The sequence below is a fragment of the Nocardioides sp. TRM66260-LWL genome, from assembly GCF_020075545.1.
Lineage (GTDB): Bacteria > Actinomycetota > Actinomycetes > Propionibacteriales > Nocardioidaceae > Nocardioides.
Map to the genome: position 1 here is coordinate 503760 of NZ_JAIQZK010000002.1, position 54485 is coordinate 558244.

58 protein-coding genes (2 of these 58 cut by a window edge) are annotated in these 54485 nt (G+C 75.1%); 30 read left to right on the top strand and 28 right to left on the bottom strand.

Annotated features, from left to right (window positions below; translation table 11 throughout):
- Window positions 1-483, top strand: the 3' portion of a protein-coding gene (locus K8Z61_RS08930; protein WP_224128609.1) for an alpha/beta fold hydrolase. 462 nt of this gene lie to the left of the window's left edge; the window shows 483 of its 945 coding nt (coding positions 463-945); its start codon lies off the left edge, out of view; its stop codon occupies window positions 481-483.
- On the opposite strand, the gene hflX is transcribed toward K8Z61_RS08930, so the two are convergent.
- The 6 genes from hflX to miaA all read right to left on the bottom strand — a co-directional run bounded on the left by hflX (window position 471) and on the right by miaA (window position 6261).
- Window positions 471-2021 carry a GTPase HflX gene (gene hflX, locus K8Z61_RS08935; RefSeq protein WP_374227926.1) on the bottom strand — a complete coding sequence of 517 codons (1551 nt, stop codon included), beginning with the start codon at window positions 2019-2021 and terminating at the stop codon, window positions 471-473. The two genes, K8Z61_RS08930 and hflX, sit on opposite strands and share 13 nt — an antisense overlap.
- A 229-nt stretch (window positions 2022-2250) precedes the next feature.
- Window positions 2251-3027 (bottom strand): SDR family NAD(P)-dependent oxidoreductase, encoded by a 777-nt coding sequence (locus K8Z61_RS08940; RefSeq protein ID WP_224128611.1) that lies wholly within the window; start codon window positions 3025-3027, stop codon window positions 2251-2253.
- A gap of 175 nt (window positions 3028-3202) precedes the next feature.
- On the bottom strand, window positions 3203-4042 hold the full coding sequence (gene dapF, locus K8Z61_RS08945; protein WP_224128613.1) for a diaminopimelate epimerase: 840 nt from the start codon (window positions 4040-4042) through the stop codon (window positions 3203-3205).
- The gene (locus tag K8Z61_RS08950) at window positions 4039-4707 is read right to left on the bottom strand and encodes an MSMEG_1061 family FMN-dependent PPOX-type flavoprotein (RefSeq protein WP_308116764.1); all 669 of its coding nucleotides are present in this window, start codon (window positions 4705-4707) and stop codon (window positions 4039-4041) included. Before K8Z61_RS08950 ends, dapF begins: the two co-directional genes overlap by 4 nt.
- Window positions 4708-4711: 4 nt before the next feature.
- The gene (locus K8Z61_RS08955; RefSeq protein WP_224128615.1) at window positions 4712-5263 is read right to left on the bottom strand and encodes a dihydrofolate reductase family protein; all 552 of its coding nucleotides are present in this window, start codon (window positions 5261-5263) and stop codon (window positions 4712-4714) included.
- Between the two features lie 5 nt (window positions 5264-5268).
- Window positions 5269-6261: a tRNA (adenosine(37)-N6)-dimethylallyltransferase MiaA gene (gene miaA, locus K8Z61_RS08960; RefSeq protein ID WP_224128617.1), complete on the bottom strand. Its 993-nt coding sequence runs from the start codon at window positions 6259-6261 to the stop codon at window positions 5269-5271.
- 84 nt (window positions 6262-6345) lie between these two features.
- Here miaA and K8Z61_RS08965 point away from each other — a divergent pair, with 84 nt between their 5' ends.
- Genes K8Z61_RS08965 through K8Z61_RS08980 form a run of 4 tightly spaced genes read left to right on the top strand, consistent with a single transcriptional unit; the run spans window position 6346 to window position 7611 of the window.
- Complete coding sequence (locus tag K8Z61_RS08965) at window positions 6346-6627, top strand: antitoxin (protein WP_224128619.1); 282 nt, start codon at window positions 6346-6348, stop codon at window positions 6625-6627.
- Entirely contained in the window at window positions 6624-6794 is a 171-nt protein-coding gene (locus K8Z61_RS08970; RefSeq protein WP_224128620.1) for a hypothetical protein, read from the top strand. The genes K8Z61_RS08965 and K8Z61_RS08970 overlap by 4 nt, the downstream gene beginning before the upstream one ends.
- A complete protein-coding gene (locus K8Z61_RS08975; protein ID WP_224128622.1) occupies window positions 6791-7297 on the top strand; it encodes an NUDIX domain-containing protein in 507 nt (168 codons plus the stop codon). Before K8Z61_RS08970 ends, K8Z61_RS08975 begins: the two co-directional genes overlap by 4 nt.
- Window positions 7294-7611, top strand: a complete 318-nt coding sequence (locus K8Z61_RS08980) for a hypothetical protein (RefSeq protein ID WP_224128624.1) — start codon at window positions 7294-7296, stop codon at window positions 7609-7611. Before K8Z61_RS08975 ends, K8Z61_RS08980 begins: the two co-directional genes overlap by 4 nt.
- Before the next feature lie 10 nt (window positions 7612-7621).
- Here the strand turns inward: K8Z61_RS08980 and K8Z61_RS08985 are convergent, their stop codons facing one another.
- The 5 genes from K8Z61_RS08985 to K8Z61_RS09005 all read right to left on the bottom strand — a co-directional run bounded on the left by K8Z61_RS08985 (window position 7622) and on the right by K8Z61_RS09005 (window position 12482).
- Window positions 7622-8347, bottom strand: a complete 726-nt coding sequence (locus tag K8Z61_RS08985; protein WP_224128626.1) for a peptidase E — start codon at window positions 8345-8347, stop codon at window positions 7622-7624.
- Window positions 8348-8791: 444 nt separating this feature from the next.
- A complete protein-coding gene (miaB, locus tag K8Z61_RS08990; protein WP_224128629.1) occupies window positions 8792-10273 on the bottom strand; it encodes a tRNA (N6-isopentenyl adenosine(37)-C2)-methylthiotransferase MiaB in 1482 nt (493 codons plus the stop codon).
- Window positions 10274-10378: 105 nt separating this feature from the next.
- Window positions 10379-11110: a hypothetical protein gene (locus K8Z61_RS08995; RefSeq protein WP_224128631.1), complete on the bottom strand. Its 732-nt coding sequence runs from the start codon at window positions 11108-11110 to the stop codon at window positions 10379-10381.
- 8 nt (window positions 11111-11118) lie between these two features.
- On the bottom strand, window positions 11119-11760 hold the full coding sequence (locus K8Z61_RS09000) for a hypothetical protein (protein ID WP_224128633.1): 642 nt from the start codon (window positions 11758-11760) through the stop codon (window positions 11119-11121).
- Window positions 11761-11864: 104 nt separating this feature from the next.
- Complete coding sequence (locus K8Z61_RS09005; protein WP_224128635.1) at window positions 11865-12482, bottom strand: hypothetical protein; 618 nt, start codon at window positions 12480-12482, stop codon at window positions 11865-11867.
- Window positions 12483-12594: 112 nt separating this feature from the next.
- Here K8Z61_RS09005 and K8Z61_RS09010 point away from each other — a divergent pair, with 112 nt between their 5' ends.
- Window positions 12595-12753 (top strand): hypothetical protein, encoded by a 159-nt coding sequence (locus K8Z61_RS09010; RefSeq protein WP_224128636.1) that lies wholly within the window; start codon window positions 12595-12597, stop codon window positions 12751-12753.
- A gap of 90 nt (window positions 12754-12843) precedes the next feature.
- Here K8Z61_RS09010 and K8Z61_RS09015 read toward each other — a convergent pair whose 3' ends face one another.
- The 4 genes from K8Z61_RS09015 to K8Z61_RS09030 form a co-directional block, all read right to left on the bottom strand.
- On the bottom strand, window positions 12844-13497 hold the full coding sequence (locus K8Z61_RS09015) for a lipocalin family protein (RefSeq protein ID WP_224128637.1): 654 nt from the start codon (window positions 13495-13497) through the stop codon (window positions 12844-12846).
- A gap of 84 nt (window positions 13498-13581) precedes the next feature.
- Window positions 13582-14067, bottom strand: coding sequence for a hotdog fold domain-containing protein (locus K8Z61_RS09020; RefSeq protein ID WP_224128639.1), 486 nt, complete (start codon window positions 14065-14067; stop codon window positions 13582-13584).
- A 55-nt stretch (window positions 14068-14122) separates the two neighbouring features.
- Complete coding sequence (locus tag K8Z61_RS09025) at window positions 14123-14344, bottom strand: metal-sensitive transcriptional regulator (RefSeq protein ID WP_224128782.1); 222 nt, start codon at window positions 14342-14344, stop codon at window positions 14123-14125.
- A 311-nt stretch (window positions 14345-14655) separates the two neighbouring features.
- Window positions 14656-15075 carry a hypothetical protein gene (locus tag K8Z61_RS09030; RefSeq protein ID WP_224128641.1) on the bottom strand — a complete coding sequence of 140 codons (420 nt, stop codon included), beginning with the start codon at window positions 15073-15075 and terminating at the stop codon, window positions 14656-14658.
- A gap of 59 nt (window positions 15076-15134) precedes the next feature.
- Between K8Z61_RS09030 and K8Z61_RS09035 the strand changes: the two genes are divergently transcribed.
- Entirely contained in the window at window positions 15135-15635 is a 501-nt protein-coding gene (locus K8Z61_RS09035; protein WP_224128643.1) for a MarR family winged helix-turn-helix transcriptional regulator, read from the top strand.
- Between the two features lie 10 nt (window positions 15636-15645).
- On the opposite strand, the gene K8Z61_RS09040 is transcribed toward K8Z61_RS09035, so the two are convergent.
- The 8 genes from K8Z61_RS09040 to rsmI form a co-directional block, all read right to left on the bottom strand.
- Window positions 15646-16470, bottom strand: a complete 825-nt coding sequence (locus tag K8Z61_RS09040; RefSeq protein ID WP_224128645.1) for a patatin-like phospholipase family protein — start codon at window positions 16468-16470, stop codon at window positions 15646-15648.
- 74 nt (window positions 16471-16544) lie between these two features.
- Window positions 16545-18395: an ABC-F family ATP-binding cassette domain-containing protein gene (locus K8Z61_RS09045; RefSeq protein WP_224128647.1), complete on the bottom strand. Its 1851-nt coding sequence runs from the start codon at window positions 18393-18395 to the stop codon at window positions 16545-16547.
- 51 nt (window positions 18396-18446) lie between these two features.
- The gene (locus tag K8Z61_RS09050; RefSeq protein WP_224128650.1) at window positions 18447-19397 is read right to left on the bottom strand and encodes a 4-(cytidine 5'-diphospho)-2-C-methyl-D-erythritol kinase; all 951 of its coding nucleotides are present in this window, start codon (window positions 19395-19397) and stop codon (window positions 18447-18449) included.
- A complete protein-coding gene (gene rsmA, locus K8Z61_RS09055; protein ID WP_224128652.1) occupies window positions 19394-20296 on the bottom strand; it encodes a 16S rRNA (adenine(1518)-N(6)/adenine(1519)-N(6))-dimethyltransferase RsmA in 903 nt (300 codons plus the stop codon). The genes K8Z61_RS09050 and rsmA overlap by 4 nt, the downstream gene beginning before the upstream one ends.
- Before the next feature lie 94 nt (window positions 20297-20390).
- Window positions 20391-21494, bottom strand: a complete 1104-nt coding sequence (locus K8Z61_RS09065; protein ID WP_308116765.1) for a ubiquitin-like domain-containing protein — start codon at window positions 21492-21494, stop codon at window positions 20391-20393.
- A 533-nt stretch (window positions 21495-22027) separates the two neighbouring features.
- On the bottom strand, window positions 22028-22900 hold the full coding sequence (locus tag K8Z61_RS09070) for a TatD family hydrolase (protein ID WP_224128654.1): 873 nt from the start codon (window positions 22898-22900) through the stop codon (window positions 22028-22030).
- Window positions 22897-23847: an alpha/beta fold hydrolase gene (locus tag K8Z61_RS09075; protein WP_224128656.1), complete on the bottom strand. Its 951-nt coding sequence runs from the start codon at window positions 23845-23847 to the stop codon at window positions 22897-22899. Before K8Z61_RS09075 ends, K8Z61_RS09070 begins: the two co-directional genes overlap by 4 nt.
- Window positions 23844-24713: a 16S rRNA (cytidine(1402)-2'-O)-methyltransferase gene (rsmI, locus tag K8Z61_RS09080; RefSeq protein ID WP_224128658.1), complete on the bottom strand. Its 870-nt coding sequence runs from the start codon at window positions 24711-24713 to the stop codon at window positions 23844-23846. The genes K8Z61_RS09075 and rsmI overlap by 4 nt, the downstream gene beginning before the upstream one ends.
- Window positions 24714-24775: 62 nt before the next feature.
- Here rsmI and K8Z61_RS09085 point away from each other — a divergent pair, with 62 nt between their 5' ends.
- The 19 genes from K8Z61_RS09085 to K8Z61_RS09175 all read left to right on the top strand — a co-directional run bounded on the left by K8Z61_RS09085 (window position 24776) and on the right by K8Z61_RS09175 (window position 44936).
- Window positions 24776-26521 (top strand): dolichyl-phosphate-mannose--protein mannosyltransferase, encoded by a 1746-nt coding sequence (locus K8Z61_RS09085; protein WP_224128660.1) that lies wholly within the window; start codon window positions 24776-24778, stop codon window positions 26519-26521.
- Window positions 26518-26943, top strand: a complete 426-nt coding sequence (locus K8Z61_RS09090) for a pyridoxamine 5'-phosphate oxidase family protein (protein ID WP_224128662.1) — start codon at window positions 26518-26520, stop codon at window positions 26941-26943. The genes K8Z61_RS09085 and K8Z61_RS09090 overlap by 4 nt, the downstream gene beginning before the upstream one ends.
- Window positions 26944-26989: 46 nt before the next feature.
- Complete coding sequence (locus K8Z61_RS09095) at window positions 26990-28084, top strand: acetamidase/formamidase family protein (protein WP_224128664.1); 1095 nt, start codon at window positions 26990-26992, stop codon at window positions 28082-28084.
- Window positions 28081-29625, top strand: a complete 1545-nt coding sequence (locus K8Z61_RS09100; protein WP_224128666.1) for an AtzH-like domain-containing protein — start codon at window positions 28081-28083, stop codon at window positions 29623-29625. The genes K8Z61_RS09095 and K8Z61_RS09100 overlap by 4 nt, the downstream gene beginning before the upstream one ends.
- Window positions 29626-29694: 69 nt before the next feature.
- Entirely contained in the window at window positions 29695-30231 is a 537-nt protein-coding gene (gene uraD, locus K8Z61_RS09105) for a 2-oxo-4-hydroxy-4-carboxy-5-ureidoimidazoline decarboxylase (protein WP_308116766.1), read from the top strand.
- Complete coding sequence (uraH, locus tag K8Z61_RS09110; protein ID WP_224128668.1) at window positions 30228-30560, top strand: hydroxyisourate hydrolase; 333 nt, start codon at window positions 30228-30230, stop codon at window positions 30558-30560. The genes uraD and uraH overlap by 4 nt, the downstream gene beginning before the upstream one ends.
- Window positions 30561-30562: 2 nt before the next feature.
- Window positions 30563-31432 (top strand): factor-independent urate hydroxylase, encoded by an 870-nt coding sequence (gene pucL, locus K8Z61_RS09115; RefSeq protein ID WP_224128670.1) that lies wholly within the window; start codon window positions 30563-30565, stop codon window positions 31430-31432.
- The gene (allB, locus tag K8Z61_RS09120) at window positions 31429-32865 is read left to right on the top strand and encodes an allantoinase AllB (protein ID WP_224128672.1); all 1437 of its coding nucleotides are present in this window, start codon (window positions 31429-31431) and stop codon (window positions 32863-32865) included. Before pucL ends, allB begins: the two co-directional genes overlap by 4 nt.
- Entirely contained in the window at window positions 32862-34073 is a 1212-nt protein-coding gene (locus tag K8Z61_RS09125) for an alanine--glyoxylate aminotransferase family protein (RefSeq protein WP_224128674.1), read from the top strand. Before allB ends, K8Z61_RS09125 begins: the two co-directional genes overlap by 4 nt.
- A complete protein-coding gene (locus K8Z61_RS09130; protein WP_224128677.1) occupies window positions 34070-35347 on the top strand; it encodes an allantoate amidohydrolase in 1278 nt (425 codons plus the stop codon). Before K8Z61_RS09125 ends, K8Z61_RS09130 begins: the two co-directional genes overlap by 4 nt.
- The gene (locus K8Z61_RS09135; RefSeq protein WP_224128679.1) at window positions 35344-36216 is read left to right on the top strand and encodes a MurR/RpiR family transcriptional regulator; all 873 of its coding nucleotides are present in this window, start codon (window positions 35344-35346) and stop codon (window positions 36214-36216) included. Before K8Z61_RS09130 ends, K8Z61_RS09135 begins: the two co-directional genes overlap by 4 nt.
- Window positions 36216-36998 carry an FAD binding domain-containing protein gene (locus tag K8Z61_RS09140; RefSeq protein ID WP_224128682.1) on the top strand — a complete coding sequence of 261 codons (783 nt, stop codon included), beginning with the start codon at window positions 36216-36218 and terminating at the stop codon, window positions 36996-36998. The genes K8Z61_RS09135 and K8Z61_RS09140 overlap by 1 nt, the downstream gene beginning before the upstream one ends.
- Window positions 36995-39730: a molybdopterin cofactor-binding domain-containing protein gene (locus tag K8Z61_RS09145; protein ID WP_224128684.1), complete on the top strand. Its 2736-nt coding sequence runs from the start codon at window positions 36995-36997 to the stop codon at window positions 39728-39730. The genes K8Z61_RS09140 and K8Z61_RS09145 overlap by 4 nt, the downstream gene beginning before the upstream one ends.
- Entirely contained in the window at window positions 39727-40200 is a 474-nt protein-coding gene (locus tag K8Z61_RS09150; protein WP_308116767.1) for a nucleoside deaminase, read from the top strand. Before K8Z61_RS09145 ends, K8Z61_RS09150 begins: the two co-directional genes overlap by 4 nt.
- 174 nt (window positions 40201-40374) lie before the next feature.
- Window positions 40375-41481, top strand: coding sequence for an ABC transporter substrate-binding protein (locus K8Z61_RS09155; RefSeq protein ID WP_224128686.1), 1107 nt, complete (start codon window positions 40375-40377; stop codon window positions 41479-41481).
- 8 nt (window positions 41482-41489) lie between these two features.
- Complete coding sequence (locus K8Z61_RS09160; RefSeq protein ID WP_224128688.1) at window positions 41490-42380, top strand: ABC transporter ATP-binding protein; 891 nt, start codon at window positions 41490-41492, stop codon at window positions 42378-42380.
- Window positions 42380-43216, top strand: coding sequence for an ABC transporter permease (locus K8Z61_RS09165; protein ID WP_224128691.1), 837 nt, complete (start codon window positions 42380-42382; stop codon window positions 43214-43216). The genes K8Z61_RS09160 and K8Z61_RS09165 overlap by 1 nt, the downstream gene beginning before the upstream one ends.
- A complete protein-coding gene (locus K8Z61_RS09170; RefSeq protein WP_224128693.1) occupies window positions 43213-44031 on the top strand; it encodes an ABC transporter permease in 819 nt (272 codons plus the stop codon). Before K8Z61_RS09165 ends, K8Z61_RS09170 begins: the two co-directional genes overlap by 4 nt.
- 113 nt (window positions 44032-44144) lie before the next feature.
- Window positions 44145-44936, top strand: a complete 792-nt coding sequence (locus tag K8Z61_RS09175; protein WP_224128696.1) for an SDR family oxidoreductase — start codon at window positions 44145-44147, stop codon at window positions 44934-44936.
- A 92-nt stretch (window positions 44937-45028) separates the two neighbouring features.
- Here the strand turns inward: K8Z61_RS09175 and K8Z61_RS09180 are convergent, their stop codons facing one another.
- A complete protein-coding gene (locus K8Z61_RS09180; RefSeq protein WP_224128698.1) occupies window positions 45029-45733 on the bottom strand; it encodes a YoaK family protein in 705 nt (234 codons plus the stop codon).
- A gap of 120 nt (window positions 45734-45853) precedes the next feature.
- On the opposite strand from K8Z61_RS09180, the gene K8Z61_RS09185 reads away from it, so the two are divergent.
- A complete protein-coding gene (locus K8Z61_RS09185) occupies window positions 45854-46120 on the top strand; it encodes a GlsB/YeaQ/YmgE family stress response membrane protein (protein ID WP_224128700.1) in 267 nt (88 codons plus the stop codon).
- Window positions 46121-46231: 111 nt separating this feature from the next.
- Here the strand turns inward: K8Z61_RS09185 and K8Z61_RS09190 are convergent, their stop codons facing one another.
- Entirely contained in the window at window positions 46232-46858 is a 627-nt protein-coding gene (locus K8Z61_RS09190; RefSeq protein ID WP_224128702.1) for a TetR/AcrR family transcriptional regulator, read from the bottom strand.
- A gap of 77 nt (window positions 46859-46935) precedes the next feature.
- Here K8Z61_RS09190 and K8Z61_RS09195 point away from each other — a divergent pair, with 77 nt between their 5' ends.
- A complete protein-coding gene (locus tag K8Z61_RS09195) occupies window positions 46936-47898 on the top strand; it encodes a sterol desaturase family protein (protein WP_224128704.1) in 963 nt (320 codons plus the stop codon).
- On the opposite strand, the gene K8Z61_RS09200 is transcribed toward K8Z61_RS09195, so the two are convergent.
- The gene (locus tag K8Z61_RS09200) at window positions 47847-49715 is read right to left on the bottom strand and encodes an amidohydrolase family protein (RefSeq protein WP_224128706.1); all 1869 of its coding nucleotides are present in this window, start codon (window positions 49713-49715) and stop codon (window positions 47847-47849) included. The two genes, K8Z61_RS09195 and K8Z61_RS09200, sit on opposite strands and share 52 nt — an antisense overlap.
- A 59-nt stretch (window positions 49716-49774) precedes the next feature.
- Complete coding sequence (locus tag K8Z61_RS09205) at window positions 49775-51238, bottom strand: NAD(P)/FAD-dependent oxidoreductase (RefSeq protein WP_224128708.1); 1464 nt, start codon at window positions 51236-51238, stop codon at window positions 49775-49777.
- 140 nt (window positions 51239-51378) lie between these two features.
- Here K8Z61_RS09205 and K8Z61_RS09210 point away from each other — a divergent pair, with 140 nt between their 5' ends.
- Window positions 51379-53190 (top strand): redoxin domain-containing protein, encoded by a 1812-nt coding sequence (locus tag K8Z61_RS09210; RefSeq protein WP_224128710.1) that lies wholly within the window; start codon window positions 51379-51381, stop codon window positions 53188-53190.
- 3 nt (window positions 53191-53193) lie between these two features.
- Here the strand turns inward: K8Z61_RS09210 and K8Z61_RS09215 are convergent, their stop codons facing one another.
- Window positions 53194-53472 (bottom strand): putative quinol monooxygenase, encoded by a 279-nt coding sequence (locus tag K8Z61_RS09215; protein WP_224128712.1) that lies wholly within the window; start codon window positions 53470-53472, stop codon window positions 53194-53196.
- Between the two features lie 311 nt (window positions 53473-53783).
- Between K8Z61_RS09215 and K8Z61_RS09220 the strand changes: the two genes are divergently transcribed.
- Window positions 53784-54485: the 5' portion of an HNH endonuclease signature motif containing protein gene (locus K8Z61_RS09220; RefSeq protein ID WP_224128714.1), read on the top strand. Its footprint extends 603 nt past the window's final position; the window shows 702 of its 1305 coding nt (coding positions 1-702); the start codon lies at window positions 53784-53786; its stop codon lies off the right edge, out of view.

Here is a 54485-nt window from a genome sequence, read left to right on the forward strand (position 1 = left end):
CGCGGCCGGATCCCGGCGCTGCTGGCGACCCGGGCCCGGCTGTACTCGCGCGCCAACCGGCGTCGGACGCCGTCGATCGAGCGGCAGGTCGTCAACCGGTTCCTCTTCGGCGCCCCGCTGCGGCTGCGCGACGCCGGGCTCGTCGTCGACCAGATCATCAACTGCCCGCCGGCGACCATGTCGGGCTTCTACCGCGACTGCATGCGCCACGAGCGCTCCTCGCAGCTGAAGGCCTACGACGGAATCCCGACCCGGGTGCTCGTCGGGTCGCGTGACCTGCTCACCCCGCCCGACCACGGCCGGCGCCTGGCCGCGGGCATCCACGGCGCGCGATTCATCGTCGCCCCCGGAGCCGGGCACATGCTGCCGATGGAGCGCGACGAGCTCGTGTCGGCCCAGCTGCTGGAGCTGGTGGCCGCAGCCCTGCGCGACGGGACGGGCTCGACGACCGCTGCAGCAGCGGGCTCGACTCAGACGGCGTAGGCGGCGAGCTCGCCGGCCAGCGCCTCGCTGGCCAGGCCGCGCACGAGCGAGCCGTCCGCGGTGTGCTCGATGCTCTCGATCTCGCCGTGCTGGTGCAGCCGGTTCACCAGGTCGCCGCGCTCGTAGGGCAGCAGCACGCTGAACGGCACCGACGGCCGGGGCAGCTCGGACTCGATGAGCGCCAGCGCTTCGGCGATGCCCTCGCCGGTGCGCGCCGAGACGACGATCGAGTGGGGCTCGCGGGCCTTGAGCCGCGCGATCACCATCGGGTCGGCGAGGTCGGCCTTGTTGATCACGATCAGCTCGGGGATGTCGGTGACGCCGATGTCGGCGAAGACCTCGCGCACGGCCGAGATCTGGCCCTCGGGGTCGGGGTGCGAGCCGTCGACGACGTGCAGCACGAGGTCGGCGTCGGCCACCTCCTCCAGCGTCGAGCGGAACGCCTCGACGAGCTGGTGGGGCAGGTGACGCACGAACCCGACGGTGTCGCTGACGGTGTAGACGCGGCCGTCGGACGCCGTCGTGCGGCGGGTCGTGGGGTCGAGGGTGGCGAAGAGCGCGTCCTCGACCAGCACGCCGGCGGAGGTGATGCGGTTGAGCAGCGACGACTTGCCGGCATTGGTGTAGCCGGCGATCGCGACCGAGGGGATCTGGTTGCGGCGCCGCTCGGAGCGCTTGGCGTCGCGGGTGACCTTCATCTGCTTGAGGTCGCGGTTGAGCTTGGCGATCTTGGTGTTGATGCGACGCCGGTCGGTCTCGATCTTCGTCTCGCCCGGGCCGCGACCGCCGATGCCGGCACCGCCGGCGACCCGGCCGCCGGCCTGACGCGACAGGTTGCCGCCCCAGCCGCGCAGGCGCTGCTTCATGTAGGTGAGCTGGGCCAGCTCGACCTGCGCCTGGCCCTCGCGGCTCTTCGCGTGCTGGGCGAAGATGTCGAGGATCAGCGCGGTGCGGTCGACGACCTTGACCTTGAGGCGGTCCTCGAGGTTGCGCAGCTGGGAGGGCGCGAGCTCGCCGTCGCAGATGACGGTGTCGGCGCCGGTGGCGCGGACGATCTCGTGCAGGCCCTCGACCTTGCCGCGGCCGATGTAGGTGGCGGGATCGGGGCTCTGCCGGCGCTGGTACAGCGCCTCGAGCACCTCGGACCCGGCCGTCTCGGCCAGCAGCGCGAGCTCGGCCAGGGAGTTCTCGGCGTCGGCGATCGTGCCGTCGGTCCAGACCCCCACCAGGACGACGCGCTCCAGGCGCAGCTGGCGGTACTCGACCTCGGTGATGTCCTCGAGCTCGGTGCGCAGCTGGGCGACGCGACGCAGCTGGTGGCGCTCCGCCAGCTCCATGGCGCCGACCGTGGGGTCGTCCTCGGGGTCGTCCTCGTCGGCATAGCCGGAGACGAAGTCGTCGGCCTCGGCCTCGTCCGGATCGGCTGCGTCCACGTCGAGGGAGTCGTCGAGCTCGATGGCGGCGGCGGGGTCGTCGGCGTCCCAGGCGGCGGTGGCGGCCAGCTCGGCATCGAGGGAGAAGTCGCGTGCGTTCGTCATACGCAGATCAGCCTAGGTCGCGCCCCGGCGCGACGCGAGACATTAAGCCGTGGGCTGAACCCGGGTGGCTGCCGGGCTGCGCGGCTGGCGCCTTGTCGAGAAGCGGTGGGCGAGGTCGGGGAGAACTGGTCAGGGAGAACTGGACGTTGTCAGGGGAAACTTCCCCTGACAACGTCCAGATTCCCCGGATATCCGGGGAAACTCGCCGGCATCCCTCAGCGGGCAGCCGTCACTTCGGAGGCATCCGGATGCCGCCGTCGACCCGGATGACCTCGGCGTTCATGTAGGAGTTGGTGATGGTCTCGACGACCATCGAGGCGAGCTCCTCGCCGGTGCCGAGGCGCTTGGGGAAGAGCACGTTCTGGCCGAGGTTGGCCTTGAACGCCTCGGCGGCCTCGCCCTCGCCGTAGATCGGGGTGTCGATCAGGCCCGGCGCGACGGTGTTGAGGCGGATGCCGGCGGCCGAGAGGTCGCGGGCGACTGGGAGCGTCATGCCGACCACGCCGCCCTTGGAGGCCGAGTACGACGCCTGGCCGATCTGGCCGTCGAAGGCAGCGACGGAGGCGAGGTTGCAGATGGCGCCGCGGCAGCCGTCGGCGTCGGGCTCGTTGCGGCTCATCGCGGTGGCCGCGATGCGGGTCATGTCGAAGGTGCCGATCAGGTTGATCGCGATGACCTTGCTGAAGGCCTCGAGGGAGTGCGCGGAGTCGTACTGGCCGTCGCGGCCGATGGTGCGCTGGGCCCAGCCGATGCCGGCGGAGTTCACGACCGCGCGCAGCGGGGCGATCTCGGCGGCGGCGTCGACGGCCGCGGTGATCTGCTCGGTGTTCGTGACGTCGACCAGGGCGAAGACGCCGCCGATCTCGGCGGCGAGGGCCTCGCCCTTCTCCTTCTGCAGGTCGGCGACGACGACGGTCGCGCCGCGGGCGGCGAGCAGGCGGGCGGCGGCGGCGCCGATGCCCGACGCCCCGCCCGTGACGATGGCGGTGGATCCGGTGATGTCCATGGCGCGGAGCATAGCGATCGCGACAGCGACGCTGTCACGGTCCTGAGCGGCGGCGCCGCGCCGATCAGAGCAGGCAGGACCTGTCGGCGGCGGGCGAAGCCTCGCCTGCCGGCGACCGGTCTCCCCGGGCGCCCGGGGAAACCGACGCCCGGAACCGACCCTCGGGACCGCCGCCCTACAGGTCGGTGACGCCCTCGGCGACGACGACGGCGGGCCCCGTCATCAGCACGCGGTCGGCGGCCGTCCAGGCGATGTGGAGCGTGCCGCCGGGCAGATCGACCCGGTAGCCGACCTCCTCGCCGGCCGCGCGGCCGTCGGCGACCGCCGTGGCCACGGCGACCGCGCAGGCGCCGGTGCCGCACGAGCGGGTCTCCCCCGAGCCGCGCTCGTGCACCCGCATCGCGACGTGCCGCTCGCCGCGGCGCACGACGAACTCGACGTTGACGCCCCGGGGGTAGACGCGGGGGTCGTGGCCCGGCGCCTCGAGCAACGGGCCAACCGGGCCGGCGGGGTCGAGGGAGTCGACGAAGGCCACGGCGTGCGGGTTGCCCATGTCGACGTGGCGGGCGGCCCACGTCAGGTGCCCGACCGAGACCGCCGTCTCCTCCAGCACCCGCGGCACGCCCATGTCGACGCGCAGCAGGTCGCCGACGACGTCGACGACCTTCACGCCGTCGCGGGTCGCGATCGGGATCGGACGACCCGCGTCGACCAGGCCGGCGTCGATCAGGTGCCGAGCGAAGACCCGGATGCCGTTGCCGCACATCTCCGAGATCGAGCCGTCGGCGTTGCGGTAGTCCATGCACCACGCGGCCTCGTCGGCGAGGTGGGCGAGCTCCGGCAGGGCCGCCGTGCGGATCACCCGCAGGACGCCGTCGCCGCCGAGACCGGCCCGGCGGTCGCACAGCGCGCGCACGCGGGCGGCGTCGAGGGCGCCGTGCACCGAGCCGTCGTGGTCGGGCAGCAGCACGAAGTCGTTCTGCGTGCCGTGGCCCTTGAGGAAGGGGTAGGTCATGCGGGCGACTCCCGGTAGAGGCCGGCGCGGTAGCCCTCGCCGTAGTAGGCGTCGAGCTCCTCGAGCGACGCCTCGGCGGCCTCGACCTCCCGGGCGATGACGGCCCGGCGCGGCACGCGGGCGTCGGGCTCCCAGGTGTCGGGCTCCCACAGCTCGCTGCGCAGGAACGCCTTGCTGCAGTGGAAGAAGACCTCCTCGACGTCGACCACGACGGCGAGGATCGGGCGGTGGCCCTGCACGACCATCGCGTCGAAGAACGGCGCGTCGGAGACGAGCCGGGCCCGGCCGTTGACCCGCAGGGTGTCGCCGCGGCCGGGGATGAGGAACAGCAGGCCGACGTGGGGGTTGACCAGGATGTTGCGGTAGCCGTCGACGCGCCGGTTGCCCGGCCGCTCGGCGATCGCGATCGTGCGCTCGTCGATCACGTGGGTGAGCCACCCGGCGGGGTCGCCCTTGGGCGAGGCGTCGCAGCGGCCTGCGGCGTCCGCGGTGGCGAGGACGCAGAACGGCGAGGCCCCCAGCCAGGCGACGTCGACGGGGAGCAGCCGGTCGCGGCCCGTGTCGCGGGCCCGGGCGGTGGGCTCTCCGATCAAGGCGCGCAGCGTCGCGGCGTCGGGGATCACGGTCTCGGCGCGCGCTTCCGTGTCGACCTCGGGGGGGATCACCGACTCACGGTACCGAGGCGGCCAGAGGTCCGGCCACGCGATACCGCGCGCACACGAGCGACCGGTTGCGGGCGACATCGAGCAGCTCTAGGTCGAGCGGACGCGGCAGCAGCGGACGCCCCGCACCGAGGGTGACCGGTGCGAACGACACCTCGATCTCGTCGAGCGCCCCGACGTCGGCGAACTGACCGGCGAGGTCGCCACCGCCGACCACCCACAGGTCGCGTTCGCCGGCAGCCGCCCGGAGCGCGGGCAGGAGGTCGACGACGGGTCCAGCGGCGAACCGCACGTCGCCGGACGGCGCCGGGAAGGTGCGGCGGGTCATGACCCAGCACGGCTGCTCATACGGCCAGCCGTCGGCGGGATCGAGGTGATCGAGCAGCCATCGGTAGGTGGTGGCGCCCATGACCATCGCCCCCACGCCGGCGATGAACCCGTCGTATCCGAAGGGTCCCGCTGGATCGACGTCCTGGCGTAGCAGCCAGGAGAGGGAGTCGTGCTCGTCGGCGAGGAATCCATCGAGGGTGGAGGCGGTGTAGTAGACAGTGCGGCCCATAACGCTCAGCCTGCCGGAGGCCGCCGACAGTCCCCGCCGGGCCCGTGTCCTCCGCCCGGGGCGTACGAATCGACCGCCTCGACGGAGGCGACGGCCGCGAGCGCGCGCTCGAGCCGGTCCGGGGCGTCGAACGGCACCCAGACGACGCGCGGGTCCTTGCGGAACCAGGCGTCCTGGCGTCGGGCGAAGCGACGGGTGGCGATCACGATGCGCTCGCGGGCCTCGTCCTCGCCCAGCTCGCCGGCCAGGAGTGCTGCGACCTCGCGGTAGCCGATGGCGCGCGAGGCGGTGCGGCTGTCGGCCAGACCGGCGTCCAGGAGCCGCTCGACCTCGGCGACCAGCCCGTCGTCGAACATCGCCGCGACCCGCGCCTCGATGCGGGCGTCGAGGGTGGGGCGGTCGATGTCGACGCCGATCTGCACCGTGCGCGGATCCGCGTACTCCAGCGTCGGCAGCGAGGCGCTGAACGGCCGACCGGTGAGCTCGACGACCTCCAGCGCCCGGACGGTGCGTCGGCCGTTCTCCGGGATGATCCGCGAGGCCGCCTCGGGGTCGACCCGCGCGAGCCGGGCGTGCAGCGCCATCGGGCCCACGGCGTCGAGCTCGGCCTCCAAGCGCGCTCGCAGGGCCGCGTCGGTGCCCGGGAACTCGAAGCGATCGAGGATCGCCCGCGTGTAGAGCGCCGAGCCGCCGACCAGCACCGGCGTGACGCCGCGGGCCCGCAGGTCGGCGACGGTGGTGCGCGCGAGCTCCTGGAACTCCGCGACGCTGGCCGGCTCGGAGACCTCGAGCAGGTCGAGCAGGTGGTGCGGCACGCCACGCCGCTCGGCGACCGGAGCCTTCGCGGTGCCGACGTCCATGCCGCGGTAGACCTGCATCGCGTCGGTGTTGACGATCTCGCCGCCGAGCCGCTCCGCCAGGTCGAGGGAGAGCGCGGTCTTGCCCGCCGCGGTGGCGCCGACGACCGCCACGATCGGGCGAGGATCGGCCTGGGTCACGCTGGCTAGTGTGGCGACTCCGGCGCGCCGGCCCGTCCTCGGGGTGAGCGCGGCCCACCCCGACGTCCAGCCCAGGGAGCACCGATGGGATTCCTCGACAAGCTCGGCAAGGTCGACCGCAAGACCCTCGAGAGCGCCGCCCGCCAGGCGCGCACCAAGGTCGGCCAGGTCGTCGACCAGCACGGCGACAAGATCGCCGACGGCATCGACAAGGCCGCGAAGGCCGCCGACCAGCGCACCGGCGGCAAGCACCACGACCGCATCGCGCAGGGCGCAGCGAAGGCGAAGGACGGCGTGCGCCGGCTGGAGTCCGACGGCGGCCAGGCCGGCCGCGAGGCCGGCCCGACCGACCGGACCGGCCGATGACCGCCCCCGTCCCGGAGGAGCAGGACGCGCGGCCGCTGCCCAGCGACCTGGAGCCGCCGGGCGAGCACGACGACACGCTCCCCGGGCCGGACGACGCCGAGCAAAATCCCGTCCAGGCCGCCGAGCAGGAGCGCGACGCCACCACCGACGGCGAGCCGAGCCAGTGATCGAGGGTCGCTACGCGATCGTCCCAGCGGCCTACGTCCTCCTGCTGCGCCCGGGCTCCGGCGATGCGCCGGAGGTGCTGCTCCAGCTGCGGCAGAACACCGGCTTCATGGACGGGCACTGGGCCAGCGCGGCCGCCGGGCATCTCGAGGCCGGGGAGACCGGCTGGGACGCCGCCCGACGCGAGGCCCGTGAGGAGCTCGGCATCGACGATCTCGACCTGGCCTTCGCCACGGCGATGCAGCGCCGACGCGGCGAGGAGGCCATCGAGCAGCGACTCGACCTCTTCTTCACCGCCCGGGCGTGGACGGGCGAGCCGCGGGTCGTGGAGACCCGCAAGGCCGCCGAGATCCGCTGGGTCGCCCTCGACGACCTCGACGCCCTGCCCGGACCCGTGGTGCCGCACGAGCGACACGTGCTCGAGCGGCTGCACGCCGGCGACCTCGCCCCTTATGAGACGTTCGGTTTCGACGCGGCCCCGGAGGTGGAACGGACCGGGGCATGAGCGACTCCGCCACGCCCGACCCGCAGCCCGACCCGCAGCCCGACCCGTCCGACGTCCCCGCGACCCCGGACTCCCCCGACCTCGGTCCCCTGCCGACGCCCACCGTCGAGGAGCCGGAGCTGCACCCCGGCGGTCCGGACGCCGTGCAGCAGCCCGACCCCGAGCCCGTCGTCCCCGAGCTGCCGCCGGAGCACAACCCGGCCGTCGAGGACGCCCCCGCCGAGACCCGCGAGTCCGACGACACCGGCACCGAGGCCACCCGCTCGCCCGACGGCGAGGCGTCCTCGGACGGGGCCGACGAGTCGCCCGCGTAGGCGCGGATCGCTAGAGGCGCACGACGTCCAGCGCGGTCTCGACGGCCCGGTCGCCCTCCCGGGTGACGGCGTACGCGCCCGCGCCGGGACGCTCGGCGTAGGCGCCGACGAGCTCGGTGCCGCGGTAGAGCAGGCCGGCGCCGTCGTCGGTGGCGAACGAGTCGGGCAGGGTCCCGTCGGCGACGCAGCGCTGCAGCAGCGGCCGGCGCTGCGGCTCGGCGTCGTAGTGCACGCCGTTGCCGTACGGCAGCAGCGCGAGGGCGTCGTCGATCGGCCGCAGCGTGGGGCCGAAGGAGTCGGTGGGGCCGCCGACGTGCCAGCAGATCGAGCCGGCCGAGACGCCGGTGAGCACCACGCCGGCCTCCCACGCCCGGCGCATGGCGACGTCGACGCCGTGCAGGCGCCACATCGCGAGCAGGCCGGCGACGCTGCCGCCCCACACCCAGACGAGATCCTGCTCGAGCAGGTGAGCGGCGATGTCGTCGACGTTCGGCATGGTGAACAGCTGCAGGTGGCTGGCCTGCAGGCCGCGCACGCGCGCCATGTTGTAGAGGTCGCGGGTCAGGCGGGCGTCGTCGCCGCAGGCAGTCGGCACGAGGCAGACGCGCGGCGCGCGGCCGGTCACGCCGGCGTGCTCCAGCGCGAGCTCGGTGAGCGGGCCGACCTCGTAGGTCGTCCGCGAGCCCCAGCGGAACCCGCCGGAGGTGGCCACGATGGTCGGTGCGTCGGCTGGCATGCCCCGACCCTAGGCGGGTGCGCGGACGGCCCGTGGGGCCAGGCGGCGTCCTCCTTGGTCTGGTCGCAGCCGACGCAGAGGCCCTGGGCGTTGTCGTAGGACCTGGGGCCGCCGTCCGCATGGCGCCGGGCGTGGTCGATCTGCCGGACGGGGGCGTTGCAGCAAGGGGTGCGGCACCAGCCGTCGCGCGGGGTGACCGGCTCGCGGAGAGCGGGTGGGAAGTCCCGCGATCGGGACTCCATCGCGATCAGCGCCCCGGTCTCGGGGTGCGCGAAGAGCCGCTTGACCGCGACACGTCCGAGGTTCCCGAGATCGAACACGTGCTCGATTCCATGCGGAATGCTGCCGGAATGGAATCGGAAATCCCCAGGAGACGCGGACGACCGCAGTTCCACAGTCGGTGGAGATCGACGTGGAAATGACCCCTGTGGACGACGAGCGGCGTCAGCCGCAGGCCGGCGCCGGTGGCAGCGGCGCGGGGACGCCCACGCTCGGCATGCCCAGCCCGACCCCCGGCGACGCGGCGACGGCGCGGCCCTGGCGGGCCTCCCAGGCGTCGCCCGACCGGGTGCGTCGCACGCCGTGCACGGTGTCGGCGACGAGGTGGTGCGGCGCGGCGTAGGTGATCTCGGCGGTGACGACGTCGCCCGGCCGGACCGGCGCGTCCAGCCCGGACGGCACCGCGAGGTGGACGAGCCGGTTGTCGGGCGCGCGTCCGGACAGCCGCGCGGTCTCGGCGTCCTTCTTTCCCTCGCCCTCGGCGACCATCACCTCGACGGTGCGGCCGAGCAGCGCCCTGTTCTCCTCCCAGGCGATCGCGTTGACCAGCTCGACGAGGCGGCCGTAGCGCTCCTTGACCACCGCGGGATCGACCTGGTCGGGCAGGTCGGCCGCCGGCGTGCCGGGACGCTTGGAGTACTGGAAGGTGAAGGCGCTGGAGAACCGCGAGGCCTCGACGACCCGCAGCGTCTCGGCGAAGTCGTCCTCGGTCTCGCCGGGGAAGCCGACGATGATGTCGGTGGTGATCGCCGCGTGCGGGATCGCGGCCCGCACCCGCTCGATGATCCCGAGGTAGCGCTCGGCGCGGTAGCTGCGGCGCATCGCCTTGAGGACGCGGTCGGAGCCCGACTGCAGCGGCATGTGCAGGCTGGGCATGACGTTGGGCGTCGCGGCCATCGCCTCGATCACGTCGTCGGTGAACTCGGCGGGGTGCGGGCTCGTGAAGCGCACGCGCTCCAGCCCGTCGATCTCGCCGCACGCGCGCAGCAGCTTCGAGAACGCCTGCCGGTCGCCGAACTCCACGCCGTAGGCGTTGACGTTCTGACCCAGCAGCGTCACCTCGCTGACGCCCTCGGCCACCAGCGCCTCGATCTCGGCGAGGATCTCGCCGGGACGACGGTCCTTCTCCTTGCCGCGCAGGCTCGGGACGATGCAGAACGTGCAGGTGTTGTTGCACCCGACGCTGACGCTCACCCAGGCCGCGTAGGCCGACTCGCGCTTGGTCGGCAGGGTGCTCGGGAAGACCTCGAGCGACTCCAGGATCTCGACCTGGGCCTCCTCGGCCACCCGCGCCCGCTCCAGCAGCACCGGCAGGGAGCCGATGTTGTGGGTGCCGAACACGACGTCGACCCACGGCGCCCGCTCGGTGATCGTCGCGCGGTCCTTCTGCGCCAGGCAGCCGCCGACGGCGATCTGCATGCCCGGGTGCGCGGCCTTCACCGGCGCGAGGTGGCCGAGGTTGCCGTAGAGCTTGTTGTCGGCGTTCTCGCGCACCGCGCAGGTGTTGAAGACGACGACGTCCGCCTGCTCCCCCGACGCCGCCCGCGCGTACCCCGCGTCCTCGAGCAGCCCGCCGAGCCGCTCGGAGTCGTGGACGTTCATCTGGCACCCGTAGGTGCGGACCTCGTAGGTGCGGGGCTCAGTCATGGCTCGTCCAGGGTAAGAGCGTGGCGCTCCATCCGAGAACTCGGAGCCACCACCGGCGACCGAGCGACCGCCTCGGCCCTGCAGCACTGGGCGACCGGACGGCCGCTACCGGTTCGCGTTCCTGATCTGCTCCTCGACCAGCGCCGTCGACCTCTCCTCCAGGGGCAGGTCGAGGTGCCTGACCAGCCGCGGCGCACGGTCGCTCTCGCGCTGCGCGAGCACGTCGGCCACGCCGTCGACGTCGAGGCCCTCGATCTCGGGGGGCAGCCGGCTGGCAGCCTCGTCCGCGGCGACCGTGCCCGAGCTGCTCAGGGGGACGACGGAGTAGGCGGTGTCGGACGACGTCCCTCGGCCACCGTCGGCGGCGAAGACGAGGACCCGGTCGCCGGCGCAGATCTGCGGCCTGTCGGTCACGGACGGCGCGCCGGTGTGGCCCCGGTAGCCGACCGACGTCGGGCCGGGCCGGAAGGCCTCGCGGTACCCCGGATCCGCCCAGAGCACCCGATCGACGTCGACCTGCAGATCGCCGCGGGTGGCCTCGATGGCTCGGGTCCGCTCGATCAGGCTCTCGGTGGCCTTCGTGACCGTTCCGACCAGGACGGCGCGCGAGAACCCCTGCCACTCATCGAGGTGACCCGTGAGCTCGGGGATCCCGTCGAGGCCGGCGGGATCTGCGGTGGCCACGAAGGAGGCAGGTCCGCAGGACCCGACGTCAGGTGCCTGAGCCACCTCGTCCGGCGACCCCTGCTCCGAGCCGCAGCCTCCGCCCAGCCCGATGATCGCGGCCGAGGCGAGGGTCAACCCGTAGCGAATGCTCGACTCGCCGAGACCCGACATGCGGCCCGTCACCCCTGCTCGAGCCAGCGCCCCAGGGTCGCGCTGCGCACCGGAGCCGGGGCGGACGCGCGGCCATCGGCGAGGGCGTCGTCGGTGAGCTCGGCGGCAGCCGGAGCGGGGTCTCCCGACGACGGCCGGGTCGCCTCGGTGCGCACCCCGACCCGCACCCGCCAGGCGCCGCCGACGCACGGCGTCGGGATGCGGGCGGTGATGCCCCGCTCCGTGCGCGCGACCACGAGCCCGTCGCAGGTCCGGTCGACGAGGCCGCTCCCGCCCGGGAGGCTGCGCCGCAGCCGCGGCGGCGTCGACCCGTCGAGGCTGACCCGCAGGCGGTAGACGAACCCCTGGCTCGTGCGCACCGTCGCCTCCCAGACGCCGTCGAGCCTCCGGTACGCCCGCAGCGACGTGGCGACGCGCAAGGTCGTCGCGTCGTACGCGACCCCGAAGCCGACGAGGTCGGCGGCCTCCACGTCACGGACCGCGGAGACGCCGGGCGGACCGGTGACCACCACGTCCCCCGACGGGTCGCGGTGGAAGGCGGTCGCGGCGTCCGCGCCGCCCACCCACAGCGCGAGACTGGACGCGAGGACGCCGGCGAGGAGGACGGGCCGGACGATCCGGCGCGCGTGTCGAGTCGAGCCCACGGCCATCGGGTGCTCCTGTCGCTCGCCGGCCGTCGGGACGCGGCCGGGTCAGCCGACCGTAGCGCCGGGGACCGGCGCCGTCGCCGAGGCGAGCAGGACGTCTGGACCGGTCAGCCGCGACCGACCCAGGGACCGAGCTTCGAGCGGGTGCCCGACACCCGGCCGGTGCGGAACGCGTCGTCGGCGCTCCTGGGCCCGTCGACGGTGGCGTCGGGCGTCGCGTGCAGCAGCAGGCCGACCCGCACCCGGTACGAGGGGCCGAGGCAGCGTTGCGGGATGCGGACGAGCAGGCCCGCCCGGGTGCGGCCGACGTAGGTGCCGCGGCAGGTGTACCGGTTGCCGTTGCGGTAGACCGTGATGGTCGGTCCGACCTCCTGGTAGTAGCGGAGCACCAGCGTGTCGCCCGACGACGTGAGCACCCGGACGATCCAGTAGTCGTCGAGGACGCTCCGGTACGCCCGGGTCGACGCGGCGATCTGCAGCAGGTCGTCGTCGTAGCGGACGGTGAGGCTCGTGAGGTCGCCGTTGCGCACGTCCGGCTCGACGGCCGGCGGCGTGCCGTCGTACCGCTGGACGACCACGTCGCCGGCGGCGTCGGAGTGACGCGACGTCGCGGCCGGCGCGGCGGCGGCCAGGCCGAGCACCAGGGCAGCGGAGAGCAGCGACGCGTGCAGGAGTCGGGCCCGCGGGGCGGGGCCGGGACGACGGGACGGCAGGGGGCGGGGCATGGGGGTCCTCCTCCGAGGGCGGCAGGTGCCGGGCACGCTACGCCACCTGCGCGGCCCGCGCCGCCGAACGGCGTGCCGCGACCGAGGACCGGCGAGGGCCTACGCTGCGCCGATGACCTCGGGAGCATCCGACGCCGGCCGCGCCCCGCTGCGCCACGCCGCGACGATCTGGTGGACGATCGCGGGTCAGCTCGCCGTCCTGCTCGCGCTGCTCGGCCTGCTGTTCCTCGTCACCTGGTTCGTCGCACCGGGCGGTCACGAGCTGTCGTGAGCGCTTCGCACGCAGCACGACGCCCGCCCGCCACCGCGTGGGACGGCGACGGGCGGGCGTCAGGGCAGCCTCGGAGCAGCCAGGGCAGCGTCAGAGCGTGCAGAGTCGCACGCGGTCCTGACGACCGCCGGCGACGGGCGTCACCGTGAACCGGCAGGAGTCGTAGCCGCGCGCCTCGACGATCTGGCGCACCTGGCTCCAGGTGATGCCCTGCAGCGCCGGGGTGCGGGAGAGCACGAAGCCGGACTGACGGGCGGGGTCGCCGACGATCGCGAAGGAGTAGTCCGGCGCGAGGTAGGTGATGACGTAGTTCGGGGTGCTGGTGTCGCCGAAGCTCGGGATGCCGTCGAAGCTCACCCGCAGCTGGGCGTTCGTGGTCGGGTCGAGCACGTCGGCCTTGCCGGTGACGGTGCCCAGCAGCAGGTCGGTGAGCGGGCCGAGCCAGGTGCTGCAGGTGTTGCGCACGCCGATGGTGTCGGCGTCGACCGCGGTGTAGACGGCGGTCGAGTTGCGCGCGCACTGCAGCTGGTAGGGCTGCGGGATCGCGGCGACCTGGTACCAGCGGCCGAGGTAGCGCGCGAGGTCGACGGAGGCGACCGGCGGCAGCGGCGTCGAGGCGGGGGCCGCCTGGGACGCCGGAGCGGCCTGGGCGGCCGTGCCGCCGAGGGTCGCGACGGCGAGGACGGCGGCCGCGAGGAGGGCCAGCGCGGCGGCCAGGCCCGAGCGGGCGCGGGAGCGGATCATGGCGAAGGTCCTTTCCGTGGTGGAAACGTCCTTCTCAGGGTCCCCGCTCGCGCGCGCCCGGGTCAGTCCGAAGGGGTGGGCTGGTCAGGCGCGGGGCGGCTTGGGCGTGACCCAGAGCCGGATGACGCCCTCGACGACCACCGTGCCGTCGTCGCGCACGCCGCGGACCCGCACGGGGACGTCGGGGTCCTCGCCGGTCCACTGCTCGGGGTCGGTCTCGGCGATGCAGGTGATGTCGCTGGTGGCCTTGGCCGTGTAGCTGACGTCCATGCCCTTGGGGATCCAGCGCCGGTCGGACGGGATGCTCGCCTCCGCCAGCGCGCCCATCGCGGCCTCCAGCCCGTTGCACAGCGCGATCGCGTGCACGGTGCCGAGGTGGTTGTGGACGCCGCGGCGCTTGGGGATGACCAGCTCGGCACGGTTCGGCTCGAGCACGGTGAACCGCGGCCGGATCGTGGCGAAGTACGGCGCCTTCTGCGCGAAGGCGAGGGAGAAGACGCGCTTGCCGACCGAGGCGCCGACGACCGGCAGGCTGGTCGTGGTGCGCCACAGCGAGAGGACCTGACTCATGGGCGCGACCCTACTGCTGGGTAACTTCGGCGGGCAACGCGATCCCGGCGGGCGGTCAGGCCACGGAGAGCAGCAGCTTCTCCAGCCGCGCGATCTCGTCCTCGCCGAGGCCGGCGGGATCGGCCAGCCGGGCCCGCAGCTCGACGGCCACGAGCGCCAGGGCGGCGCGGTCGAGCGCGCGGACGACGGCGCGCAGCTGGTTGACGACGTCCTCGACGTCGCGTCCCTCCTCGACCATCCGCAGCACGCCGCCGAGCTGGCCCTGCGCGCGCTTGATGCGGTTCGCGACCGGGACGACGTCGACCGCCGGCGCGTCGGCGACGGCCGCGACCTCGACGAGCTCGGCGGCCTGCGCGGGCACCGGGGCGATCGGGTCGACGGTCACGACGGGGTCCTTCCGGACGGCGGGCCCACGGCGGGAGCCGTGCGACCCGGACGGGAGCGTGGGGGACGCCGAGCCGTCCGCCGGTGTCCAGGCTACGCCCGACCCCCCGGCGTCCTCGCCCGACGCCGCTTCAACGCCGCTGCAGGCCCGGCGTTACGCGCGCGATCCGCGAGGAGACGGGCGTCACCGCCCGGGGAGGCGGATCAGGACGGATCGCGGGACTGGCCGAGGAAGCTCCGGGCCATCTGCAGCGCCTCGACGTGGCTGGTCATCTCGGTGACGACCGCCTTGCCGCCCCAGGCGAAGCGGATGGTCGGGCCGTTGACCCGCACCGACTCCAGCATCGTCCAGGGCACGAAGTCGACGGAGTAGTCGGCGACGCGCGAGCCGCCGCTGGGCGGCACGAACTCGACGTGGACGAGCGCCTCGGGCATCGCGGCGAGCAGCAGCAGCGGGTGGGCCCCGCGGTTGCGCACCAGGTGCGGGTGCGGCCGGGCCGCCGTCCCGCGGGCGCGGACCATGCGCTGCACCTCCTCGGGGATGCCGGGGTCGTCGAGCATGCCGGGGCGCTCGGGCTCCTCCACCTGCTGCGCGGCGTCGTCGCGGCGTCCGAACGGGCTCATGGTCGACCTCCAGCAAACCTCTTGACGTCAAGATTCTCGACCGCGCGTAGCATGGCGGCATGAGGGACGAGGTCGATCGGCTGATCGAGGCCTGGGCGCGGGAGCGTCCCGATCTCGACCTCGACCCCGTCGCGGTGTTCAGCCGCATCTCGCGACTGGCCCGGCACCTCGACCTCGCGCGACGCGAGGCGTTCACCGCGCACGAGATCGAGTCGTGGGAGTTCGACGTGCTCGCCGCGCTGCGGCGCGCGGGCGACCCGTACGAGCTCTCGCCGGGCCGGCTGCTGCGCGAGACGCTGGTGACCAGCGGGACGATGACCAACCGCGTCGACCGGCTCGTCCAGCGGGGCCTCGTCGAGCGGCACCCCGACCCGGACGACCGGCGCGGCGTCATCGTGCGGCTCACGCCGGAGGGCAAGGACGCCGTCGACGCCGCCTTCACCGCGCTGCTCGACGCCGAGCAGGCGCTGCTCGCGGCGCTGCCCGAGGGCGACCGGCAGCGGCTCGCCGCGCTGCTGCGCGGCCTGCTGGAGCCGTTCGGCTCCGGCGACGACGACTAGCGCCCGCACGTCAGGCGACCCGCGAGCGGCCGAGGGCGGCCTCGGCGCAGCGCCGACCCAGCTCGAGGTGCTCGGCGGTGCGGGAGAAGTCGTTCATCCGCACCCCCAGGTCGGGCGCGGTCAGGTGCACGACCTCCACGCCCGGGCCGAAGGTGACGGCGGGGCGCACCCGCATCGAGACCGCGAGGCTGGTGAGCAGCACGTCCAGCGGGGTGCGGGCGCGGCGCCGGATCGCGGCGACGCTGGCGTCGAGGACGAAGACGCGGTCGGGGGCGAGGTCGAGCGCGCCGGCGATCGGCACCAGGTCGGCGATGCCGCCGTCGACGTGCGTGGTGCGGGAGCCGTCGGGCTCGGGCAGGCTCACCGGCTCGAAGATGCCGGGGAGCGCGGTGGAGGCCAGCAGCGTGCGGAGCAGGTCGCCGCGGTCGTGGTACGCCGCGTGGTAGCCGGCGCTGTCGCCCTCGAGCCGGGTGGTGGTGACGCGCACCGGCACCGGCAGGTCCTCCAGCCGCGTGACGCCGGCCCAGGCGCCGACCAGGCGCTCGAGGCCGGTGGTCGGGAACAGCGACGTGGGATGGCGCACCACGTGGCCCACGCGGTTCCACACCCGGCCCGGGAAGACGTCGGTGGCCCGGATCGCCCGCCACCGCTCGGCCAGCTGCGCCACGCCCGCGTAGCCGGGGTGGCCGGCGAGGAACACGGCGTTGAGCGCGCCGACCGAGGTGCCCACGTAGGCCGCCGGGCGCACGCCGTAGGCCAGCAGGACGTCCAGCATGCCCACCTGGACGGCGCCGCGCGCGGCACCGCCGGAGAGCACGAGCACGTCACGGGGCATGCCCCTCCGATCGGCAGGATCGGGCTCGACCTTCGGTGTCGGACGGGCGCGGGGCCTGGGCGGCCCGCCCGGGGCTACTCCAGGATCTCGGCGGCCTCCAGCCACTCCAGCTCGACGGCCTCCCGCTCGGCGGCGACCTCGTCGAGCCGCGCCGCCAGCCGGGCCATCTCCTCGTAGTCCGAGGAGCCGGACGCGGCCGCGGCCATCGCGGCGTCGAGCTCGGCCTGCCGCTCCGCGAGCCGCTCCAGCTGCCGGTCGAGCCGGGCGAGGGTCTTGCGGGCCGCCCGCTCCTCCGCGCTGCCGGCCTTGGCCGACGCCGGGGCGGCCGGGGTCGCCTGCGTCGCCGCCGCAGTGGCGGCAGGGGCGGCAGGGGCGGCAGGCGCCGGCGGCGCCGTCCGGACGAGCGCCTGACCGAGCGCGTCGCCGGACGCGGCCCGCCGCTCGAGGTACTCGTCGACGCCGCGCGGCAGCATCGCGATCGAGCCGTCGCCCATCAGCGCCCACACGGTGTCGGTGACGCGCTCGAGGAAGTACCGGTCGTGGGAGACGACGACCAGCGTGCCGGGCCAGGAGTCGAGGAAGTCCTCGAGGACGTTCAGGGTCTCGATGTCGAGGTCGTTGGTGGGCTCGTCGAGCAGCAGGACGTTCGGCTCGTCGAGCAGGATCCGCAGCAGCTGCAGCCGGCGGCGCTCGCCGCCCGACAGGTCGCCGATGCGGGCGGTGAGCCGGTCGCCGGTGAAGCCGAACCGCTCGAGCATGGAGGTGGCCGTCAGCTCGCCGCCGTCGGCGGTGCGGGTGACCCGGCGGATCGCCTCGACGCTCGGCAGCACCCGCGCGTCGGGGTCCATGTCGTCGAGCTGCTGGGTCAGGTGGCGCAGGTCGACGGTGCGACCGCGCCGCACCCGCCCGGCGGCGGGCTCCAGGGTGCCGGCGAGGAGCGAGAGCACGGAGGTCTTGCCTGCGCCGTTGACCCCCACCACGCCGAGCCGGTCGCCCGGGCCGATCCGCCAGGTCGCGTGCCGCAGCAGCCGGCGCTCGCCGCGCACGAGGTCGACGTCCTCGACGTCGAGCACGTCCTTGCCGAGCCGCTGGGTGGCGAACCGCTGCAGCTCGAGGCGGTCGCGCGGCGGCGGCACGTCCTCGATCAGCACGGTCGCGGCGTCGATGCGGAACTTCGGCTTCGACGTGCGGGCCGGGGCGCCGCGCCGCAGCCACGCGAGCTCCTTGCGGACGAGGTTCTGCCGGCGGGCCTCCGAGGCCGCGGCCTGCCGCTGCCGCTCGGCCTTGGCCAGCACGTAGGCGGCGTACCCGCCCTCGTAGACGTCGACCTGCCCGTCGTGCACCTCCCAGGTCCACTCGCACACGGCGTCGAGGAACCACCGGTCGTGGGTGACGACGACCAGCGCGAAGGCGCGCCCCCGCAGGTGCGCGGCCAGCCACGCCACGGCCTCGACGTCGAGGTGGTTGGTGGGCTCGTCGAGGATCACCAGGTCGTGCTCGCCGAGCAGCAGCGCGGCCAGGGCGCAGCGGCGGCGCTCGCCGCCGGAGAGGCCGACGACCGAGCGGTCGAGGGCGATGCCGGCCAGCAGCACCTCCACGACCTCGCGGGTCGCGGCGTCGGCGGCCCACTCGTGGTCGGAGCGACCGCCGAGCACGGCCTCGCGGACGCTGTGGGCGTCGTCGAGCTCGTCGCCCTGGTGCAGGTAGCCGACGAGCAGTCCGCGCTGGCGCGAGACGCGTCCGGCGTCGGGCTCCTCCAGGCCGCTCATCACCTCCAGGAGCGTGGTCTTGCCCTCGCCGTTGCGGCCGACGATGCCGATCCGCTCCCCCGCGCCGATGCCGAGCGAGACCTCCGCGAGCAGCGGACGCACGCCGTAGGACTTCGAGACGCGCTCGAGGTTGACGAGGTTGACGGGGCCGGCCATGGGGTTCGGACTCCTGGTTCGGGGCGGGTGCCCGGCTGCCCGGGCACGGGGTCAGTACGTGACGACGTGCGCGCCGGCCACGGGCGCGGGCACCGCGGTGAGCCGCCGGTGGCCGCGCTCGACCATCGTCGCGTGCACCTCGTGCGCGTGCCGCATCGAGGAGCACAACAGCAGCAGCGTCGGACCCGAGCCCGAGAGCAGCACCGCGAGCGCGCCGGCGGCGCGGCCGTCCTCGACCGTGGCCGCGAGGTCGGGGCGCAGGTCGAGCGCCGGGGCGGCGAGGTCGTTGTGGAGGGCGGCGGCCAGCGCCGCGACGTCGCCCTCGGCGAGGGCGGCGAGGAGCGCGTCGGGACGCTGCGGCGCGGGCGCGGCGGGCACGAGGTCGTCGAAGCGGCGGTAGACCGACGGCGTGGAGAGCCCCTCGTCGCTCTCGACCACCAGCCACCACCAGCCGCCGGCGTCGACGACCGGCTCGACCAGCTCGCCGCGTCCGGTGCCCAGCGCGGTGCCGCCGAGCAGCGCGAACGGGACGTCGCTGCCGAGCCGGGCGGCGAGCGCGAGGAGGTCGTCGTCGGGGGTCTGCAGGTCCCACAGCCGGTCGAGCGCCACGAGGGTCGCCGCGGCGTCGGCCGAGCCCCCCGCCAGGCCGCCGGCCACCGGGATGCCCTTGTGGATCGTGATCCGCGCTGCCCGGTCGTCCGGCAGCGCGTGGTGCTCGGCCAGCAGCCGCGCGGCGCGCAGCGCCAGGTTGGAGTCGTCGAGCGGCACCGCGGCGAGGTCGACGGCCACGCGCTCCTCGGCGGTGGCCTCCAGGCTCCAGCCCTCCCCCGGCCCGGCGTCGACGGCGGTGACGTCGTCGTAGAGGCCCACCGCCTGGTAGACGGTGACGAGCGGGTGGAAGCCGTCGGGACGCGGGGCGCCGACGCCGAGGTGCAGGTTGATCTTGGCGGGAGCGCGGACGGTGACGGACCGGCCGCCGCGCTCGGTGCGGGCCGCGCTCATGCGGGGCTCCCGGCGTCGAGGCCGACCGCCGTGGGCGGCAGCGCCTCGGCGATCCGGACGAACGCGTCGAGGTCCAGCGCCTCGCCGCGGGTCAGCGGCTCGACGCCGGCGGCCGCGAGGGCGGCGTCGACCTGCTCCCCGGGCGCGAGCACCCGCAGGGCGCCGCGCAGGCCCTTGCGCCGCTGGGCGAAGGCGGCGTCGACGATCGCGAAGACGTGGGCCCGCGGCACGGCGGCGGTGGGCGGCTCGCGCCGGGTCCAGGCGACGAGCCCGGAGTCGACGTTCGGGGCCGGCCAGAAGACGGTGCGGCCGATCGCGCCGGCCCGGCGCACGTCGGCGTACCAGGCGGCCTTCACCGACGGCACGCCATACGCCTTGGAGCCCGGACGGGCGGCCAGCCGGTCGGCGACCTCGGCCTGCACCATCACCAGGCCGCGCTCGAGGCTGGGCAGCAGCTCGAGCAGGTGGAGCAGCACCGGCACCGAGACGTTGTAGGGCAGGTTCGCCACGAGCGCCGTCGGCGGCGGGCCCGGCAGCCGCTCGACCCGCAGCGCGTCGGCGAGGACGACCTCGAACCGGTCGGCCTGGGCCGGGGCGAGCTCGGCGATGGTGCGTGGGAGCCGCGCGGCGAGGACGTCGTCGATCTCGACGGCCGTGACCCGGCCGACCACCTCGAGCAGGGCCAGGGTCAGCGAGCCGAGGCCGGGCCCCACCTCGACGACGACGTCGTCGGGCCCCACGCCCGACTCCCGGACGATGCGGCGCACCGTGTTGGGGTCGATGACGAAGTTCTGCCCGCGCTGCTTGGTGGGCCGCAGGTCGAGCTCGGCGGCCAGCGTGCGCACCTCGACGGGCCCGAGGAGACGCGGGCCGGCGGGGTCCTGCTCGGCCGACGTCATGGCCGGGAGCCTAGCGGGGCCGCCGCCCACCCCGTGCGGGTGGACGACGGCCCCGTGAGGTCGTGCGGGTGCTGGGTCGAGCGGGTCGACCGGGTCAGCGCGGAAGCCCGAGCTTCGCGGCGCACGCCGGCCAGGCGCCGTAGCCGCCGGAGGCGTCGCGCACCTTGGTGGCGATGGCGATCTGCGTCTCGCGCGAGTTCTCGCTCGGCAGGCCGGTGCCGCCGTAGGCGCGCCAGGTGCCGACGTTGAACTGCAGGCCGCCGTAGTAGCCGTTGCCGGTGTTGATCGCCCAGTTGCCACCGGACTCGCACTGCGCGAGGCGGTCCCAGACGGTGTCGCCGCCGGCGAAGTTCGCGGCCGCCTTGGGCTGCGGCTTGGGGGCCGGCCGCTTGGTGCCGACCTCGACCACCCGGGCCACGGGCGCGCGGCGCACGGTCTGGCTGACGACGGTCTTCACGGTGACGCGGCCGTTCCTGTACGTGACCCGATAGGTGACGTCGCGCAGGCCGGCGCGGCCCTCGCGGACGACGCGCGTCGTGCCCTGCAGCAGCGAGGAGTCGGGACGCTCGGTGGTGCCGAACGGCACGGCCTCCCCGGTGACGCGGCGGGTGAGGACGCGGATGTCGGTGAAGACGATGCGGTCGCCGTCGGCGACGCGGCGGCTCAGGCCCGGCGAGACGCGGTCGCGCCGGTCGACCTTCACGCCGAGCTCGGCGAGCACGTCGCCCACGGTGGCGGCGGCCAGCGTCCGCTTCACGGGGCGCTTGCCGGCCAGGACGACGGTGAGGCGCTTGGGCGTCACGACGCTCAGGCGGGCGCCGGAGCGGTCGATCGCGCCGCCGCGGGACAGCGAGAGGTCGGCGCCGCGGTAGCTGCGGCCGATCTGGCTGAGCGCGCCGGCGACGGTGCTCGAGGTGACCCAGTAGGTCTTCGGCCGGCCGTCGACCTCGACGGTGAACGGGCGGCCGAAGCGCACCGAGACGGCGCTGCCGTCCTCGAGCGGGGTGTCGGTGGAGGGGGCGACGACGTCGTGCGGGCCGAGGGCGATGCCCTCGTCCTGCAGGAGGTCGCCCACGGTGCCGCCCTGGGCGGCGACGGTGCGCTGCTGGCCGTCCAGGCTCAGGGTCACCGAGGTGGTGCCGAGCGACTGGTAGCCGAGGGTCGCACCGGCGACGGCGAGGACGACGAGGGTCGTCAACGCGGCCAGGAGGCCCCGGTGTGTGCTGGCGCGGTCGAGTCGAGGGGCCGCCCAGCGGGCCACCCTGGTCAGATGAGGCACAGTGCTCCGAACGTCGTGCTGCCCGGGCCTCGGGGGCCAGCGCGGTGGGACGTCGTGCGGTGCCCGGCGTGGTGCGGCCCCCTCGAGATCGGCCGCCTGCGGGCGTGTCCCACGCTCCGCAGCGTGGCCGCGGTGCGCTGGCCGGAGTCAGTCCCGATCCCGGCCGTCGAGCAGCCACCCGAACACGTGACCGGGGGCCGGGGCAAACCGCCGTGCACCGATGTGAGCAGGCTCTCCCGCGTGAGGAGACCTGCTTATCCGGGCCGTCGTCGCAGGTCAGCGGAGGGTTTCGGCGGCTCGTCGCGGGGCTGCCGCCGTGCGCGGACGAGAACGTGTTTCCGCCCCTCCGGGTCAGGGCCGGATGACCGATCGGAGGAGGCGCGGCCCGCGGTCGGGCCGGATCACTCGCGCCTCGCCGGCCCCGGGCGTCACAGGAGCCCCACCGGGGACGGCTACCAGGCGCCGCCGAAGGCCACCTCGGTGGCGGCGTCGATCGCCGCGCACAGCTCGCCCAGGTCGTCGCCGCGGATCTCGGCCAGCGCCCGCACGGTGTGGGGCACCAGGTAGGAGGCGTTGACCCGCCCGCGGTAGGGGGCCGGGGTCAGGAACGGCGCGTCGGTCTCGACCAGGATCCGGTCGCGCGGGGTCAGGGCGGCGGCCTCGCGCAGCGCGCCGGCGTTGCCGAAGGTGACGGTGCCGGCGAACGACAGGAACGCGCCCCGGTCGAGGCAGGCGCGGGCGAAGGCGGCGTCGCCGGAGAAGCAGTGCATGACCCAGCGATCGGGGGCGCCCTCGGCGTCGATGACCTCGAGGACGGCGTCGTGGGCGTCGCGGTCGTGGATGACCAGCGTGCGGTCGGTGCGCTTGGCGAGGTCGACGTGCCGCCGGAACGACTCGACCTGCGCGGCCACGCCCTCCTCGCCGGTGCGGAAGAAGTCGAGCCCGGTCTCGCCGACGGCACGCACCCGGTCGTGCGCGGTGACCAGCGCCTCGAGCCGCTCCAGTGCGACGTCCAGCCCGATCGAGGCGGCCACGAGCGGCGCCTCGTTGGGGTGCAGGGCGACGCCGGCGACGATCTGGGGGTGCGCCGCGGCCGTCTCGACGGCCCACGCCGCCCGCTCGAGGTCGCAGCCGATCTGGACGATCCGGGGCACGCCGACGGCGGCCGCCCGGGCGAGCGCGTCCTCGACCGTCAACGCGTCGACCTCGAGGTCGCCGCGGGCGATGTCGAGGTGGCAGTGGTCGTCGACGACCGGGTGCGGCAGCGGCTCGGGCGCGGGCGGCCGCTCGCGCCGGGTCGCGCGGCTCTCGTTGGTCGGGCTCACCGGGCGCCGGCCCCGCCGTTCCGGGAGTCGTGGGAGTCCGGGGAGGCCTGGGACACCCGGGAGACCCGGTCGAGGACCGCCTCGGCGAGCGCCTCGGGCGCCTGCGTCGGGATCCAGTGGCTCACCCCGGGCAGGACCACGAGCCGGTAGTCGGCCGCGACCCAGCGGGCGGTGCCGTCGACGCCGGCCCGGCCGATGGCGACGTCGCCGTCCGACCACACCAGCGTCGTGGGCACGGTGATGCGGGTGCGGGTGGTGGCGCGCTCGGAGAGCACGCCGAACGGCATCGCGCGATACCAGTTGAGCGCGGTCGGCAGGGCGGCGTCCTCGACCATCTCGGCGTGGAAGCGGTCGACCTCGGCCGGCGTCATGCCGCTGGCGGCGAGGGCGCGGTGCACCAGGCCGCCGCGGCGGCGGGCCAGGGCGGGCACCAGGCGCGGGGTCCAGAAGGGCAGGAAGTAGGCGGACTTGAGGATCTGGGTGGAGGTGACCTCCGCCCGCAGGAACGCCGCCAGGTGCGGCACCGAGACCGCCGTCCAGGAGCGCAGCAGGTCGGGGTGGACGCTCGCGACCGCCCAGCCGACCGCCGAGCCCCAGTCGTGGCCGACGAGGTGCACCGGGCCGGGACGTCCGGTGTGCTCGCCGATCGCCCCGATCAGGGCCGCGACGTCGTCGGCCAGCGCCAGGACGCCGTAGTCGCGCACCCGGGGCGGCCGGGCGCGCGGGCTGTAGCCGCGCTGGTCGGGCGCGAAGGTGCGCAGGCCCGCGGCGTGCAGCAGCGGGGCCACCGCCGCCCACGACGACGCCCGCTCGGGGAAGCCGTGCAGCAGGACGACGGGGTCGCCGTCGAGCGGGCCCGCGTCGACGACGTCGAAGACCAGGCCGTCGCGGGTGAAGGAGGTGAGGCGGGCGTCGGGGGCGGGGCTGCCGTCGGGGGCGGGGGTCATGGCGTGCTCCTCTCCCCCGGGGCGGGGGCGCGGTGGACGAGGTCGTAGACCTCGCGCTTGGGGACGCCGGCCAGGCGGGCGACGTCGGCGATGGCCTGCTTGCGGGGGGTGCCACCGGCCTCGAGCTCGGCGACGGCGGCGCGCAGCGCGTCGGGGTCGTCGTCGAGGACGCGGGGCGCGGCGCCGGCGACGACCAGCGTCACCTCGCCGCGGACGCCGTCGGCGGCCCAGGCGACGAGGTCGCCCAGCGGGCCGCGGACGACCTCCTCGTGGGTCTTGGTGAGCTCGCGGCACACCGCGGCCGGACGGTCGGCGTCGAACGCCTCGGCCAGCGCGGCCAGGGCCGCCGCGGTGCGGTGCGGCGCCTCGAAGAAGACCATCGTCCGCTCCTCGGCGGCCAGCGCCGCGAGGCGTCGCGCCCGCTCGCCGGGCTTGCGCGGCAGGAAGCCCTCGAAGCAGAACCGGTCGACCGGCAGGCCGCTGACCGCCAGCGCGGTCAGCACCGCCGACGGGCCGGGCACGGCGGTGACCCGGACGTCGTGCTCGACCGCGGCCGCCACCAGCCGGTAGCCGGGGTCGGAGACGCTCGGCATGCCGGCGTCGGTGACCAGCAGCACCCGTTCGCCGGCCAGCAGCGCCTCGAGCAGCACCGGCGTGCGCGACGCCTCGTTGCCCTCGAAGTAGGAGACGATCCGCCCGCCGACCTCGACCTCCAGGTCGGCGGCGAGGCGGCGCAGGCGCCGGGTGTCCTCGGCGGCGACGACGTCGGCGCCCGCGAGCTCCTCGCGCAGGCGCGGGGCGGCGTCGGCGGCGCGGCCGATGGGCGTGGCGGCCAGCACGAGCAGGCCGGTCTCGCGTGAGGTCATGGTGCACCGATCATCGCAGCAGTCGACCGGACCGTCGGCGTCCGCCCGTACAGTGCTTCCCCGTGAGCACCCTGCGCGACCCCGCCGAGACGGCCACGTCGCCGACGGCACCGACGGCGGGCCGGGTGCCGCTGGAGCGCGACGCGCACGGCCGCCCGCGTCCGACCGCCTGGGCCCGGGCGCGCGGCCGCCTGGCGCTGGAGGACCCGCTCGTCGGCTGGCTCTCGGCGCTCGCGCTGACGCTGCTGGCCTTCGCCCTGCGGCTGTGGCACCTCGGCACGCCGCGGGAGTTCGAGTTCGACGAGACCTACTACGCCAAGGACGCCTGGTCGCTGATCAACCAGGGCTACGTGCACTCCTACGTGCCCGACGCCAACGAGCGCATCCTCTCCGGCCAGACCACCGGCCTGTGGGAGTCGGGTCCGTCGATGATCGTGCACCCCGAGGTCGGCAAGTGGCTGATCGGCCTGGGCGAGAAGGCGCTGGGCATGGACCCCTTCGGCTGGCGGATCGCCTCGGCGATCGCCGGCTCGCTGCTCGTCCTGGTGATGATCCGCCTGGCCCGCCGGGTCACCGGCTCGACGCTGCTGGGCCTGGTGGCCGGCGTCCTGATCATGTTTGACGGCCTGGCGTTCGTGCTCTCGCGGCTCGCGCTGCTCGACGTCTTCCTCGCGCTCTTCCTGCTCTGCGCCACCAGCTGCCTGGTCAACGACCGGTTCTGGCTGCGCGCCCGCCTGGCCGACCTCGTCCCCGAGCGCGTCGGCCCGGGCGGCTGGGGGCCGGTGCGCGCGGTGCTGTGGCGGCCGTGGCTGCTCGCGGCGGGCGTCTGCTTCGGACTGGCGCTGGGCACCAAGTGGACCGCGATCTACCCCCTGGCCGCCTTCGGCGTGCTGGTGGTCGCGTGGAGCGCCGGGGCCCGCCGCTCCTTCGGGGTGCGGCTGGCCTGGCTGCGCTCGCTGGTCGTCGACGGGCTCCCGGCCTTCGGCTACCTCGTCGTCGTCGGCCTGGTGGTGTACGTGGCCACCTGGACGGGGTGGCTGGTCCACGCCTCGGCCTACGAGCGCGACCTGTCGTCCACGCAGTACACCCAGTACGTGGCCAGCCAGGGCTGCGACGGCGAGTCGGTGCGCACCGAGAGCGACCCCACGAAGCGGTGGCCCACCGCCACCGAGCCGGACGCGCGCGGCCTCGGCGAGGTCGTCCAGTCGCTGCGGTCGCTCTGGTACTACCACCAGGACGTCTACACCTTCCACACGCACTTCCTCGACTGCGCCACCCACAGCTACGCCTCGAACCCGGCCGGGTGGCTGCTGCTCAACCGGCCGGTGGGCGTCTCCGCCGACACCGGCATCCAGCCCGGCGAGCGCGGCTGCACCGCCGCGCCCGGCAGCGACTGCCTGCGCCAGGTGCTGCTCATCGGCACCCCGGCGGTGTGGTGGGGCGGCATCGTCGCGCTGGTGTACGCGCTGCTGGTGTGGGTCGGACGGCGCGACTGGCGCTTCGGGCTGGCGGTCGTCGGCGTCGCCTCCACCTGGCTGCCGTGGCTGCAGTACGGCGACCGGCCGATCTTCCTCTACTACCTGGTGGCGACCCTGCCCTTCGTCGTGCTCGCGCTGACCCTCGGCATCGGCCACCTCATCGGCCCCGACCGCAGGACCACGCCGCGGCGCACGATCGGCACGATCCTGGCCGGCACCTACGTGGTGCTGGTGGTGGCGAACTTCGCCTGGTTCTGGCCGATCTTCACCGACGGGCTGCTGACGCACGCGCAGTGGTTCGACCGCATCTGGTTCAGCAGGTGGATATGACGACCTTCGCCCCCGGCTGGGACGACCTCCCCGCCCCGCTGCTCGACTTCTGGACCGAGCGGCACCTGTGCACCCTCACGACGCTGCGCGCCGACGGCCGGCCGCACGTCGTGCCGGTGGGGGTGGCGCTCGACCCCGAGCAGGAGTGCGCCTGGGTGATCACCAACCCGGGCTCGGTGAAGGCCCGGCACGTGCTGCGCGACGCCGGCACCGCCGAGGTCGCCGCCTGCCAGGTCGACGGCGCCCGGTGGTCGACGCTCGAGGGCACCGCCGAGCTGCGCTCGGACGCCGCGTCGGTGGCGCGGGCCGTCGAGCGGTACGCCTCGCGCTACCGCCAGCCGCGGGAGAACCCCGAGCGCGTGGCGCTGCGGCTGACGGTGCGTCGCTTCGTCTTCGGGCCGGGGCTGCTGCGCGTCGGGTGACCCGCGTCGCGGGACCGCCGTGCACGCGACCCCTACGCTTCGGCCCATGCCTCCCGCTGCCCCCGTCCGCGTGCTCGAGCTCGGCGAGGACGTGCCCGCCGGCCCGTACGTCGCGTCGTCGCCCGACGCGGTGCTGTGGGGCCGGCTGCCCTGCGCGGCCGACGCGCCGCAGCTGAGCGTCGAGCCCGGCACCGAGCTGACCGTCGACACGCTCAGCCACGAGGGGATCCTGGAGGACCAGGGCCGTGACCCGGAGCGGTTCTTCGCCCCCCACGACGTGCCGGTGCTGGCCGACGCGGTCGCGCTGGCGGCCTCCGACCACCCGCGCACGTTCGGCGTCGACGGGCCGCACGTCGTCAGCCGTCCGATCGAGGTCGCCGGCGCGCGGGTCGGCGACCTGCTCGCCGTCACGCTGCTCGACGCCGTCCCGCGGGTGCCCTACGGCGTCGTCTCGAACCGCCACGGTCGCGGCGCGCTGCCCGGCGAGTACCCGCTCGACGGCGACGCGGTGTGGTCGGCGTTCGCGCGGGTCTGCGACGACGGGACGCACGCGACCCTGCCGCTCGTGCCCGGCGGCGCCGACGGTCCCCGGTTCCCGATGGCGCCGTTCCTCGGCATCATCGGCGTCGCGGTGCCCGGCGACGTGCGTCCGCACTCGGTGCCGCCCGGCGCGCACGGCGGCAACCTGGACATCTCGCTGCTCACCGCGGGCTCGACGCTCTACCTGCCGGTGCAGGTCGACGGCGCGCTGGCGTACGTGGGCGACCCGCACTTCGCGCAGGGCGACGGCGAGGTCGCGCTGACCGCGCTCGAGGCGTCGCTGCGCGTCCGGGTGCGGCTCGACGTCGTGCCGCACGAGGACGCCGTGGCCCGGTTCGGCGAGCTCGCCGGGCCGCTCGCCGAGACCACCGACCACCTCGTGCCGACCGGGCTCGACGAGGACCTCGACGTCGCGGTGGCGAACTGCGTGCGCGCGGCGATCGCGCTGCTCCAGGCACGCTACGGCATGGACCCGCGTCAGGCGCTCGCCTACCTCTCGGCGGCCACCGACTTCGAGATCTCCCAGGTGGTCGACGTGGTGAAGGGCGTGCACGCGCGCATCCGCAAGGCCGACTTCGCGCACCTGACGGGGGCCCGGTGAGCGCGGGCGTCGGCCCCGGCCCCGCGCTGCCGGTGCCCGACGGCCTGGTCGAGGCGTTCTGGGCCTACGAGCGGGCGCTGATGGCCGACGACGTCGCGACGCTCGACGCGCTGTTCGCGCCGGCCTCGACGACGCTGCGCGGGGACGCCGAGGGGCTGCTGGTCGGCCACGACCGGATCAGCGCGTTCCGCAGCGGACGCGGAGGCGCCCCGCGACGGCGGATCCTGCAGACCCACGTGCAGGTGACCGACCCCGACCACGCGCTCGTCGTGGCCGTCACCGAGCTCGAGCGCGGCGGTCGCGGGCAGCAGACGCAGCTGTGGGCGCGGTTCGCCGACGGGTGGAAGGTGACGGCCGCGCACGTCTCGGTGCCCGCGCCCGCGCTCGACCGGCGGATCTGGCGAGTCGTGGGCGACCCGCTGGTGGCCGGGGTCGCCGCGGGGCCGCTGACCGGGGAGTCGGTGGCGGTCAAGGACCTCTTCGCGGTGGCCGGCCAGGTGATCGGCGCCGGCAACCCGGTCTGGGAGCGCGAGGCGCCCGTCGAGCGCGGCGACGCGGCCGTCGTCGCGGCGCTGGTGGAGGCCGGGGCCGACGTGCGCGGCATCGCCCGAACAGACGAGTTCGCCTACTCGCTGGCCGGCGTCAACGCCCACACCGGCACCCCGCCGAACCCCGCCGCTCCCCATCGGCTCGGCGGCGGCTCGTCGTCCGGCTCGGCCGCCGCGGTGGCCCTGGGCCACGCGACGATCGGGCTCGGCACCGACACCGGCGGCTCGATCCGGGTGCCGGCCGCCTACCAGGGGCTGTACGGCATCCGCACCACCCACGACGTGCTCGACCGGCACGGCATGCTCGCGCTGGCGCCGACCTTCGACGCCGTCGGCTGGCTGACCCGCTCGGCCGACCTGCTGGCGCTCGTCGGCGAGGTGCTGCTGCCCGCCGCCGAGGTGCGCAGCCGCGACCTGGTCGTCGTCCCGGAGCTGCTGCGGCTCGCCGACACCGACGTCGCCTCCGCGCTGGACCGGTGGGTGGCCGACCGCGGGCTGGTGGTGCGGGAGACCTGGCCGCTGCACGACCTCGACCGCTGGCGCGAGGCGTTCACGACCTGGCAGGCGTGGGAGGCCTGGCAGGTGCGCGGGGCCTGGATCTCCGCGGCGCTGGAGGCGCACGGGCCCGACGTGCTCAGCGCCGACGTGCGCGGCCGGTTCGAGACCGCCCGCGCGGTGACGATGGCGCAGGCGCACGCGGCGTACGACGTGGTGGTCGAGGCGCGGGCGCGGATCCGCGAGCTGATCGGCGGACGCGTGCTCGTCCTCCCCTCGGCGCCGACCGTCGCCCCGCCCCTCGGCCCCGGTCTGGACGCGCGGCTGCAGGACACCCGGCTGGCGACCACGCGGCTGACCTGCCTGGCCGGCCTGGGCGGTCTGCCCGCAGTGAGCATCCCCGTGCGCACCGCCGCCGGCCTGCCCGCCGGTGTGTGCCTGGTGGCCGAGCCCGGCGCCGACCTCGACCTGCTGCGACTGGCCCAGACCCTGGCCTGAGGCCGACCCGCAACACTCCTGAAACACCGGTTTCGCCGGCTGTCACACGAGACCCGTAGGTTTCACGGCGTGCACGTGAGCGAGCTCAACGCCCTGCCCCGGCCCGAGGCCGTGGCCCTGCTGGCGCCCCTGGTGGCGGTGCCGTCGTGGGCGGAGGCGCTGGTCGACGCCCGACCCTTCGCCGACGCCGACGACGCGATCGCCGCGGGCCGCCGGCTGGCCGAGGACTGGGGCGAGGCCGACGTCCGCGCCGCGCTGGCCGGGCACCCCCGCCTCGGGGAGCGGCCGACCGGCGACGACGCGGGCGCGGCGATGAGCCGGGCCGAGCAGGCCCGGCTGGCCGAGGACGCCGACGACGCCGACCTGGCCGCGCGGCTGGCCGCCGGCAACGCCGCCTACGAGGCACGGTTCGGGCACGTCTACCTGGTGCGCGCGAAGGGCCGCGACGCCGAGGAGCTGCTGGCCATCCTCGAGCGACGGCTCGGCCACGACCCCGCCCTCGAGCGGCGGGTCGTCCACGAGCAGCTGGTCGAGATCACCCTGCTGCGCCTCGCCGACCTGCTGGGGGCCGACCTGCTCCGGGCCGACGCCGAGGTGCCGGCGTGAGCGGCTCGACGCTCTCGACCCACGTGCTCGACGCGGCGCTCGGCCGGCCGGCGGTCGGGGTGGAGGTCGTGCTCAGCACCCTCGACGGCGCCGAGCTCGAGCGCGGCGTCACCGACGACGACGGTCGCCTGCGGCTCGACGCCGCCGCCCCGCTCGCTCCCGGCGCGTACCGGCTGCGGTTCGCCACCGGCCCGTGGTTCGCCGCCCAGCAGCGCACCACCCTCTTCCCGCTCGTCGAGCTCGCCTTCGAGGTGGCGCCCGACCAGCCGCACCACCACCTGGCGCTGCTGCTGAGCCCCTTCGCCTACACCACCTACCGCGGGAGCTGACCATGGCCGACGGCGACATCGTCCTCGGGGCGAACCAGTACGGGAAGGCCGAGTGCCGGCTGGTGCGCGTCGAGCGCGACACGGCGCGACACGCGATCACCGACCTGACCGTCACCACCCAGCTGCGCGGGGACTTCGAGGCCTGCCACCTCGAGGGCGACAACAGCCTGGTCGTGGCCACCGACACCCAGAAGAACACCGTGTACGCGTTCGCCCGCGAGCACGGCGTCGCGGGCGTCGAGCCGTTCCTGCTCACCCTCGCCGACCACTTCGTCGAGACGTTCCCGCAGGTCAGCGCGGCCGAGATCAGCGCGGAGCAGCATGCGTGGGAGCGCATCGAGGTCGACGGACGCCCGCACGACCACTCCTTCGTCCGCTCCGGACGCGAGGTGCGCACGGCCCGCGTCGTCCGCGAGGGCGAGGCCGTGACAGTGCACGCCGGGCTCACCGACTGCGTGCTGCTGAAGTCCACGGGCTCGGAGTTCCACGGGTTCCCGCGCGACCGCTACACGACGCTGGCCGAGACCGACGACCGCATCCTGGCCACCAGCCTCACCGCCACCTGGCGCTACGCGGCCGGCGCGCACGTCGACGCCGACCTCGAGGCCGCCTACGCCTCGGTGCGCGCGATCCTGCTCGCCACCTTCGCCGACCTGCACTCCCTGGCCCTGCAGCAGACCATCCACGCGATGGGTCGCGCCGTGCTCGAGGCCCACCCCGAGATCGCGGAGATCTCGCTGCGCTGCCCCAACAAGCACCACTTCCTGGTCGACCTCGCGCCGTTCGGCCTCGACAACCCCGGCGAGGTCTTCGTCGCCGCCGACCGGCCCTACGGCCTGATCCAGGCGACGGTCCTGCGGGAGGGCGCGTGACGCCGGGCGACGCCCTCCCCGGCGGGCCGCTCGACGTCGTCGCCGGCCCCCGCGTGCTCGTGGCCGACGACGCCGCGCCCGACCGCGTCCGCAGCGTGCCCGCGCTGCTGCGGCTGGCCGAGGGCCGGATCGCCGCGATCGAGGAGCACCCCGACGTCCGCTCGCTCGACGCCGCGCTCGAGGCCGAGCGCGCCCGCGGCGCGACGGTGCTCCGGGCGCCCGACGCCGCCGCCGTGCTCCCCGGCGGCGTCGACACCCACGTGCACGTCAACGAGCCGGGCCGCACCCACTGGGAGGGGTTCTCCTCGGCGACGGCGGCGGCGGCGCTCGGCGGCGTCACGACGCTCGTCGACATGCCGCTGAACTCCCTGCCGCCCACCACGACGGCCGCGCACCTGGCGGTCAAGCGCGACGCCGCGGCCGGGCAGCTGGCCGTCGACGTCGGCTTCTGGGGCGGCGCGATCCCCGGCAACCTCGCCGACCTCGAGCCGCTCTGGGAGGCCGGCGTGCTCGGCTTCAAGTGCTTCCTCTCGCCCTCGGGCGTCGAGGAGTTCCCGCCGCTGGACGCCGCCGGCCTGCGGGCCGCGCTGGTCGAGGTGGCCCGGCTCGGCGCGCTGCTGATCGTCCACGCCGAGGACGCCGCCGTGCTGGCCCGGACCCCGGCCCCGCCGTCCCGCGCGTACGCCGACTTCCTCGCCTCGCGGCCCGAGGACGCCGAGCTGGCCGCGATCGCGGCGGTGGTCGAGGGCGTGCGCGAGACCGGCGCCCGGGCCCACGTGCTGCACCTCTCCTCGGCCCGCGCCCTGCCGCTGCTCGCCGAGGCCCGCGCCGAGGGCCTGCCGCTCACCGTCGAGACCTGCCCGCACTACCTCTGCCTGAGCGCCGAGGGCATCCCGGACGCCGCACCGCAGTTCAAGTGCTGCCCGCCGATCCGCGACGACGCCAACCGCGACGCGCTGTGGGACGGCCTCGTCGACGGCGTGATCGACCTGGTCGTCAGCGACCACTCCCCCGCCGACGCGGCCGAGAAGGAGCGCGGCGACGGCGACCTGCAGCAGGCCTGGGGCGGCGTCTCGGGCCTGCAGGTCGGGCTGACCGCGGTGGCCGCCGAGGCGCGCGCCCGCGGGCTCGGCCTGGAGCAGGTGAGCCGGTGGACCTCCCGCAACCCCGCCGACCTCGTCGGCCTCACCTCCAAGGGACGGCTCGCGGTGGGCGCGGACGCCGACCTCGCGGTGTTCGACGAGGCGGTGCCGTGGTCGGTCGACGTCGCGCGGCTGGCCCACCGCCACCCGATCTCCGCCTACGACGGCCTCGTCTACCCCGGCAGCGTCACCGCGACGGTGCGCGCCGGCGTCCTGCTGCCCCGCGAGCCCGACGCCCTCCCGCGCGACGGCTCGCGGCTCGCCCGACCCCGCCAGGAGGCCCGCGCATGAGCCTGCCCATCGACCCGCCCCCACGCCTGCTCATGGGCCCGGGGCCGATCACCGCCGACCCCCGCGTGCTGCGCGCGATGTCGGCGCAGCTCGTCGGCCAGTACGACCCCGCGATGACGGCCTACATGACCGAGACGATGGCGCTCTACCGGCAGGTGTTCGTCACGGAGAACGAGCACACGTTCCTGGTCGACGGCACCTCGCGGGCCGGCATCGAGGCCGCGCTGGTCTCGCTGCTCGAGCCGGGCGACCGCGTGCTGGTGCCGGTCTTCGGCCGCTTCGGCCACCTGCTCACCGAGATCGCCGAGCGCTGCCGCGCCGAGGTGCACACCGTCGAGGTGCCGTGGGGCGAGGTGGTGCCGGCCGAGCTCGTCGAGGAGGCGGTCGTGCGGGTGCGCCCGAAGCTGCTCGCCACCGTGCAGGGCGACACCTCCACCACCATGTGCCAGCCGCTCGCCGACCTCGGCGAGATCTGCCGGCGTCACGACGTGCTGTTCTACTGCGACGCCACCGCCTCGCTCGGCGGCAACGAGCTGCCGGCCGACGCCTGGGGGCTCGACGTCGTCACCGCCGGGCTGCAGAAGTGCCTGGCCGGGCCGTCGGGCAGCGCCCCGATCACGCTCTCGCCGCGCGCCGCCGCGCTGATCGCGGCCCGCCGCCACGTCGAGGCCGGCATCGCCACCGACGACGACGTGCCGCGCGGGGCCCGGATCGCCTCGAACTACCTCGACCTCGCCCAGATCATGGAGTACTGGGGCCCGCGTCGGCTCAACCACCACACCGAGGCCACGACCATGCTCTACGGGGCGCGCGAGTGCGCCCGGATCCTGCTCGAGGAGGGCCTCGACCGGGCGATCGACCGGCACCGCCGGCACGGGGAGGCGATGCTCGCCGGCGTCCGGGGCCTCGGGCTGCAGGTGTTCGGCGACGTCGCGCACAAGATGACCAACGTCGTGGCCGTCCACATCCCCGACGGGGTCGACGGCGACGCCGTGCGCGCCGGGCTGCTGGAGGACTACGGCCTCGAGATCGGCACCAGCTTCGGGCCGCTGCACGGGCGGGTCTGGCGGATCGGGACGATGGGCTACAACGCCCGCACCGACGCCGTGCTGACCACGCTGGCGGTGCTCGAGCAGGCCCTGCGCGCCGCGGGCGTCCCCGTGACGCCGGGCGCCGGCGTGGGCGCCGCGCGCGAGGTGTACGCGTGAGCGCCGCCGAGGTGCTCGCCCGCTGCGCCGAGCTCGACACGCTCTCGGCCCGCGCCGACGGCCTGGAGCGCACGCACCTGACGCCGGAGCACGCCGCGGCCAACCGGCTGGTCGGCGGCTGGTGCCGCGACGCCGGGCTGCGCACCTGGGTCGACGCCGCCGGCAACCTGTGCGCGCGGCGCGACGCCGACCTGCCGCCGGACGCCCGCGCGCTGCTGCTCGGCAGCCACCTCGACACCGTGCCCGACGCCGGCTCCTACGACGGCATGCTCGGCGTCGTCATGGCGCTGGAGGTGATCGCCCGGATCGACGGGCGGGTCGCCGCCGGCGAGCTCGCCGAGCTGCCGTTCGCGCTCGAGCTGATCGGCTTCTCCGACGAGGAGGGCGCCCGGTTCGGCACCGCCCTGCTCGGCTCGAAGGCCGCCTCCGGCCAGTGGGACGAGGACTGGTGGGACCTGCGCGACCGCCACGGCGTCTCGCTGCACGAGGCGTTCCACGCCTTCGGCCTCGACCCGCGCCGCGTCGGCGAGGCGGCCCGGCGTCCCGAGGACCTCGTCGGCTACCTCGAGGCGCACATCGAGCAGGGCCCGTACCTGGAGGAGGCCGACGCCTCGCTCGGCTACGTGACGACGATCGCCGGCGCCCGCCGCTTCCGCCTCACCGTGCTCGGCGAGGCCCGGCACGCCGGCGGCACGCCCTACCCGCGCCGCCGGGACGCCCTGGTGGGCGCCGCCGAGGCGATCACGGCGATCGAGCGGCTGGCCCGCGCGAGCGGCGGCATCGCGACGGTCGGACGCATCGAGGCGCGTCCGGGGGCGGTCAACGTGATCGCCGGCCGGGCCGACCTCAGCCTCGATCTGCGGGCGGCCACCGACGAGGAGCGCGACGCGTTGTGGGAGGCGATGGAGGCGGAGATCTCCGCGCTCTGCACCGCCCGCGGCCTGCGGTTCGAGGCCCGCGAGACCCACCGCGCCCCCGCCGCCCCGTGCGCGCCGTGGCTGCAGGAGGCCGTGGTCGCCGGCATCGCCGCCACGGGCGACCTCGACCCGATGGGCCTGTGGAGCCGCGCGGGCCACGACGCGATGGCGATGGCCGCGGTGACCGACATCGGCATGCTGTTCCTGCGCTGCTTCGACGGCATCAGCCACCACCCGGCCGAGGACGTCCGCGAGGTCGACGTCGCCGCCGGCCTGGACGCCCTCGAGGCCGCCGTCGTGGCCGTGGCCGACGCGGTGCGCGCCGGGGCCGCGCCGCAGCGGGCCGGGGCGCGATGACGGCCTCGCCGGCCGGCGTCCGGGCCGAGGGCGCAGGCGTCCCGTGGTCGCGCCTGCCGATCGACGAGCGGATCGCCGCCCGGCGGCACGCCCTCTCGCCGCAGGAGCGCCGGGCCGCGGCCACCCTCGTCGCCCACCTCGACGACCTCGCCACCTACCGCGCCGCCGAGCTGGCCGACCTCGCCGGGGTGTCGAAGGCGACCATGAGCCGGCTCTTCCGCAGCCTCGGCTTCGCCGACTTCGACGAGGTGCGCGAGCACCTGCGGGGTCTGCGCGGCGGCGAGCCCGGACGCCTGCGCGCCGGCGCCGGGGCGGTGGGCCCCGACCTCTCCGCGCACCTGGCCGCCGAGGCCGGCAACCTGCGCCGGGCGCTCGAGCAGCCCGGCGTGGCGGCGGCGGTGCGGCTGCTGGCCGAGGCCCGCACGGTCACCGTGGCCGGCTGGCGCAACAGCCACCCGGTCGCGCTGCACCTGCGCCAGCAGCTGGCGCACGTGCGTCCCGACGTGCGCCTCGCGCCGCTGCCGGGGCAGGTCAGCGGCGAGGAGCTCGTGGGTCTCGGCGAGGACGACGTGGTCGTCGCGGTCGGCTTCCGGCGTCGTCCCGCCGGGTTCGGTGCGTTCGTCGCGGAGGCCGCGGGCACGGGCGCCGCGGTCGTGCTGCTCGCCGATCCCTCGGCGCAGGCCCACGCCGCGCATGCCGACGTCCAGCTCGTCTGCGAGCTCGAGGGGCTGCTCGGCTTCGACTCCTACGCCGCCGCGATGGGCCTGGTGGCCGTGCTCGCCGACGGCGTCCTCGCGGCCCGCGACGACGGCGCGGCCCGGGTCGCGGCGATCACCGCCGCCTACCGCCGGCTCGACGAGGTGGAGTGATGGACCTCGGCACCGTCACGTCCTTCCGCAGCGCCCGCACGCGCGCCGACCTCGACCTCGCCCTGGGCGAGGCGCCGCTGGCCGGCGGCACCTGGCTGATGTCGACCCCGCACCCGCAGGTCAGCGGGCTGGTCGACCTCACCACCCTCGGCTGGCCCGATCTCGAGCCGCTGCCCGACGGGGGCCTGCGGATCGGCGCGACCTGCCCGATCGCCACCCTGGCCACCAGCGGCCGGTCGGCGCTGTTCGCCCGCGGCGCCGCGGCGCTGCTGATGTCGTTCAAGGTGCAGCAGGTCGCCACCGTCGGCGGCAACGTCTGCCTCGGCCTGCCCGCCGCCGCCATGACCTCGGTGCTCGCCGGGCTGGCCGCCACCGCGGTGGTCTGGACGCCCGACGGCGCCGAGCGCCGGGTGCCGGTGGCCGAGCTGGTCGTGGGCGACCACCGCACCGACCTGGCCCCCGGCGAGGTGCTGCGCGCGCTCGAGGTGTCCCCGGCGATGCTGGCCGCCCCGAGCACGCTGCGGCGCATCGCCCTCACCGAGCACGGCCGCTCGGCCGCGGTGGTGGTCGGGGTCGCGACGCCGGCCGGACCGCGGGTCGTCGTCACGGCCTCCACGCCGCACCCGGTCGTCCTGCACGGCGAGCGCGACCCCCGCGACCCGCGCGCCCTCGACGACGTCGCGTGGTTCGACGATCCCCACGGCGCCCCCGACTGGCGGGCCGCGATGACCGCCCGCCTGGTCGCGGAGGTCGTGGCCGACCTGGACCGGAGCGCGGCATGAGCGGCCTGACCGTCGACGGCGTGCCGGTCGACGCCGCGCCGCGGCCGGGCCAGTGCCTGCGCACCTACCTGCGCGAGGCCGGGCACCTGGCGGTGAAGAAGGGCTGCGACGCCGGCGACTGCGGCGCCTGCACCGTGCTCGTCGACGGCGCCCCGCGGCACTCCTGCCTGGTGCCGGCCGCCCGCGCGGTGCGCGACGGCGCGTGCGTCACCACGGCCGCCGGTCTCGGCACCCCCGAGCGCCCGCATCCGGTGCAGCAGCGGTTCCTCGACGCCCAGGGGTTCCAGTGCGGCTTCTGCACCGCCGGGCTGGTGGTCACCGCGGCGGCGCTGGAGGAGGGCGACGCCTCGCCGCGTCCCGACGCGGCGGCCGACGAGACCTGGAAGGGCAACCTGTGCCGCTGCACGGGCTACCGCTCGATCCGCGACGCGCTCGCCGGACGCACCAACGTCGGCCCCGCCGGCGGTCTCGGCACCTCGACCCCCGCCCCCGCCGGCCCGGAGATCGTCACCGGTCGCGCCGCGTACACCCTCGACCTGCCGCCCGACCACCCCGCGGCCGCGCGGCTGCACGCGGTGCTCGTCACCAGCCCGCACCCGCACGCCCGGATCCGCCGCATCGACGCCACCGCCGCGCTGGCGAGCCCCGGTGTCCGACTCGTGCTCACCCACCGCGACGCGCCCGCCACGCTCTACTCCACCGCCCGGCACGAGAGCCGTCTCGACGACCCCGACGACACCCGCCTGCTCGACGACGTCGTGCGGTTCCACGGGCAGCGGGTCGCGGTCGTGGTGGCCGCGTCGGTGGCCGAGGCCGAGGCCGCCGCCCGGCTGGTCGAGGTCGACTACGAGGTGCTGCCGCACGTCGTCGACCCCGAGGCGGCCCGGGCCCCCGGCGCCCCGCTCGTGCACGGCGACAAGGACGCCGTCACGCACCGCATCAGCGAGCCGCACCGCAACGTGGTGGCCCAGACGCACGGCGAGGTCGGCGACGTCGAGGCCGGCCTGGCCGCCGCGCACGCCCGCGTGCACGGCACCTGGCGCACCGCCCGGGTCACCCACGTCGCGCTGGAGACCCACGGCGCGGTGGCCTGGCTCGACGAGCACGACGGACGCCTGCACGTGCGGACCTCCACGCAGGTGCCGTTCCTGGTGCGCGACGAGCTCGCGCACGTGCTCGGCCTGCCCCGCGAGCAGGTGCGGGTGCACGCCGCCCGGGTCGGCGGCGGCTTCGGCGGCAAGCAGGAGATGCTCGTCGAGGACGTCGTCGCCCTGGCCGTGCTGCGCCTGGCCGAGCAGGCCCGCGCCCGTGGCGAGCGGCCGCCGGCGGTGCAGCTGGACCTCACCCGCGAGCAGCAGCTGACCCAGGTGCCCGTGCGGCACCCGATGCGCGTGGAGGTCGAGCTCGGCGCCGACGCCGAGGGCGTCCTGACCGCGATGCGGCTCGACGTGCTCTCCGACACCGGCGCCTACGGCAACCACGCCGCCGGCGTCCTGTTCCACGGCGTCCACGAGTCGGTGGCGCTCTACCGCTGCGCGAGCAAGCGGGTCGACGCCGAGGCCGTCTACACCCATCAGCCGCCCTCCGGCGCCTTCCGCGGGTACGGCCTGGGCCAGGTGGTCTTCGCGATCGAGTCGGCCCTCGACGACCTCGCTCGCGAGCTCGGCCTGACGCCCGCCGAGATCCGGCGGCGCAACGTCGTCCGGCCGGGCGACGGGCTGATCGTGAACGGCCCGGCCGACACCGACGTCGAGCTGCACGGCGACGGCGTGCTGCAGTGCCTCGACCTGGTCGAGGCCGCCCTGGGCGAGCCCGACGCCGCGCCGGACGCGCTCGACCTCGACGGCGGGGGCTGGCTGGTCGGCGAGGGCCTGGCCGCGGCGATGATCGCCACCATCCCGCCGCGCGGCCACCACGCCACCGCCGCGCTCGCCGCGCACGCGGACGGCACGCTCCTGCTCGAGGTCGGCAGCGCGGAGTTCGGCAACGGCTCGGCCACCGTCCACCGCCAGATCGTCGCCGAGGCGCTGGCCGGCCACGCGCCCTGGGACGAGCCGCACCGCCTGCGGGTGCACGCGAGCGACACCGACGCCTGCGTCCACGACACCGGCGCCTACGGCTCCACCGGCTCGGTCGTCGCCGGCGGCGCCGTCGCGGCCGCGGCGCGCGCGCTCGCCGAGCGCCTGGCGGCCGGCGAGCGACCCACGCCGGACGCGCCCCTGCGGGCCGAGGGCAGCCACCACGGGACGCCGCGCTCGGTGGCCTACAACGTGCACGGCGTGCGGGTCGCGGTGCGGCCCGCCACCGGCGAGCTGCGGATCCTGCGCTCGGTGCACGCCGCCGACGCCGGCCGGGTGCTCAACCCCGAGCAGCTGCGCGGCCAGATCGAGGGCGGCGTGGCGCAGGCCCTGGGCAGCGCGCTCACCGAGGAGATCGTGCTGCGCGACGGCGTCGTCACCACCCGGACGCTGCGCGACTACCGCGTGCCGCAGCTCGGCGACGTGCCGGAGACCGTCGTCCTGCTGGCCGACACGCACGACCCGCTCGGCCCCGGCGGGGCGAAGTCGATGAGCGAGGCGCCCTACAACCCCGTCGCGCCCGCGGTCGCCAACGCCGTCCGCGACGCCACCGGACGCCGTCCGCACGAGCTGCCGATGAGCCGCGACCGGCTCTGGCGGCTCCTGGACGCGCCCGCCGAACCAGCCGAGCCCACCACCCGGGAGACGCCATGACCCACGACCACCACCGCTGGCTCGAGCGCGCGATCGCGCTGGCCACCGAGAACGTCGCCGCCGGCGGCGGCCCGTTCGGCGCGGTGATCGTGCGCGACGGGGCGGTGCTGGCCGAGGGCCAGAACCGCGTCACCCGCGATCTCGACCCGACCGCCCACGCCGAGGTGGTGGCCATCCGGCGCGCCTGCGCCGACGCCGGCGACTTCTCCCTCGCCGGCGCCACCCTCTACGCCTCCTGCGAGCCGTGCCCCCTGTGCCTGGCCGCCTCGCTGTGGGCACGGGTCGATCGGGTCGTGTTCGCCGCCGACCGGGTCGACGCCGCGCGCGGCGGCTTCGACGACCAGGCGTTCTACGCCCTCTTCGAGCAGCCCCGCGACACCTGGCCGACGCCGGTGGGCGCCCTCGCGGTGCCCGGCGCGTTCGCGCCGTTCGAGGCGTGGCTGGCCAAGGGCGACCGCACGCACTACTGAGGCGCTGAGCGCGACGGCGAAGCGCGTTTCATCACACCGGGCCACTGAAACCCGAGTTTTAACGCGGCGGAAACGCTCTCTGTCCGAGACTGCAACGCCCCGTTCCTAACGTCCGTGGCGTCTCGGATCCGTCCACCGTGCGATCGATGCCGCACCCCCACGAGGAGCTCCTCCATGACCCTGCCCCAGACCGGGCCGCGCCCCGCCCGCCGCACCGGCGTCCGCCTCGCCGCCCTGCTCGCCGCCGGCGCGCTCGCCCTCACCGCCTGCGGCTCCGACGGCGGCGACAGCACCGCCGGCGACGCCCCCGCCAGCGGCGCCCCCGCGGCCGGCAGCCTCGGCGAGACGTCCGTGCAGTTCTCCTGGATCAAGAACGCCGAGTTCGCCGGCGAGTTCATCGCCGACGACTCCGGCTACTACGAGAAGGCCGGCTTCTCGAAGGTCACCTTCCTGCCCGGCCCTGTGGCGCAGGAGGAGGTCGTGGCCACCGGCAAGGCCGACTTCGGCCTGAGCAACGCCGTCTCGACGGCCGCGGCGATCGCCAACTCGGGCTTCCCGCTGAAGATCGTCGGCGCCACCTACCAGAAGAACCCGTTCTCGATCCTCTCGCTGGCCGACAAGGGCGACATCAAGACCCCGCAGGACCTGTGCGGCAAGAAGATCGGCGTCCAGGACCCCAACCTCTCGCTGTTCAAGGCGTTCCTCTCCGCCAACGGCATCGACGAGAAGTGCCTGACCATCGTCCCGAACTCCTTCGACGTCGCGCCGCTGGAGGACAAGCAGATCGACGGCCTGGTCGCCTACCTGACCAACGAGTCGCTGCTGGTCAAGGGCCACGGGTTCGACACCGTCGACCTGCCCTTCGCCGACAACAACCTGCCGTTCGTGGCCGAGACCGTCATCACCACCGACGACATGATCAAGAACAGCCCGGAGAAGGTCGAGGCGTTCCTCAAGGCCGAGATCGAGGGCTGGAAGGACGCCTGCGACGGCGACACCGGCTACGAGGCCGGCGCGAAGCTCGCGGTCGAGAAGTACGGCAAGGACATCGACCCGCCGCTGGAGCTGAAGAAGGAGGTCGAGCAGGCCAAGCAGCAGTGCGAGCTGCTCGTCAACACCGACGAGACCAAGGCCAACGGCCTGTTCACGATCAGCCCCGACCTGATCGAGAAGAACATCGCCTCGGTGAAGGCGGCCGGCATCGACATCACCGCCGAGGAGCTCTTCGACACCTCGATCATCGAGAAGGTCTACGCCGACAACCCCGACCTCAAGGGCTGAGCGAGGCCGTGACCGAGCCCGTCACCACCAGCGCGGCGCCGGAGTCGACCCCCGTGGTCGGCTCCGGCGCCGCCGGCGCGCCCGCCGCGTCCGCCCCGACGTCCGGCAGCACCGGCACCGGCGTCCGCATCGAGCACCTGTCCAAGACCTTCTCCGTGGGCCGCGGCAAGGAGGTCGTGGCGCTGCAGGACACCACCCTGTTCACCGACCGCGGCAGCTTCCTCTCGCTGCTCGGCCCCTCGGGCTGCGGCAAGTCGACGATCCTGCGGATCCTCGCCGGCCTCGAGGAGCCGACGACCGGCACCGCGCTCGTCGACGGGAAGACCCCCCGCGAGCTGCGCCGCGACCACGAGCTCGGCATCGCCTTCCAGGACTCCGCCCTGCTGCCGTGGCGCAGCGTGGAGTCCAACATCCGCCTGCCGTTCCAGGTGTCGGGCACCCAGGCCGACGACGACCTCGTCCGCGAGCTCATCCGGCTCGTCGGCCTCGAGGGGTTCGAGAAGGCCAAGCCCGGACAGCTCTCCGGCGGCATGCGCCAGCGGGTCTCGATCGCCCGCGCGCTGGTCGTCAAGCCGAGCGTCCTGCTGCTCGACGAGCCGTTCGGCGCGCTCGACGACATGACCCGGCAGCGGCTCAACCTCGAGCTGCTGCGCATCTGGACCGAGAAGCCGGCCACGACGCTGATGGTCACCCACGGCATCAGCGAGGCGATCTTCCTCTCCGACGAGGTCGCGGTGATGAGCCCGCGCCCGGGTCGGGTCAAGGAGGTCATCGACGTCGACCTGCCGCGTCCGCGCACCCCCGACATGATGCGCACCCCCGAGTTCCACGCCCTGCACGACCGCGCCTCCGAGCTGCTCTTCGGCGACGGCGGCGCGGCGGTCGAGGCCGGCAGCTGATGGCCGGCGCACACGCCCTCGGCCCCGCACCGGCCCGGCGTCGCCTCGCGCTCTCGCCCGAGCGGGTCCGCACCCTCGGCGTGGGCGGCGGCTCGATCGTCGCCCTGCTCGTCGTGTGGTGGGTCAGCGCCGCGACGTTCCTGGCCGACAACCAGGTGCCGACGCCGCTCGACGTGCTGCGCACCTTCGAGGAGCGCGGCTTCGGCTACTACCGGCGGATCTTCTCGGTGACCCTGCAGGAGGCGGCCACCGGCTACGTCTACGGCGTCGCGATCGCCCTGGCGCTGGCCGTGCTCGTCCTGCTGGTGCCCCTCCTGGCGCCGGTGATCATGCAGTTCGCGGTGGTCACCTACTGCCTGCCGATCGTCGTCCTCGCGCCGATCCTGATCGTCGCCAACGAGATCCCCGAGCGGGGCGGCACCTCGGCCACGGCCATCGACCTGGCGGCCATCTCGGTCATCTTCACCACCGTCGTCGGGGCGGTGCTCGGCTTCCGCTCCGCCGACCCGGTGAGCCTCGACGTCGTCGAGGTCTACGGCGGCGGACGCCTCCAGCAGTTCTGGCGGGTGCGGCTGGTCGCCGCGGTGCCGGCCCTGTTCACCACCCTCCAGATCGCCGCGCCCGCGGCCTACCTGGGCGCGCTGCTCGGCGAGTACTTCGACAAGCACCTCGAGATCGGCGTCGGGCCCTCGCTCTACCTCGCGCAGTACAACCGCGAGACCGCGCTGGCGTGGTCGCTCGGCATCACCTGCGCGATCGTCTCCGGCGCGGCCTATGCCGCCATCGGCCTGCTCGGCCGCCTCGTGACGCCCTGGGCGACGGGGGCCCCGCGATGAGCGCGACCTCGAGCGCGGTCGTCCGCGCCGTGCGTCCGGTCGGACGTCCGCTGTTCAACCTGGCGTTCGTGCTGGCCAGCCTGGTCGGCCTGTGGCTGCTGGTGCTGCACCTGGCCGACGTCAGCCCGCTGGTCACCCGCAAGCCGCAGGACGTCTACGAGTTCCTGTTCGTCGACCGCAAGGCGCCGGCCAACCGCACCGCGGTGCTCTCGCCGCTGTGGCAGACCCTGCTCGACGCCGGCATCGGCTTCGTCGCCGGCCTCGGCGCGGCGATCGCGATCGCCACCGCCACCTACCTCTCCCGCGGCGTCGAGGCGGCCACCATGCCGGTGGCGATGCTGGTGCGCACGGTGCCGCTGGTGGCCCTCGCCCCGATCATCACCCTGCTGCTCGGCAACGGCCTCGCGACCGTCGCGGTGATGAGCGGCATCGTCGTGCTCTTCCCGGCGCTGGTGACGATCGCCTTCGGGCTCCGCTCGGTGACCCCGCAGATGAGCGACGTCGTGCACGTCTACGGCGGCGGCACCTGGGCGGTGCTGCGCCGGGTCGCCTACCCGTCGGCGGTCCCGTCGGTCTTCGCCGCGATCCGGATCTCGGTGCCCGGCGCGATCACCGGCGCGCTGATCGCGGAGTTCTACACGACCCCCGACAGCGTCGGGAAGGCGATCAACCAGGGCCTCGCGCTCTACCAGTACGACCTCGTGTGGTCGCTGCTGGTGGTGCTGACCCTCGCCTCGGTGCTGCTCTACGCCGTCGCGCAGCTGCTCGAGGGGCTCGTCCTGGCCCGCTTCGGCCTGGCCGCCCAGCGGTCCTGACGGACAGGTCGCCTCGCCGTCGATCCGGCCGCGCGGTGTGATGACGAGCGTCACCCGATGACTGATGGGACGCGGGCGTCCGATGACCGGACGTTCTGGTACGACTGTCCACCATGACCACCCGGACCATCCTCATCACCGGCGCGGCCGCCGGCATCGGCCGCACCACCGCCCTCACCTTCGCCCGCGAGGGCTGGACGATCGGCGGCTACGACATCGACGAGGCCGGTCTGGCGACCCTCGCCGCGGAGGTCGAGGCCCTCGGCGCCCGCGCGATCACCGGTCGCCTCGACGTCACCGACGCCGACGCCTTCGCGGCCGCGGTCGACGGGTTCGTCGAGCAGACCGGACGCCTGGACGTGCTGGTCAACAACGCCGGCATCCTGCGCGCCGGGCAGTTCGTCGACATGTCGGTGGCCACCCACCACCTGGAGATCGACATCAACGTCAAGGGCGTCGTCAACGGCGCGCACGCCGGCTTCCGGCACCTCAAGGCCACCCCCGGCTCGGTGATGGTCAACCTGGCCTCCGCCTCGGCCATCTACGGCCAGGCCGAGCTGGCGAACTACTCGGCCACCAAGTTCTTCGTCCGCGGCCTCTCCGAGGCCCTCGACCTGGAGTGGGGCGCCCACGGCATCCGGGTCGTGGCGATCTGGCCGCTGTTCGTCGAGACCGCGATGACCGCCGACATCGCCACCGGCACCACCGACACTCTCGGCATCCGCCTGGGGCCCCAGGACGTCGCGAACACCATCCGCGCCGCCGTCGAGCCGTCGACCGTGCGCCGCACCCTGCACCAGGTGCACTACCCGGTCGGCACGCAGAGCACCGTGCTCTCCCTCGGCTCCCGCTTCTCCCCCGCGTGGCTCACGCGACTGGTGAACAAGCGGCTCGCCCACTCCTGAGCCGGGCCACGGGCCCCTTGTAACGCGGAGTCCCGTGAACTGACCACCCCTTGTGACTGGTGGGAGGTTCACGGGACTCCGCGTTACATGCGTCAGGCCGCGCCGACGGACGCCCGCGCGTGCAGCCCGCCGACGAGCGTGACGCCGACGATCAGCACGCCTGCGAGCACCAGGCCGGCGCCGAGGTGCCACTGCAGCAGGGCGGCTCCGGCGGCGGCGCCGGCGAGGATCAGCGCGACGGCGAGGAAGCGACGCCCGGAGCCGCCGCCCGCCGCACGGGCCTTGCCGCTGCCGAGCACCGAGTCGGCGGCCAGGCCGGTGATGGTGGAGGTGACGACGACGGTCGTGACGTCCTTGACCGCGATCACCCGGGCGGTCGCGGCCTGGACGCCCATGACCGCGCCGAGCAGCGTCGTGACGGTGACGCCGACCGCCCGGGCCGGCTCCTCGCCGTCGACGAGCAGCAGCACCGCGAGCCCCAGCGTCACCACGCCGACGAGCGCGAAGAGGACGGTGGTGCGCGAGGTCCAGGCGACGCCGGCCCGCCGCAGCACCCGACCGCCCAGCGCGGCGCCGGCCATGAAGCCGAGCAGCGCGAGCGCCGGGCCGAGGATCGGCAGGCCGTCGCCGCCGACGAGCGCCATGCCGAGGATGACCACGTTGCCGGTCATGTTGCCGGTGAAGACGCGGTCGAGGCCGAGGTAGCCGACGGCGTCGACGATGCCGGTGGTGAAGGTGAGCACGAGCATCAGCCACAGGTGGAGGCGGTCGGCGGGGACGGCGGCGAGGCGGGTCACGGGCGCGATTCTGTCGGAGCGCGGGCCTCGCGCGCCCGTCACCCCCGCGGGTGGATCCGTGACGATCGTCGCTGGGTAGGAGACCCACCCACGCACCATCCGTCCCACAGGAGGAATCACATGTTCAACCTCATCGGTCTGCTCGTCGTCGGCCTGATCATCGGCGCGCTCGCGCGCCTCATCAAGCCCGGCCGTCAGGCGCTCGGCGTGGCGGGCACCCTGGGCCTCGGCGTCGTCGGCGCGCTGATCGGCGGCGTCGTCGCGAGCCTGCTGGGCACCGGCGACATCTTCGAGCTCAACATCCTCGGCTTCATCGTGGCCGTCATCGCCGCGGTGGCCCTGATCGGCGTCGCCGAGAACACCGTCGGCAAGCGCCACCACGTCTGAGCACCGCTCGACGCCCTGAGGCACTCCGCCCCGCGACCGGGGCGCACCACCCGGTCGCGGGGCGGAGTCGCGTCCGGAGCCGGCCCCGTGAGCCAGGCCCGCGCCCGGGAGTCAGCCGCGGGACGCCGTGAGGGCGTCCAGCAGCCGCCCGAACCGCTCGGTGAGCCGTTCGGGGGTCTGCTCGGGGTGGTCGAACCACCAGGTCATCAGAGCGGTGACGACCGCCTGCCAGACGTGGTTCATCGCGTCGGCGTCGAGCGCGTCGCCCTCCAGCGGCGAGGCCGCCAGCGCCGCCCGGACGCCCTGCGCCCCGAGCTTGGTGAGCCGCTCGCGGGCGGCCGTGGCGACCTGCTCGGCCTCGGAGCCGGCGGGCAGCGTGAGGTCGTAGACCAGCAGCCAGTCGCGGGGCCGCTCGCGCACGGTCGCGAACAGCATGCGCATGGTCTCCAGCGCCATCGGGACGCCCGGCGGCGCCTGCTCGACGACGGGAACGATCGCGGCGAGCAGCCGCTCGGCGACGTCGGCCGCACAGCGCGCGTAGAGCGCGTCCTTGGTGCCGAAGTAGGCGTGCACCAGCGGCTTCGAGACGCCCGCCCGGGCCGCGACGGCGTCCATGCCGGTCTGGTGGTAGCCGCCCTCCCCGAACTCCTCGAGCGCCGCGCGCAGGATCTGCGCCTCGCGCTCGACCCGGGGCATGCCGCGGGTGCCGCGCGGGGCGGCGTCACGGGCGGCGGGCATGTCCGCACCCTACGAGCCGGACGAGTCGGCCGGACGAGGGGCTACCAATTGACCCACGAGTCAATTACGCTGATCCCGTGAGCCCGACCGAGCTGTGGCAGTCCCTGCCCGAGATGCTGCGCGACCCCGTCGCCCTGGCCATCCCGTTCTTCCTGGTCGCCGTCGTCCTCGAGGCGGTCGCGGCCCTGCTGCTCGAGGACGAGCGGCCCGCCGAGGCACGCGTCGCCCCCGACGGACGACCGATCCCCCTGCCGGGCCAGTACGCCCGCAAGGACGCGATGGCCAGCATGCTCATGGGCCTGGTCTCGGTGGGCACCACCGGTCTGCTCAAGGCCGGAGCGCTGGTCGTCTACGCCGTGCTCTTCGCCTACGTCGCGCCGTGGCACCTGCCCACCGACGCCTGGTGGTCGTGGGCCCTGGTGATCCTGGTCGTCGACTTCCTCTTCTACTGGACGCACCGGGTCGCCCACCGCGTCCGCCTGGTGTGGGCGACGCACCAGGCGCACCACTCCAGCGCCTACTTCACCTTCGCGACCGCCCTGCGGCAGAAGTGGAACAACACCCACGACCTCGTCATCTGGCTGCCGCTGCCGATCCTGGGCGTGCCGCCGGCGATGATCTTCGCGGCGTTCTCGCTCAACCTCGTCTACCAGTTCTTCGTGCACACCGAGCGGGTCGACCGGCTGTGGCGCCCGATCGAGCTGGTCTTCAACACCCCGTCCCACCACCGGGTGCACCACGGCTGCGACCCCGAGTACCTCGACCGCAACTACGCCGGCATCCTGATCGTCTGGGACCGCCTCTTCGGCTCGTTCCAGGAGGAGATCCGCCGACCCACCTACGGGCTCACCAAGCCCATGCTCAGCACCAACATCTGGACGCTGCAGACCCACGAGTACGCCGCCATCGCCCGCGACGTGCGCTCCGCCGCGACGTGGCGCGAGAAGCTGGGCTACGTGTTCGGTCCGCCGGGCTGGACGCCGGCGGCTCAGGCCCCGGCGACCTCCGCGGCCGCCCCAGCCGGCGCCGACGCCGCCTGAGTGGTCGCTGCCCGAGCCGACGGCGGCCGGGCTGGGGCCACCGGCGGCACCCGCTCCCCGACGCGCAGGAACGCGCCGGTGCGCTCGCGGCCGAGCAGCGGCGTGGGCTGGCCGTGCTCGACGACCAGCCGTCCCGACACCAGCACCGCGCGCACCGCGGCGTCGTCGCGGTTCACCATGCGGCTCAGCCCGCCGTAGTGGTCGACGACGGCCTCGTGGTACTCCTCGAGCCGCTCGTCGAGGGCCGTCGGATCGACGACGACGACGTCGGCGCGCGAGCCCTCGCGCAGGTGCCCGGCGTCCAGGCCGTACCAGTCGGCGAGCTCGCCCGTGAGCCGGTGCACGGCCTGCTCGACGGTGAGGAACGGCGTGCCGGCCCGCTCGGCGTCGCGCACGTGCCGCAGCAGGCGCAGGCCCATGTTGTAGAACGCCATGTTGCGCAGGTGGGCGCCGGCGTCGGAGAACCCCATCTGGACACCGGGGTCGGCGGCGAGCATCCGCAGCAGCGCGGGCCGGTGGTTGGAGATCGTGGTGCGCCAGCGCAGGGCGGTGCCGTGCTCGACGACGAGGTCGAGGAAGGCGTCCACGGGGTGCAGCCCACCGCGCTCGACGCCGACCTGGCCGAAGCTCATCCCGATCACCGAGGCGTCCGGGCACGCCACGATCTCGGCGTCGAAGAAGTCGCGGTGCCAGACCCGCGGGCCGAAGCGGGAGTCGTAGTCCTTGCGGAAGCGACGCCGGTACGCCTCGTCGCGCAGCAGCTCGTCGCGGGCGACCCGGTCGGCCAGGTGCAGCGCGGCGGCGCCCGCCCCGAGCTCCTCGAAGATCACCAGGTCGATGCCGTCGGCGTACACCTCGAAGGGCACCGGCAGGTGCTGCCACCGGAAGTCGCCGCCGAGCCGGTTCACGGTGCGCGCGAGCGGCCCCATGATCCGCACCGCGGGCGGCACGGCCTTGATGTCGGCGGCCGAGAGCAGGCTGGTGCGCAGGGCCTTGCGGCCGCGACGCGGCACGGAGTCGAGCGCCGCCTGGACGATGGTCTGCGGGTGGGTGATGTCGGGGCCCGACTGCAGCACCCGCCCGGTCGCGCGCAGCAGGTCGGTGAGCCGGCGCAGCTCGCCGCGGCGCGCGTAGGTGGACGGCAGGGTGCGCGAGCGGCACAGGTCGCCGTCGAGCTTGTCGAAGAGCAGCTGCTGGCTCGACATGCCGAGGAAGCCGGCGTCGAGCGCCGCCTGCACCATCGCCTCCATCCGGTCGAGCTCGGCGGCGGTGGGCCGCACCTCGGCGCGGGTGGCGCGGTCGAGGCCCATGACGGCGGTGCGCACGTCGGAGTGGCCGATGAACGCGGCCAGGTGCGGGCCCAGCGGCAGCGCCTCGAGCGCCGCGACGTAGGAGGCGGCGTCGTCCCAGCCGCGGGCGTCCCGGTGGCGCCGCACGGCGTCGATCACCTGCAGCCGCGGGATCGCCTCGACCCGGCCGAAGAGGTCGCCGGCGTCGACCGGGTCGACGTGCACGGTCGAGAGCGAGCACGAGCCGACGAAGACGGTCGTGACGCCGTGGCGCACCGACTCCGCGAGGCCGGGGCCGTCGAGCACCTCGACGTCGTAGTGCGTGTGGATGTCGACCATCCCGGGCAGCACCCAGCAGCCCTCGGCGTCGATCACCCGAGCGCCGTCGGGCGCCTCGAGCGGGGCGGCGGAGATCGTCACGACGACGCCGTCGCGCAGGCCGAGGTCGCGCACCGCGGACGGCGCACCGGAGCCGTCGAACCAGCGGCCGCGACGGATGACGGTGTCGTAGGACGTGTCGGGGGTCACAGGTGTCACAGGGCACGGTCGCGCGGAGCGCCCGGGGGCGTCAAGGGGCCGTCCGCCGGTCAGCCCAGGTGACGCAGGGCGCTGCGGGCGGCCTGGTGGCCGCACATGCCGTGCACGCCGGCGCCCGGCGGGGTGCTGGCCGAGCAGAGGTACACCCCCGGGACGCCAGTGGCGTAAGGGTCGGTCGAGAGCCGCGGCCGGGCGAGCAGCTGCAGGACGTCGTTGGCCCCGCCGGCGATGTCGCCGCCGACGTAGTTGGGGTTCTCCGCGGCGTGGTCGGCGGGCGTCCGGGTGGCGGTGGCGCGGATGCGTCCGCGGAAGCCCGGCGCGAACCGCTCGACCTGGTCGAGGATCGCCTCGCGGGCGACGTCCGGGTCGCCGTCGTAGCCCTGCGGCACGTGCCCGTAGAGCCAGAGCGGGTGCAGCCCGCCTGCCGCACGCGAGGGGTCGACCAGCGACTGCTGCGCCACCAGCACGAACGGCTGCTCGGGCAGGCGTCCGGCGGCCACCTCGGCCTCGGCGCGCGCGACGTCGCGCCACGAGCCGCCGACGTGCACGGTGCCGGCGCGGCGGGCGGCCTCGGCCGTCCACGGCACCCCGCCCTCGATCGCGAGGTCGAGCTTGAACGCCGCCGCGCCGTAGCGCCAGCGGCGGTAGGCTCGCTCGACGCGCCGCGGCAGGCGTCCGTCGAGCAGCTCGGCGGCGGCCGTGGGCGTGGTGTCGAGCAGCGTGACGTCGGCCGGCGGCAGGTCGGCGACGCTGCGCACGTGGTGGCCGGTGACGATCGTGCCGCCGAGCTCCTGCAGCAGGGACGCGAGCGCGTCGCTGATCGCCGCGCTGCCGCCGACCGCCACGGGCCAGCCGCGGGCGTGGCCGGCGGCGGTGAGGATCAGCCCGACAGCGGCCGTCGCGGGACGGTGCAGCGGCTGGTAGGCGTGGGCGGCCGAGCCGGCGAAGAGCGCCTGGGCCTGCGGGGTGCGGAAGCGGCGCAGCAGCACCGAGGCCGGCAGGCCGGCCATCGCGCCGAAGCGGGCCATCAGCATCGGGTGGTCGGGCCAGCGGACGATCGGCCCGAGCACGTCGCGGGCCAGCTCGTCGAAGTGTCGGGTCAGGGGCGCGAACACCTGACGCCACGCGCGGCCGTCGCGGCCCAGCCCCAAGCAGGTGGCGTCGAGGTCGCGCAGCAGGACGCCCGCCGAGCCTTCGTCGAGCGGGTGCGCGAGGTCGACCTCGGGCCACGCCCAGGTGAGCCCGTGCCGCTCCAGCGGCAGGCCCGAGAGGTACGGCGAGCCGACGCCGAGGGGGTGGATGGCCGAGCACAGGTCGTGGCGCAGGCCGGGGAGGGTCAGCTCGGCGGTGCGGGTGCCGCCGCCGATGGTCTCGGCGGCCTCGAACACCGTCACCCGCAGGCCGGCCTGCGCGAGCGTGACCGCCGCGGCCAGGCCATTGGGGCCGGAGCCGACGACCACCGCCGCGCGTCCGGACCGGTCGGCGGGACGGGGGGACGGAGCGGAGGGGGCCACGTCGTCGAGGATGACAGTCGGCGCCCAGGGGGTGGGTCGCCCATCCGGGCCGGCCGGGCGCGTCGAACCGCTTGACGCCGGACCGACGATGGTCCGGCCGCGGGCGGTGCCCGTGGTCGATCGGATCCGGAGGTGGAGCGGTGCGCACGACCCTGGACCTGCTCGTCGCGCTGGTCGCCGGCGTGGTCGCCGGTGCTGCGGTCGCCCTGCTGGTCGTGGCGCCGCTGCGGCGCACGCTCGACGCGCGACCGCTGGTCGAGCGCGCGGAGCCCGAGCCCGAGCCGGCCGCCGAGTCCGTCGGCGCCATCACCGTGCTCGACGTGCTCGACGCCGGACGTCCGGACGCCGATCCGGACGCCGGACGCCGACCGCCGCTCGGGCCCCGGGCGCTGGCGGTCGCGGCGGCGCTGGGCGCGGGGCTCGTCGTCGCCGCGGGCGAGCTCGTCGCTCCGCGCCTGCTCGACCTCGCGGGGCTCCCGTCCTCGACCCTGCGCTGGGTCGGCGTCGTGGTGCTGCTCGCCGCGGGCCTGCTGACGCTGCTCCCCGGGCCGGCCGCCACGGCGTCCCGGCTGCTCGGACGCGCCGCCCCGCGCCGGGTCGAGGAGACCACCGGCGGGGTCGCGGCCGCGGCGGGCGCCGTGGGCGGCCTGGCGATGCTGGGCGTCCTCGGACCGCTGCTCTCCCTGCTGGCGCCCCGGTCGGCGGCGTCCGACGTCCGGCTGCTGGCGCCGGCGCTCGGCCTCGCGGCGGGCGCCGCGGTCGGCGTCGCCGTCGCGCTCCTGCGCAGCCGCGCCCTGCCCCAAGGCGCGCGGGTCGGCGGCCCCGTGCTGGCCGCCGCGCTCGCCCTGGCCGTCGCGGTCGCCGTCGCGCCGCCGGCGGTGCGCGCTCCCGACACGTCCTCCGGCGCGTCCGCGACGCCGAGCGCCCCGGGAGCCCCGGCGGAGCCCGCCGACGGGGTGCCGACCGCCACGGAGAGCTACACCGCGCTCGGCGGCGGCGGGCGCCTCACGACCGCCACCGGCCCGGAGAACGCCCGCCTCTCACGGTGCGTCCCGGGCAGCCCCGAGCTCGCCGACTGCGGACGCGCCCCGAGGCTGCGCTACGAGGGCTGGATCAACCTCGTCGGCGACCGCATCCCGCGGCTCTCCGGACGCCCCACGCTCCTCACCTTCTTCTCCGCGAGCTGCCTGGCGTGCGTGCGCGACCTCGCCCGCACGTCCGCCCTCGCCGACGCCTACCCTGACGCCCAGTTCCTCGGCGTGCACTCCGCGGAGTACCCGCTGGAGACCCGCGAGGTCGTGCAGCAGGCGCTCACCCGCACCGAGGTGCGCTACCCCGTGGCGCTCGACACCGACACCGAGACCCTCGACGCCTACCGCTCCCCCGGCTGGCCGGCGCACTTCCTCGTCGACTCCTCGGGCACCGTGCGCGCCGTCGGGCTCGGCGCCGGCGGCCTGGAGACCCTCGAGACCGGCCTGCGCCGCCTGCTGGCCGAGGAGTCCGGCGACGCCTCCCTGCCCGCGCCCGTGCTGCAGGGCTCGCCCGGACTCGCGCTCATCGGCCGCACCCCGTCCATCCGCCTGTGGCCCAACCAGGCGGGCTACGCGGGCGCGCCGCAGTACCTCTCCACGGACGCGCGGCGGTACACGCTGCTCGACGCCCAGCCGCCGAACACGTTCGGCCTCGACGGCGCCTGGGACGTCCGCCGCGACTCGATCAGCGCCGACAGCGCCACCAGCCGGCTGCGGCTGCGCTACCGCGCGAGCCGCGTCGAGGCGATCGTCACCGGCGAGGGCGGCATCACGGTCATCGACGAGGACGGCTTCCGCACCCTGCCCGTGCGCGGCCCGGGCGGCCTGCTGCCCCTCGTGGAGTCCGACTCCGCCGGCGACCGGTCGCTCGTCCTGCTGCCGTCCCCGGGCGTCCGGCTGTGGGGGCTGGCGTTCGAGTGACGCCTACACCTCGCTGACCGTGTAGCGGCGCTCGACGTGGGCCGTCGCCCGGCCCCACGTGCTCGCGGCGACCCGCCGCTGGTGGGCCTCGAAGGCCGCCCGGTCGACGAACCGCTCCTGCACCCGCCAGCTCGTCGTCGCCCCGATGCGCTCGACCACGAACTCGCGACAGCCCGGCTCGGCCCGCGTGAGCGCGACGTGCTCGGGCAGATGACGTGCGACGGTGGCCGCCTGCTCGTCGTCGTGGGCGATCAGGAGTCCGGTCAGGGTCACCTCAGGCACGGGGACATCCTGTCTGGTCGAGCGCGGCTCCGGTGGTCGAGCTTGTCGAGACCCCCGCACCGTCGGTGGTCGAGCTTGTCGAGACCCCCGCACCCGAACATCGGCGGTCGCCTCACCGCTTAGCGGTGGTCGCCGTGGCGGTCATGGCACTCGGTGGTCGCTCGCCGTCTCGGTACAGCGGGTGTTCCCCGTTCGCCGTCGCCGGCTACGCCGTTCGTCTCTCTCAGTTGTCTGCGGTCGCTGCTTTGAAAATCATGTCTGATCTGGGGATATCCACTTCTATTCGAACGCGTGTTCACATAGAATGAGGCATGCCCTCTCGGACCCCACGGCTGCTGCGCGACAGCGACGCCCTGCGCGCTGCCATGGCCGCGCGGGCTGCCGCCGAGCAGGCCGAGCGGGACGTCTTCATCGCCGCCGCTGACTGGGCCATCGCCCATGTCGCGGGGGCCGGCGACGTGGCGGGGTATGTGATCGACACCGGGATGATGCTGCCGCTCGCAGGCCCCGGGGCGCCGGAGGTGCAGGAGCATGCGGTCACCGAGTTCATCACCGCGCTCGGCATGACGCAGCAGGCCGGGTCCTTCTACATCGGGCACGCGCTCGAGGCCTGTGTGCGGCTCCCGCGGGTCTGGGCTCGCCTGATCAAGGGCGAGCTCGCGGTCTGGCAGGTCCGGCGAATCACCGAGGACACCATCCCCCTCTCCGCCGAAGCAGCGGCGTTGGTCGATGCCCGGATCGCCGCGTACGCCCATCAGATCTCGCGGACCCAGATCAGCAACATCTGCCGGGTCGCGCAGGAGCACACCGACCCCGGGGACGCGATCCTCCGGAAGGCACGGGAGGCAGAGCACCGCAGGTTCGACGTGTGGCTCGGCCAGACCGGATTCGACGGCACCGTGGATGTGTCCGCGATCCTCGACCAGCCCGACGCGGCCGACCTGGAGCGGGCGATCGCGGCGCTGGCCGAGCAGCTGAAGAAGGCCGGCTCGGAGGAGACGCTGAGCGTCCGG

What these genes read in the sequence shown, in the direction of transcription:
- hflX (WP_374227926.1), bottom strand. Translation starts at nt 2,021, where the DNA reads ATGACGAACGCACGCGACTTCTCCCTCGATGCCGAGCTGGCCGCCACC.
- K8Z61_RS08940 (WP_224128611.1), bottom strand. Translation starts at nt 3,027, where the DNA reads ATGGACATCACCGGATCCACCGCCATCGTCACGGGCGGGGCGTCGGGC.
- dapF (WP_224128613.1), bottom strand. Translation starts at nt 4,042, where the DNA reads ATGACCTACCCCTTCCTCAAGGGCCACGGCACGCAGAACGACTTCGTG.
- K8Z61_RS08955 (WP_224128615.1), bottom strand. Translation starts at nt 5,263, where the DNA reads ATGGGCCGCACTGTCTACTACACCGCCTCCACCCTCGATGGATTCCTC.
- K8Z61_RS08965 (WP_224128619.1), top strand. Translation starts at nt 6,346, where the DNA reads ATGGGATTCCTCGACAAGCTCGGCAAGGTCGACCGCAAGACCCTCGAG.
- K8Z61_RS08970 (WP_224128620.1), top strand. Translation starts at nt 6,624, where the DNA reads ATGACCGCCCCCGTCCCGGAGGAGCAGGACGCGCGGCCGCTGCCCAGC.
- K8Z61_RS08980 (WP_224128624.1), top strand. Translation starts at nt 7,294, where the DNA reads ATGAGCGACTCCGCCACGCCCGACCCGCAGCCCGACCCGCAGCCCGAC.
- K8Z61_RS08985 (WP_224128626.1), bottom strand. Translation starts at nt 8,347, where the DNA reads ATGCCAGCCGACGCACCGACCATCGTGGCCACCTCCGGCGGGTTCCGC.
- miaB (WP_224128629.1), bottom strand. Translation starts at nt 10,273, where the DNA reads ATGACTGAGCCCCGCACCTACGAGGTCCGCACCTACGGGTGCCAGATG.
- K8Z61_RS08995 (WP_224128631.1), bottom strand. Translation starts at nt 11,110, where the DNA reads ATGTCGGGTCTCGGCGAGTCGAGCATTCGCTACGGGTTGACCCTCGCC.
- K8Z61_RS09000 (WP_224128633.1), bottom strand. Translation starts at nt 11,760, where the DNA reads ATGGCCGTGGGCTCGACTCGACACGCGCGCCGGATCGTCCGGCCCGTC.
- K8Z61_RS09005 (WP_224128635.1), bottom strand. Translation starts at nt 12,482, where the DNA reads ATGCCCCGCCCCCTGCCGTCCCGTCGTCCCGGCCCCGCCCCGCGGGCC.
- K8Z61_RS09010 (WP_224128636.1), top strand. Translation starts at nt 12,595, where the DNA reads ATGACCTCGGGAGCATCCGACGCCGGCCGCGCCCCGCTGCGCCACGCC.
- K8Z61_RS09015 (WP_224128637.1), bottom strand. Translation starts at nt 13,497, where the DNA reads ATGATCCGCTCCCGCGCCCGCTCGGGCCTGGCCGCCGCGCTGGCCCTC.
- K8Z61_RS09020 (WP_224128639.1), bottom strand. Translation starts at nt 14,067, where the DNA reads ATGAGTCAGGTCCTCTCGCTGTGGCGCACCACGACCAGCCTGCCGGTC.
- K8Z61_RS09030 (WP_224128641.1), bottom strand. Translation starts at nt 15,075, where the DNA reads ATGAGCCCGTTCGGACGCCGCGACGACGCCGCGCAGCAGGTGGAGGAG.
- K8Z61_RS09035 (WP_224128643.1), top strand. Translation starts at nt 15,135, where the DNA reads ATGAGGGACGAGGTCGATCGGCTGATCGAGGCCTGGGCGCGGGAGCGT.
- K8Z61_RS09040 (WP_224128645.1), bottom strand. Translation starts at nt 16,470, where the DNA reads ATGCCCCGTGACGTGCTCGTGCTCTCCGGCGGTGCCGCGCGCGGCGCC.
- K8Z61_RS09045 (WP_224128647.1), bottom strand. Translation starts at nt 18,395, where the DNA reads ATGGCCGGCCCCGTCAACCTCGTCAACCTCGAGCGCGTCTCGAAGTCC.
- K8Z61_RS09050 (WP_224128650.1), bottom strand. Translation starts at nt 19,397, where the DNA reads ATGAGCGCGGCCCGCACCGAGCGCGGCGGCCGGTCCGTCACCGTCCGC.
- rsmA (WP_224128652.1), bottom strand. Translation starts at nt 20,296, where the DNA reads ATGACGTCGGCCGAGCAGGACCCCGCCGGCCCGCGTCTCCTCGGGCCC.
- K8Z61_RS09075 (WP_224128656.1), bottom strand. Translation starts at nt 23,847, where the DNA reads ATGACCCCCGCCCCCGACGGCAGCCCCGCCCCCGACGCCCGCCTCACC.
- rsmI (WP_224128658.1), bottom strand. Translation starts at nt 24,713, where the DNA reads ATGACCTCACGCGAGACCGGCCTGCTCGTGCTGGCCGCCACGCCCATC.
- K8Z61_RS09090 (WP_224128662.1), top strand. Translation starts at nt 26,518, where the DNA reads ATGACGACCTTCGCCCCCGGCTGGGACGACCTCCCCGCCCCGCTGCTC.
- K8Z61_RS09095 (WP_224128664.1), top strand. Translation starts at nt 26,990, where the DNA reads ATGCCTCCCGCTGCCCCCGTCCGCGTGCTCGAGCTCGGCGAGGACGTG.
- pucL (WP_224128670.1), top strand. Translation starts at nt 30,563, where the DNA reads ATGGCCGACGGCGACATCGTCCTCGGGGCGAACCAGTACGGGAAGGCC.
- K8Z61_RS09125 (WP_224128674.1), top strand. Translation starts at nt 32,862, where the DNA reads ATGAGCCTGCCCATCGACCCGCCCCCACGCCTGCTCATGGGCCCGGGG.
- K8Z61_RS09135 (WP_224128679.1), top strand. Translation starts at nt 35,344, where the DNA reads ATGACGGCCTCGCCGGCCGGCGTCCGGGCCGAGGGCGCAGGCGTCCCG.
- K8Z61_RS09140 (WP_224128682.1), top strand. Translation starts at nt 36,216, where the DNA reads ATGGACCTCGGCACCGTCACGTCCTTCCGCAGCGCCCGCACGCGCGCC.
- K8Z61_RS09145 (WP_224128684.1), top strand. Translation starts at nt 36,995, where the DNA reads ATGAGCGGCCTGACCGTCGACGGCGTGCCGGTCGACGCCGCGCCGCGG.
- K8Z61_RS09150 (WP_308116767.1), top strand. Translation starts at nt 39,727, where the DNA reads ATGACCCACGACCACCACCGCTGGCTCGAGCGCGCGATCGCGCTGGCC.
- K8Z61_RS09155 (WP_224128686.1), top strand. Translation starts at nt 40,375, where the DNA reads ATGACCCTGCCCCAGACCGGGCCGCGCCCCGCCCGCCGCACCGGCGTC.
- K8Z61_RS09165 (WP_224128691.1), top strand. Translation starts at nt 42,380, where the DNA reads ATGGCCGGCGCACACGCCCTCGGCCCCGCACCGGCCCGGCGTCGCCTC.
- K8Z61_RS09170 (WP_224128693.1), top strand. Translation starts at nt 43,213, where the DNA reads ATGAGCGCGACCTCGAGCGCGGTCGTCCGCGCCGTGCGTCCGGTCGGA.
- K8Z61_RS09175 (WP_224128696.1), top strand. Translation starts at nt 44,145, where the DNA reads ATGACCACCCGGACCATCCTCATCACCGGCGCGGCCGCCGGCATCGGC.
- K8Z61_RS09185 (WP_224128700.1), top strand. Translation starts at nt 45,854, where the DNA reads ATGTTCAACCTCATCGGTCTGCTCGTCGTCGGCCTGATCATCGGCGCG.
- K8Z61_RS09190 (WP_224128702.1), bottom strand. Translation starts at nt 46,858, where the DNA reads ATGCCCGCCGCCCGTGACGCCGCCCCGCGCGGCACCCGCGGCATGCCC.